General features: G+C 68.1%; 52 protein-coding genes, 1 tRNA gene, 4 pseudogenes and 1 riboswitch. Of the genes and pseudogenes, 36 read left to right on the top strand and 21 right to left on the bottom strand.

Annotated features, from left to right (window positions below; all coding sequences use genetic code 11):
* Nucleotides 1-235: 235 nt before the first annotated feature.
* Nucleotides 236-1,069: a hypothetical protein gene (locus ABZ904_RS37955; protein ID WP_359404382.1), complete on the top strand. Its 834-nt coding sequence runs from the start codon at nucleotides 236-238 to the stop codon at nucleotides 1,067-1,069.
* 211 nt (nucleotides 1,070-1,280) lie between these two features.
* Here ABZ904_RS37955 and ABZ904_RS37950 read toward each other — a convergent pair whose 3' ends face one another.
* The gene (locus tag ABZ904_RS37950; protein WP_359404385.1) at nucleotides 1,281-1,490 is read right to left on the bottom strand and encodes a hypothetical protein; all 210 of its coding nucleotides are present in this window, start codon (nucleotides 1,488-1,490) and stop codon (nucleotides 1,281-1,283) included.
* 347 nt (nucleotides 1,491-1,837) lie between these two features.
* Between ABZ904_RS37950 and ABZ904_RS37945 the strand changes: the two genes are divergently transcribed.
* From ABZ904_RS37945 to ABZ904_RS37935, 3 genes are all read left to right on the top strand, one after another.
* A complete protein-coding gene (locus tag ABZ904_RS37945) occupies nucleotides 1,838-2,572 on the top strand; it encodes a TRIC cation channel family protein (RefSeq protein WP_361000584.1) in 735 nt (244 codons plus the stop codon).
* Nucleotides 2,569-3,828, top strand: a complete 1,260-nt coding sequence (locus ABZ904_RS37940) for a M20 family metallopeptidase (RefSeq protein WP_359404391.1) — start codon at nucleotides 2,569-2,571, stop codon at nucleotides 3,826-3,828. Before ABZ904_RS37945 ends, ABZ904_RS37940 begins: the two co-directional genes overlap by 4 nt.
* Nucleotides 3,829-4,043: 215 nt before the next feature.
* Nucleotides 4,044-4,397 (top strand): antibiotic biosynthesis monooxygenase, encoded by a 354-nt coding sequence (locus tag ABZ904_RS37935; RefSeq protein WP_359404394.1) that lies wholly within the window; start codon nucleotides 4,044-4,046, stop codon nucleotides 4,395-4,397.
* Between the two features lie 171 nt (nucleotides 4,398-4,568).
* On the opposite strand, the gene ABZ904_RS37930 is transcribed toward ABZ904_RS37935, so the two are convergent.
* A complete protein-coding gene (locus ABZ904_RS37930) occupies nucleotides 4,569-4,736 on the bottom strand; it encodes a hypothetical protein (RefSeq protein WP_361000581.1) in 168 nt (55 codons plus the stop codon).
* 226 nt (nucleotides 4,737-4,962) lie between these two features.
* Nucleotides 4,963-5,137, top strand: a riboswitch (M-box (ykoK) riboswitch).
* A 612-nt stretch (nucleotides 5,138-5,749) separates the two neighbouring features.
* Here ABZ904_RS37930 and ABZ904_RS37925 point away from each other — a divergent pair.
* A complete protein-coding gene (locus tag ABZ904_RS37925) occupies nucleotides 5,750-6,565 on the top strand; it encodes a 2OG-Fe(II) oxygenase family protein (protein WP_361000578.1) in 816 nt (271 codons plus the stop codon).
* A gap of 410 nt (nucleotides 6,566-6,975) precedes the next feature.
* Here the strand turns inward: ABZ904_RS37925 and ABZ904_RS37920 are convergent, their stop codons facing one another.
* Complete coding sequence (locus ABZ904_RS37920) at nucleotides 6,976-7,119, bottom strand: hypothetical protein (RefSeq protein ID WP_359404403.1); 144 nt, start codon at nucleotides 7,117-7,119, stop codon at nucleotides 6,976-6,978.
* Between the two features lie 203 nt (nucleotides 7,120-7,322).
* On the opposite strand from ABZ904_RS37920, the gene ABZ904_RS37915 reads away from it, so the two are divergent.
* Together ABZ904_RS37915 and ABZ904_RS37910 are read left to right on the top strand one after the other, a co-directional pair.
* Complete coding sequence (locus tag ABZ904_RS37915) at nucleotides 7,323-8,066, top strand: hypothetical protein (protein WP_361828706.1); 744 nt, start codon at nucleotides 7,323-7,325, stop codon at nucleotides 8,064-8,066.
* Between the two features lie 116 nt (nucleotides 8,067-8,182).
* The gene (locus ABZ904_RS37910; RefSeq protein WP_361000572.1) at nucleotides 8,183-8,623 is read left to right on the top strand and encodes a VOC family protein; all 441 of its coding nucleotides are present in this window, start codon (nucleotides 8,183-8,185) and stop codon (nucleotides 8,621-8,623) included.
* Here ABZ904_RS37910 and ABZ904_RS37905 read toward each other — a convergent pair.
* Nucleotides 8,592-8,939 carry a DUF4265 domain-containing protein gene (locus ABZ904_RS37905; protein WP_361000598.1) on the bottom strand — a complete coding sequence of 116 codons (348 nt, stop codon included), beginning with the start codon at nucleotides 8,937-8,939 and terminating at the stop codon, nucleotides 8,592-8,594. The two genes, ABZ904_RS37910 and ABZ904_RS37905, sit on opposite strands and share 32 nt — an antisense overlap.
* A gap of 459 nt (nucleotides 8,940-9,398) precedes the next feature.
* Here ABZ904_RS37905 and ABZ904_RS37900 point away from each other — a divergent pair, with 459 nt between their 5' ends.
* A complete protein-coding gene (locus ABZ904_RS37900; protein WP_359404415.1) occupies nucleotides 9,399-10,091 on the top strand; it encodes a class I SAM-dependent methyltransferase in 693 nt (230 codons plus the stop codon).
* Between the two features lie 148 nt (nucleotides 10,092-10,239).
* Here ABZ904_RS37900 and ABZ904_RS37895 read toward each other — a convergent pair.
* Nucleotides 10,240-10,443, bottom strand: a pseudogene (locus ABZ904_RS37895) (arsenic resistance protein); the annotation flags it as partial.
* A 136-nt stretch (nucleotides 10,444-10,579) separates the two neighbouring features.
* Nucleotides 10,580-10,894: a hypothetical protein gene (locus ABZ904_RS37890; RefSeq protein WP_361000569.1), complete on the bottom strand. Its 315-nt coding sequence runs from the start codon at nucleotides 10,892-10,894 to the stop codon at nucleotides 10,580-10,582.
* A gap of 110 nt (nucleotides 10,895-11,004) precedes the next feature.
* On the opposite strand from ABZ904_RS37890, the gene ABZ904_RS37885 reads away from it, so the two are divergent.
* The 4 genes and pseudogenes from ABZ904_RS37885 to ABZ904_RS37870 all read left to right on the top strand — a co-directional run.
* Nucleotides 11,005-12,546 carry a polymorphic toxin-type HINT domain-containing protein gene (locus ABZ904_RS37885; RefSeq protein WP_361000567.1) on the top strand — a complete coding sequence of 514 codons (1,542 nt, stop codon included), beginning with the start codon at nucleotides 11,005-11,007 and terminating at the stop codon, nucleotides 12,544-12,546.
* A 30-nt stretch (nucleotides 12,547-12,576) separates the two neighbouring features.
* A complete protein-coding gene (locus ABZ904_RS37880; RefSeq protein ID WP_361000596.1) occupies nucleotides 12,577-12,912 on the top strand; it encodes an RNase A-like domain-containing protein in 336 nt (111 codons plus the stop codon).
* Between the two features lie 14 nt (nucleotides 12,913-12,926).
* Entirely contained in the window at nucleotides 12,927-13,529 is a 603-nt protein-coding gene (locus tag ABZ904_RS37875) for a hypothetical protein (RefSeq protein WP_361828703.1), read from the top strand.
* Between the two features lie 165 nt (nucleotides 13,530-13,694).
* A pseudogene (locus ABZ904_RS37870) lies at nucleotides 13,695-13,922 on the top strand (HNH endonuclease); the annotation flags it as partial.
* 546 nt (nucleotides 13,923-14,468) lie between these two features.
* Here ABZ904_RS37870 and ABZ904_RS37865 read toward each other — a convergent pair.
* A complete protein-coding gene (locus tag ABZ904_RS37865) occupies nucleotides 14,469-14,861 on the bottom strand; it encodes a hypothetical protein (RefSeq protein ID WP_361000562.1) in 393 nt (130 codons plus the stop codon).
* A 188-nt stretch (nucleotides 14,862-15,049) separates the two neighbouring features.
* On the opposite strand from ABZ904_RS37865, the gene ABZ904_RS37860 reads away from it, so the two are divergent.
* Nucleotides 15,050-15,568, top strand: coding sequence for a YfbM family protein (locus tag ABZ904_RS37860; protein ID WP_361000559.1), 519 nt, complete (start codon nucleotides 15,050-15,052; stop codon nucleotides 15,566-15,568).
* Nucleotides 15,569-15,787: 219 nt separating this feature from the next.
* Here ABZ904_RS37860 and ABZ904_RS37855 read toward each other — a convergent pair whose 3' ends face one another.
* From ABZ904_RS37855 to ABZ904_RS37845, 3 genes are read right to left on the bottom strand one after another with little or no spacing between them, the layout of a single operon-like run.
* On the bottom strand, nucleotides 15,788-16,252 hold the full coding sequence (locus ABZ904_RS37855) for a hypothetical protein (protein WP_359404436.1): 465 nt from the start codon (nucleotides 16,250-16,252) through the stop codon (nucleotides 15,788-15,790).
* 3 nt (nucleotides 16,253-16,255) lie between these two features.
* Nucleotides 16,256-17,146, bottom strand: coding sequence for an ABC transporter permease (locus tag ABZ904_RS37850; RefSeq protein ID WP_359404439.1), 891 nt, complete (start codon nucleotides 17,144-17,146; stop codon nucleotides 16,256-16,258).
* A complete protein-coding gene (locus tag ABZ904_RS37845) occupies nucleotides 17,143-18,105 on the bottom strand; it encodes an ABC transporter ATP-binding protein (RefSeq protein ID WP_361828699.1) in 963 nt (320 codons plus the stop codon). Before ABZ904_RS37845 ends, ABZ904_RS37850 begins: the two co-directional genes overlap by 4 nt.
* Before the next feature lie 187 nt (nucleotides 18,106-18,292).
* Here ABZ904_RS37845 and ABZ904_RS37840 point away from each other — a divergent pair, with 187 nt between their 5' ends.
* From ABZ904_RS37840 to ABZ904_RS37825, 4 genes are all read left to right on the top strand, one after another.
* Complete coding sequence (locus ABZ904_RS37840; protein WP_361000552.1) at nucleotides 18,293-18,964, top strand: response regulator transcription factor; 672 nt, start codon at nucleotides 18,293-18,295, stop codon at nucleotides 18,962-18,964.
* A complete protein-coding gene (locus tag ABZ904_RS37835) occupies nucleotides 18,961-20,334 on the top strand; it encodes a HAMP domain-containing sensor histidine kinase (RefSeq protein WP_359404448.1) in 1,374 nt (457 codons plus the stop codon). Before ABZ904_RS37840 ends, ABZ904_RS37835 begins: the two co-directional genes overlap by 4 nt.
* A gap of 250 nt (nucleotides 20,335-20,584) precedes the next feature.
* Complete coding sequence (locus ABZ904_RS37830; RefSeq protein WP_361000548.1) at nucleotides 20,585-21,529, top strand: undecaprenyl-diphosphate phosphatase; 945 nt, start codon at nucleotides 20,585-20,587, stop codon at nucleotides 21,527-21,529.
* A gap of 59 nt (nucleotides 21,530-21,588) precedes the next feature.
* The gene (locus tag ABZ904_RS37825) at nucleotides 21,589-21,762 is read left to right on the top strand and encodes a hypothetical protein (RefSeq protein ID WP_359404454.1); all 174 of its coding nucleotides are present in this window, start codon (nucleotides 21,589-21,591) and stop codon (nucleotides 21,760-21,762) included.
* Between the two features lie 196 nt (nucleotides 21,763-21,958).
* On the opposite strand, the gene ABZ904_RS37820 is transcribed toward ABZ904_RS37825, so the two are convergent.
* Nucleotides 21,959-22,045, bottom strand: a tRNA-Phe gene (locus tag ABZ904_RS37820).
* Between the two features lie 237 nt (nucleotides 22,046-22,282).
* A complete protein-coding gene (locus tag ABZ904_RS37815) occupies nucleotides 22,283-23,221 on the bottom strand; it encodes a L,D-transpeptidase (protein ID WP_361000593.1) in 939 nt (312 codons plus the stop codon).
* A 209-nt stretch (nucleotides 23,222-23,430) separates the two neighbouring features.
* On the opposite strand from ABZ904_RS37815, the gene ABZ904_RS37810 reads away from it, so the two are divergent.
* Nucleotides 23,431-23,928, top strand: a complete 498-nt coding sequence (locus ABZ904_RS37810; protein ID WP_359404457.1) for a hypothetical protein — start codon at nucleotides 23,431-23,433, stop codon at nucleotides 23,926-23,928.
* A 250-nt stretch (nucleotides 23,929-24,178) separates the two neighbouring features.
* Here ABZ904_RS37810 and ABZ904_RS37805 read toward each other — a convergent pair whose 3' ends face one another.
* From ABZ904_RS37805 to ABZ904_RS37795, 3 genes are all read right to left on the bottom strand, one after another.
* Nucleotides 24,179-25,822 carry a hypothetical protein gene (locus tag ABZ904_RS37805; RefSeq protein WP_361828696.1) on the bottom strand — a complete coding sequence of 548 codons (1,644 nt, stop codon included), beginning with the start codon at nucleotides 25,820-25,822 and terminating at the stop codon, nucleotides 24,179-24,181.
* Between the two features lie 129 nt (nucleotides 25,823-25,951).
* Complete coding sequence (locus ABZ904_RS37800) at nucleotides 25,952-26,785, bottom strand: calcium-binding protein (RefSeq protein ID WP_361828694.1); 834 nt, start codon at nucleotides 26,783-26,785, stop codon at nucleotides 25,952-25,954.
* A 983-nt stretch (nucleotides 26,786-27,768) separates the two neighbouring features.
* Complete coding sequence (locus ABZ904_RS37795; protein WP_361828692.1) at nucleotides 27,769-29,742, bottom strand: heavy metal translocating P-type ATPase; 1,974 nt, start codon at nucleotides 29,740-29,742, stop codon at nucleotides 27,769-27,771.
* Nucleotides 29,743-29,854: 112 nt separating this feature from the next.
* Between ABZ904_RS37795 and ABZ904_RS37790 the strand changes: the two genes are divergently transcribed.
* Nucleotides 29,855-30,253, top strand: coding sequence for a metalloregulator ArsR/SmtB family transcription factor (locus ABZ904_RS37790; protein ID WP_359404469.1), 399 nt, complete (start codon nucleotides 29,855-29,857; stop codon nucleotides 30,251-30,253).
* A 204-nt stretch (nucleotides 30,254-30,457) separates the two neighbouring features.
* Here the strand turns inward: ABZ904_RS37790 and ABZ904_RS37785 are convergent, their stop codons facing one another.
* Nucleotides 30,458-31,462: a DUF1259 domain-containing protein gene (locus ABZ904_RS37785; RefSeq protein ID WP_361828689.1), complete on the bottom strand. Its 1,005-nt coding sequence runs from the start codon at nucleotides 31,460-31,462 to the stop codon at nucleotides 30,458-30,460.
* A gap of 606 nt (nucleotides 31,463-32,068) precedes the next feature.
* On the bottom strand, nucleotides 32,069-32,404 hold the full coding sequence (locus ABZ904_RS37780) for a hypothetical protein (RefSeq protein ID WP_361828687.1): 336 nt from the start codon (nucleotides 32,402-32,404) through the stop codon (nucleotides 32,069-32,071).
* Between the two features lie 140 nt (nucleotides 32,405-32,544).
* On the opposite strand from ABZ904_RS37780, the gene ABZ904_RS37775 reads away from it, so the two are divergent.
* The 5 genes from ABZ904_RS37775 to ABZ904_RS37755 all read left to right on the top strand — a co-directional run bounded on the left by ABZ904_RS37775 (nucleotide 32,545) and on the right by ABZ904_RS37755 (nucleotide 37,149).
* Entirely contained in the window at nucleotides 32,545-32,742 is a 198-nt protein-coding gene (locus ABZ904_RS37775) for a helix-turn-helix domain-containing protein (RefSeq protein WP_361000591.1), read from the top strand.
* Nucleotides 32,742-33,893, top strand: coding sequence for a tyrosine-type recombinase/integrase (locus ABZ904_RS37770; protein WP_361000533.1), 1,152 nt, complete (start codon nucleotides 32,742-32,744; stop codon nucleotides 33,891-33,893). The genes ABZ904_RS37775 and ABZ904_RS37770 overlap by 1 nt, the downstream gene beginning before the upstream one ends.
* Before the next feature lie 868 nt (nucleotides 33,894-34,761).
* Nucleotides 34,762-34,926, top strand: a complete 165-nt coding sequence (locus ABZ904_RS37765) for a hypothetical protein (RefSeq protein WP_361000530.1) — start codon at nucleotides 34,762-34,764, stop codon at nucleotides 34,924-34,926.
* A gap of 120 nt (nucleotides 34,927-35,046) precedes the next feature.
* Nucleotides 35,047-36,816 (top strand): ABC transporter ATP-binding protein, encoded by a 1,770-nt coding sequence (locus ABZ904_RS37760; protein WP_361828684.1) that lies wholly within the window; start codon nucleotides 35,047-35,049, stop codon nucleotides 36,814-36,816.
* Between the two features lie 66 nt (nucleotides 36,817-36,882).
* Nucleotides 36,883-37,149, top strand: a complete 267-nt coding sequence (locus ABZ904_RS37755) for a hypothetical protein (RefSeq protein WP_359404486.1) — start codon at nucleotides 36,883-36,885, stop codon at nucleotides 37,147-37,149.
* Between the two features lie 493 nt (nucleotides 37,150-37,642).
* Here the strand turns inward: ABZ904_RS37755 and ABZ904_RS37750 are convergent, their stop codons facing one another.
* Entirely contained in the window at nucleotides 37,643-38,314 is a 672-nt protein-coding gene (locus ABZ904_RS37750) for a nucleotidyltransferase family protein (RefSeq protein WP_359404489.1), read from the bottom strand.
* Nucleotides 38,315-38,877: 563 nt separating this feature from the next.
* Between ABZ904_RS37750 and ABZ904_RS37745 the strand changes: the two genes are divergently transcribed.
* On the top strand, nucleotides 38,878-39,822 hold the full coding sequence (locus ABZ904_RS37745; protein WP_361000522.1) for a DUF1259 domain-containing protein: 945 nt from the start codon (nucleotides 38,878-38,880) through the stop codon (nucleotides 39,820-39,822).
* A 1,057-nt stretch (nucleotides 39,823-40,879) separates the two neighbouring features.
* On the opposite strand, the gene ABZ904_RS37740 is transcribed toward ABZ904_RS37745, so the two are convergent.
* Nucleotides 40,880-41,257, bottom strand: coding sequence for a hypothetical protein (locus tag ABZ904_RS37740; protein WP_359404492.1), 378 nt, complete (start codon nucleotides 41,255-41,257; stop codon nucleotides 40,880-40,882).
* Between the two features lie 8 nt (nucleotides 41,258-41,265).
* Nucleotides 41,266-41,730: an NUDIX domain-containing protein gene (locus tag ABZ904_RS37735; RefSeq protein WP_359404495.1), complete on the bottom strand. Its 465-nt coding sequence runs from the start codon at nucleotides 41,728-41,730 to the stop codon at nucleotides 41,266-41,268.
* A gap of 18 nt (nucleotides 41,731-41,748) precedes the next feature.
* Here ABZ904_RS37735 and ABZ904_RS37730 point away from each other — a divergent pair, with 18 nt between their 5' ends.
* The 11 genes and pseudogenes from ABZ904_RS37730 to ABZ904_RS37680 all read left to right on the top strand — a co-directional run bounded on the left by ABZ904_RS37730 (nucleotide 41,749) and on the right by ABZ904_RS37680 (nucleotide 48,820).
* A complete protein-coding gene (locus ABZ904_RS37730; RefSeq protein WP_359404498.1) occupies nucleotides 41,749-42,528 on the top strand; it encodes a GntR family transcriptional regulator in 780 nt (259 codons plus the stop codon).
* 139 nt (nucleotides 42,529-42,667) lie between these two features.
* A complete protein-coding gene (locus tag ABZ904_RS37725) occupies nucleotides 42,668-43,018 on the top strand; it encodes a hypothetical protein (protein WP_361000517.1) in 351 nt (116 codons plus the stop codon).
* A gap of 2 nt (nucleotides 43,019-43,020) precedes the next feature.
* Nucleotides 43,021-44,377, top strand: a pseudogene (locus ABZ904_RS37720) (FtsK/SpoIIIE domain-containing protein).
* An 80-nt stretch (nucleotides 44,378-44,457) separates the two neighbouring features.
* Entirely contained in the window at nucleotides 44,458-45,114 is a 657-nt protein-coding gene (locus ABZ904_RS37715; protein WP_361000588.1) for a DUF2637 domain-containing protein, read from the top strand.
* 23 nt (nucleotides 45,115-45,137) lie between these two features.
* Nucleotides 45,138-45,329, top strand: a complete 192-nt coding sequence (locus tag ABZ904_RS37710) for a mobile element transfer protein (protein ID WP_361000514.1) — start codon at nucleotides 45,138-45,140, stop codon at nucleotides 45,327-45,329.
* A 13-nt stretch (nucleotides 45,330-45,342) separates the two neighbouring features.
* On the top strand, nucleotides 45,343-45,498 hold the full coding sequence (locus tag ABZ904_RS37705) for a hypothetical protein (RefSeq protein WP_359411343.1): 156 nt from the start codon (nucleotides 45,343-45,345) through the stop codon (nucleotides 45,496-45,498).
* A 23-nt stretch (nucleotides 45,499-45,521) separates the two neighbouring features.
* A complete protein-coding gene (locus ABZ904_RS37700) occupies nucleotides 45,522-45,839 on the top strand; it encodes a SpdD-like protein (RefSeq protein ID WP_361000511.1) in 318 nt (105 codons plus the stop codon).
* 92 nt (nucleotides 45,840-45,931) lie between these two features.
* Entirely contained in the window at nucleotides 45,932-46,114 is a 183-nt protein-coding gene (locus tag ABZ904_RS37695) for a hypothetical protein (protein ID WP_361000508.1), read from the top strand.
* Nucleotides 46,089-47,485, top strand: a pseudogene (repSA, locus tag ABZ904_RS37690) (replication initiator protein RepSA). Before ABZ904_RS37695 ends, repSA begins: the two are co-directional and overlap by 26 nt.
* A 37-nt stretch (nucleotides 47,486-47,522) precedes the next feature.
* Nucleotides 47,523-47,669, top strand: coding sequence for a helix-turn-helix domain-containing protein (locus tag ABZ904_RS37685; protein WP_361000505.1), 147 nt, complete (start codon nucleotides 47,523-47,525; stop codon nucleotides 47,667-47,669).
* Nucleotides 47,669-48,820 carry a tyrosine-type recombinase/integrase gene (locus ABZ904_RS37680; RefSeq protein WP_361000502.1) on the top strand — a complete coding sequence of 384 codons (1,152 nt, stop codon included), beginning with the start codon at nucleotides 47,669-47,671 and terminating at the stop codon, nucleotides 48,818-48,820. The genes ABZ904_RS37685 and ABZ904_RS37680 overlap by 1 nt, the downstream gene beginning before the upstream one ends.
* A 497-nt stretch (nucleotides 48,821-49,317) precedes the next feature.
* On the opposite strand, the gene ABZ904_RS37675 is transcribed toward ABZ904_RS37680, so the two are convergent.
* Nucleotides 49,318-49,596, bottom strand: a complete 279-nt coding sequence (locus ABZ904_RS37675; RefSeq protein ID WP_361000500.1) for a hypothetical protein — start codon at nucleotides 49,594-49,596, stop codon at nucleotides 49,318-49,320.
* Between the last annotated feature and the right edge of the window lie 167 nt (nucleotides 49,597-49,763).

Below are 49,763 nucleotides of genomic sequence, written 5' to 3'. Positions count from 1 at the left end.
TCGCCGACCGTGGTGCACAAGATTTTGATGACCCAGAACCAGATCGTGACCTCGGGGACCTTGTTCAGCATCCCCCGAGAGGGCGTCCGAAGACTGTCGGGCGTCGTTGTGGTCGTCATGTAGCCCCTCACGTGCAACGGGTGGCAGCACAGAGGGGGTGACCCGCCCGTCTGCGCAACGGTAACTGTCTACAAGTGTGTAGACAAACGCCGTGACGGATCCGTAGGCTTGCCGGGTGACTTCGATTGCTCGTCATGCCCGTTCGGGCAGCACTGCCGCAGGCGCCTTCCGAGGCGCGGTTCGCGTCCCCGGAATCGTCGCCGCCTTCTGGATCGCAAAGGGGTTGTCGACGGCGCTGGGGGAGGGGGCCTCGGACTACCTCGTCCAGGTCATGCTGCCGCAGCTCGCCGTGGTGCTCGGATTCGTCGCCTTCCTCGTCGCGCTTGCGGTCCAGTTCCGACAGGGTCGCTACCGGGCGTGGTCGTACTGGTTCGCCGTCGCCATGGTCGGCATCTTCGGGACGATGGCCGCTGACGTGATGCACGTGGCCCTCGGCGTGCCCTACACCGTCTCCAGCGTGCTGTACGCGGTGCTGCTGCTGGCCGTGTTCTGGCTGTGGCGTCGCACCGAGGGCACTCTGTCGATCCACAGCATCGACTCCCCGCGCCGTGAGGCGTTCTACTGGGCGACCGTGGTCGCCACCTTCGCCATGGGCACAGCACTGGGCGACTTCACCGCCTTCACCCTGCACCTGGGCTACTTCACCTCCGCAGCCGTGTTCGCGGGGCTGATCCTCATCCCGGCGGTGGGGTACCGCTGGCTGCGCTGGAACCCTGTGTTCTGCTTCTGGGCCGCCTACGTGATCACCCGTCCGCTCGGCGCGTCGATCGCCGACGGCCTCGGAAAGCCCCGCTCCGTCGGAGGTCTCGGACTCGGCGACGGGCCGGTGGCTCTGGTCCTGCTTGCCCTGATCGTGGTGATGGTCGGCTACCTGGCGGTGACCAAGGCGGACGTCCAGGGCGAGCACGAGCCCGCCGCCGCACCGGAATCGGCCCCCGCGCGCGTGTAGCGGCAGGTGGAGGGAGCGATGGTCTGCGCCGGTGGCAGCGGTGGAGTCCCCGTGGCCGAGTCAGGCCATCGCTCGACGTGCGCGCCCCTCGATGCGAGCCAAGGGCGCGAGGGTCGCTGAGGTCTGCCCGGCCGGCCGGCTGGTCGTCCGAGGTCCGTGACGGTCGGCTGCCGGCGCGGTGGTTGCTGTGCTGCGCTGCTGTACGGAGCGCCTACCCGGGCCGGTGGCGGTTCCGCCACTGGCGCACCCTCATGACCACCGCCACGGCGACCATGAGCGCGGCCACCCTCACGGCGGAGTCGGCGAGGTCCTCCGGGCCTCCGAGGATGCGGGCCAGACCCCATCCGGCAAGTGACAGCGTCGGCCAGACGATGAGCACGGTGGCTGCGAGTCGACGCCGGAGCGGTGTGATGTCGGCCATGAGCTGAGGTTACTGGTTGATCCGTTGATAGGGCCGTACGGTTGTACGACTCGGAGGGTCAGATGGCGACCGGGCCTCTTCGTCCCGTACGAACTTCGCCGAGCGCCTGCTTCGGGGGTCTCCTCGGCAGCCTGGCCTGGCCTGGCCTGGCACCGGTGGCGGGGTCGGCGCTCTTGTCGAAGGCATCGGCGTCGGCCTTGACGGCACCCTGGAGGCACTGTCAGGGGCCGACCCACACCCTTGACCGGAGCGCCCGTGCATCAGACTGGGCCCTTCCTGGCTCCGTCGCCTGCCCGTAGAGGTGCGCGGGCAGGCTACGAAGGCGGGACCGTGAGTAGGCTCGCCCTATGTCCAATGTGTCCGTGATGTCGTCTTCGGTCTCTGCCGGGATTGACATTGCGACGCGCTACCTGGACCTTGCCGGCGTCTTCTCGTGCGCCCTGCTGGGTGGCGCTGTGGCCCGTGCGGCCGGCCTGGACCTGTTCGGGTTCTTGGTGGTCGGCATCGTCTCCGGCCTGGGCGGAGGCCTGATGCGGGACGTGCTGCTGCAGCACGGCACCCCGGTCGCCCTGACCGACTATGCCTACCTGCTGACCTCCTTCGCCGGTACCGTGATCGCTTTCCTCATCCAGGTCAGTGAACAGTCCTGGTCCCGACTGTTCAGCGCGCTGGATGCCGCGGTGATCGGGTTCTGGGCGGTCGCGGGCGCCAACAAGACGCTGGCGGTCGGCCTGGGCTGGCTTCCGGCGGTCCTGCTGGGCACCCTTACCGCCGTCGGCGGTGGCGCCCTGCGCGACGTCATCCTCGGTCGAAGGCCGGCCGTTCTCGGTGGCAACGGCCTGTACGCCACCGTGGCCCTGGTGGTCGCAGCGGTCACGGTGCTCTGCTGGTACCTCGGCATCCCTGAGGTCGGTATCGGCCTGGGCATCGCCTTGGCCTTCGTCTTCCGGCTCACCGCCGTGCACTACGGCTGGAACCTTCCCAGTGGTCTGGCCTGGCAGCCGCACGCCAAGCTGGCCTCGCTGATGCGACGCCGCTCCCGCCGCGGGAGAAGGTCGCGCTCAGGCAAGGAGTCTTCATGACCGACCATGCCCACACTGTGCTGGCCGGCCTGGACGGCATCCGCTCCTACCTCGAGGACTTTTACAAGGACCTGCACAGACACCCCGAACTCGGGCTACGGGAGCACCGCACCGCACAGAAGGCGTCCGACACCCTGCGGGACTTCGGCTACGAGGTCACCGACGGCATCGGCGGCACCGGCGTGATCGGAATTCTGGCCAACGGCGAGGGCCCGACCGTCATGGTCCGCGCCGACATGGACGCCCTCCCGGTGCGTGAGCAGACCGGCCTGCCCTACGCCTCCACGACGGTCACCGTGACCGCCGACGGCGGCGCGGAGCAGCCTGTGATGCACGCCTGCGGGCACGATGTGCACGTGACCTGTCTGATCGGCTGCGCACGGCTGATGGCTCAGGCCAAGGATGCCTGGCGGGGCACCTTCGTGGCTCTCTTCCAGCCCTCGGAGGAGAACGGCGACGGTGCCGACATCATGATCAATGATGGTCTGACGTCCAGGTCGCCCCGACCCGACGTGGTACTCGCCCAACACGTCCTGCCGTATCCGGCCGGCTATGTCGGCATCCGCTCCGGGCCGTTCCTGTCGGCAGCGGACAGCCTGCGCATCACGGTCCACGGCCGGGGCGCACACGGCTCGATGCCTCAGGCCGCAGTGGACCCCGTGGTGATGGCCGCGATGATCGTCGTGCGCCTGCAGACCATCGTCTCCCGGGAACTGGCCGCCACCACCCCCGCCGTCGTCACCGTGGGCAGCATCCACGCCGGAACCGACCCCAACATCATCCCCGACAGCGCGGTCATCCAGCTCAACGTCCGCACTTACGACCACGCCTCGCGCACCAAGGTCCTCCACGCGATCGAACGGATCGTCAAGGCCGAGTGCGAGGCGTCCCGGTCACCGAAGGCACCTGTGATCGAAAAGACCGTCGCCTTCCCACCGACGGTCAACGACGAGGCCCCGACCCGGCGCGTCGCCGAAGCATTCACGGCCCACTTCGGCGACGACGCACACACCATCGACCTGCAGACCGCCAGCGAGGACATGAGCGAGATCCCCAAAGCGTTCGACGCGCCATTCACCTACTGGGGCATCGGCGGCATCGACCCCGACCTGTACGCCCAGGCGGCCAAGAACGGCACGATCGCGCGGGACATCCCGGTCAACCACAGCCCCACCTTTGCCCCGGTCATCCAGCCGACCCTGGACACCGGCGTCAGCGCCCTGACCGTCGCGGCACTCGCCTGGCTCGGCACGTGACGGGGACGTCCCAGCGATCGGCCGCTGATGCCGCATCAGCCGACGTTCGCCCTGGTTCTCCGACCCTCGCGCCGTTCTGTGAGCCGGCAGGCTCGTGGCCGTTTCCGGGAGCTGGCGGAGACCTCGGACAGCTTTGGTCAAGAGCCCGATCCCTCATGTATCCCGTTCGGGAAAGATGCTGGATCGTCGGGCTCATCCCGCCTTACGGTGGCGCCATGAGCAATCACTCGGAAGCGCCTGTCGCGCCCGTCGAGGCCTTTGAACCCCCCTACTACGTGGCTGTCTTCACCACGGTGCGAACCCAGGACCAGAGCGGCTACAGCGAGACCAACGCACGCATGGAAGACCTGGTGAAGGACGTCCCTGGGTTCCTGGGGATGGACCACGCGCAGACTCCTGGCGGGCTGGGCATCACGGTCGGGTACTTCCGCGACGCCGACGCCCTCACGGAGTGGCGGACCAACGCCGAGCACCGCGCGGCGCAGAAGCGCGGGCAAACCGAGTGGTACGAGAGCTACACGCTGCATGTGGCGAAAGTGGAGCGGAGCCACGGGTTCACGCGAGCGTAGGCCCCTCGGCGCCCGATGGCAGACTGACCAACCGAAGTCACCTCAGCGACCGTCCCGCGAGTAGCCCACGGTCGCCAGGAAGTGCTTCCAGCCGACCAGCCGACACCGCTCCTACCAGCGGCGATGACTTTTCGAGAGGCGCCGGATCCCGGGCTCTGCGGTCCAGGAGGGCTACTCGGAGTAGTCCATGGCGATGTGGCAGTGCACAGCCGCCAGGCGGTTGTGCTCCTCGGTGCCGGACTCCGAGTCGTGGGAGTGGCGCTCGCCGTTTTCCGACTCGGGAGCGTGAGGGGCGTCCTCGCTCTGATGTGTGACCGTGGTGGACTCTGATGCTGTCATCGCCGATCGCTTCCTCTCCTGGGCACGGGGCGGGGGAAGCCGTCCCCGCACTGTTCGAGTACACCCCCGCATCCGCTGCTGACGCCGGCCTTGACACGAGAATGATGGAATCCCGCTTGTCTTTGACGACACCCATACGCGCAGGTCACTGGCCGTGGGGTGCCATCGGTGCACAGTGGATTCCGTAGTTGACAGGGCGCTTCGAGCCTGCGCCATACTGTCCGGCGCGACACCTCGTTCGGTGAGGCGTCTGCGCGGCTACAACCCACTGACCCGACGACGTCGAGGGTCGCCCGGGTTCAGGACAGGTCCCCCCGGATCAAGGGGTGGCCGTGGCTTCCCGCCCAGGACGGGTGGGGACACGCCGCGCAGTGCTGAAACTCCTACGTGGAGGGTGTCGGCCAAGTGTGGCCGTGGTCCGGGAAGGACTTCGTGCTGCCCTGGGGTGGGCGGCGATGCCGTCGTCCGCGTGGACGAGCGCACCGAGGTGCGCGGTCACGAGAGGAGGCAGTCGGGATGTGTCCCGGCAGTAGTCCGAGTACCCGACCCGCTCTCGCTCAGGCTGTCTCCCGCACCTGAGCCCGTAGCGGTGCTGTAAATCCAACTTCACTGTGGCAGAGCCCAGTTGTGTTCTGTTCGGAGTCCTTCCTGCGAGCGGCAACTCAACGAGCCTGGCCTGTCTGTCCGCGTGCCTTCGCCAGTGTCGTCTCCCTGCCGTCACGGGTTGTCCTTCCATGTGCGCGCGGGCGCCGTATCGCGAACGCCGACCCGCCCCGGTCGCCGAACCCGACGCGCACTGCACCGGGCGTGCCCTCACCCCTGCCCGTGACGCCGTGCGGGGTTGCCGGTGCCTTCGTCGCCATGGCCCGCCGTGCGAGTGCTCGCCGGCTTGCCGCCGTGACGGCACGGACGTGTCGCGATCCGCAGGCCTCGGCCGTCGGTGGCTGCCCCAGTGACGTTCCGTCGATTCCCCGATGCCCGCTCAGGCACCCAGAGACAGATAGAGAAGCACCATGCTCACCACTGCCACGCAAGCTGCCGGCGATCTGCTGCGCGACGGCTACGCCCGAATCACCCTCCGCGACGGCGGAGAACCCCTGTTGCACCGAGTACTCGGCGAGAGCCGGCAGTTCTTCGGCCGACCGGTCGTCGAGAAGGAGCGTTACGCCGCCGCGGACTTCAACTTCGGCTACCGCCCGCTGGGCCGCGAGTTCTCGGTCAGCGCGGAGCGCCCGGACCTCAACGACTGCTTCACCCTCTGGCACGACCGGCTCGACCTGATCCCGAACTCCGCCGGGATAGCGGAGCTGACCGAGGCACTGCTGGCCTGGCGTGCGTACCTGGCCGCGTTCGTCGCGGACACCGTCGGCGAGGTGGCCGCACAACTCGGCGGTCACAAGGCGCTGCCGTTCGAGGCGGCCTCCTACATGCAGCTCAACAACTACGCGACGGCGGACTCCGACCGCGACCTGCTGCAGGACAAGCACGAGGACGGCCACCTGGTCACGGTGATTCACACCACCGCACCCGGCCTGGAACTGTGGCTGAACGGCGAGGCCTGCCCGATGCAGACCGCGGCCGACGAGGTGCTCCTGATGCCGGGCTCGGTCTTCGCCGACCTGACCGGCGGCCGGATCCCGGCGCTCTACCACCAGGTGCGCAACCTGCACATGACCAACCGCACCGCGCTGATGTACTTCGTCAACCCGGAGCTCGCCGAGCCGATCTACGCCTGGACCACCGAGCCGGACACGACACCGGTGGACCTGCGCGAGAAGATCCGCAGCAACCCCTCGATGTTCGGACTCCCGGACGTCCCGGCCCTCTGACCGCTCCCCACGCACCGCTTCGGCCGCCGCGCAGACCCGGCGGCCGAAGGAAGCCGGCGGATGGTGAGCCTGCGCTGGTCGGACGTGGACATGAACAACCGGGTGCCGTTCCGATGCCCGCCCTGTGCATCGCACCGCTGCGCCGGCACCCCTGGCGCGCACGGGCGTCGCCCGGTCGGAGGACGGCTATGTCTTCGTGACGAGGAACAGCAGCCCGGTTGGCCGTCAAAGGCCCCGGACCGTGATCGGTCCAGGGCCTTTTGGCTGGTGCCCCCGGCAGGATTCAGGCCCGAGCCGACAGCGTCCGCATGGAACAGTGACGACGACGCCGACTACGTCAGGCGAGCGCCTACAGCCAGCCCCGGCGAGCGGCCTGCAGCCCCGCCTGGAAGCGGGTCTGCGCTCCGAGTTCAACCATGAGGTCGCGGACGCGGCGCGTAGTGGCCGACGTCGACGATGTCGAGCCTGCTGTTGGGCAGGTGCCGGTGCAGGTACTCGGCGTTCTCAACCGGCACCACGTGGTCGTCTCGGCCGCCGATGACCTGCACAGGCACGCAGGACCTGGCACGCGTCTGACACGACCTCTTCGTCCCGAACGAACTTCGCTGCGCGCTTGACCTTGCGCTGGTATGTCCCTCACCTGCTGCGGCGGCGGTCCGCAGGCGTCCGCGGTTGTTCGCCGCTGTTCGTCGGCGTTGTCGCGCAGTTGGACACTCATCCCAGGAGGCAGGTAGTGAGGTGTCAGGATGGTGCCGTGGTGATCCCTGGATATGAGGACGACCCTCTTGCGGTCAGTGAGGAATGGCTCGGCCTTCCCGGTTTCTGGCCCGCGCACCTGTTGTGGCTTGCCGAAGGGGAGGACGTGGATCCTGAGCCCGGATGGTTCGGTGTCGACGGCGCGGACACCGAGGAGGCCTACGGGACTCTCACTGACCCGGCTGCCTGGCCGGTCCTCCGGCTGCCCTTGCAGCGCGGACACACGATTCTGATCCTCTATCGCAACTTCCCCGAGGACTGCGGGGTCGACTACTACTTGACCCACCCCAGTTGGGACCGACCACGGTCGCTCGGCAGCATCGAGGGCCACTTCGCCGGCCCCGGTCTCGCCTGGCGCGAACTGGTCCACATCGCTCAGAATCCAGGTACGGGCCCCGGGGTCACCGCCTCGCGCGCTCGCCTGCTTCTCCTATTGCCCGTTCTCGGCGACGAGGCACTACCCCCGGATGCCGTCGAAGTCGTCGAGAGTGCCCTGGACGCCATTGGCGCTCCGCCGCAGACACGCACGGTTCTCGCGGAGGCGTTGCTGGACCACCCTTTCTGGGGAGCTCCTCCCTGGTACTTCCATGAGCCTGACGCTTCCCCTCTCAGCGGTGGGAATGCAACTCCCCGCCCCAGTCGAGTTCTGCGCTGCATGGGCAACTGGAGTCCGCGTATGGGGGGCTTCGGCCTCTCGCTTGATCAGGACATCTGCCTTGCAGAGGCCTTGGGCACTGTCAGCTGATCGCAACAGATTTTTCGGAGTTCGGCGGTCTGGGGATGTCGAGAACGTGCCACTGGCTCCGTCCCAGGGACATCAGCGGCCACCACCGACCGCACCAGGAAGAAGGAGAGACCAGCATGGCGATTCAGCGGATGGACAACGTCGGCATCGTCGTCGAGGACATGGAGGCCGCCATCGCGTTCTTCCTGGAACTCGGTATGGAGCTGGAGGGCAGGGCGGAGGTCGAGGGCCTCTTCGCCGACCAGTGCACCGGACTCGACGGCGTCCGCTGTGACATCGCGATGGTCCGGACCCCGGACGGGCACGGCCGGCTCGAGCTGGCGAAGTACCGCAGCCCCGCGGTGATCAGCGCCGGACCGCGCAACCGGCCGCACAACATTCTGGGCACGCACCGCGTCATGTTCGCCGTCGACGACATCGAGGGCACCGTTGCCCGCCTGCGCCCTCACGGCGCCGAACTCGTCGGCGAGATCGCCCGGTTCGAGGACAGCTGTCTGCTCTGCTACCTCCGCGGCCCGGAGGGCATCATCGTCGGACTGGCCGAGCAACTGCACTGAGAAGGAGGAACCGAACCATGCAGCCGAACGGAAGCCATGAGACGGACCTGGGAGAGAGGTGGCTCGCCACCTCCGAAGTCGTGCCGAACCGCTCTCTGCCCTCGCCGTCGACGCCGAGTACCTGAAACGCGTTGATCACGCTCTGCCGCGCAGCTCCTGAGCCGCCGTCACGGAACACGATGGGGCGGATGGTGCAGTTCTCCGAACGCCGAGCCACCCCGCCGGCCCATCGCACGCCTTCCTCGTCGGGCTCCGTGGCCACGATGTCCCCGCAGGCGATGCCTCGGACGAACCAGGGGATTTTGTCGAGCTGCACAGTGCCGTCACCCTGGTCGATGACCCACAGGCTTTCCACCGAGGCCGGGGCCAGTCGGCCTCTATCTCAAGCCGGAAGTGCACCTTCACGTACGCGCCGCCGGGATGCCTCATGCCGCCAGGATGCACGCATCAAGCGGGCCGCCTGGAGGGGCCCTCTTTCGATGGCGACCTCTTCGTCCCGAACGAACTTCGCTGGGCGCTGGACCTCGGGCCGGCATGTCTCTCACTTGCCCCGATGGTCCGCAGCCGTCCGTGCTTGTTCGCCGGTGTGTGTCGGCGTCGTCACGCAGTTGGACACTCAGGCCAGTCCGGCTCCAGCGCATTGAGTCCCGGCCGGTCGCTTGCAGGCGTCGTTCTCCCGGAGGACGGACCCCCCGGGGCTGCTTCCCGCGGTAGGTGCCACGAGGAAACCGGCGGGGTAGGGGAACGGGCGTCTGGCCCGGCCCGTTGGACAGGCATGGGGCTCAGTAGGCGAGCGGGACATCAGGGGACCGGGCCCGGGGTGATCACCCCGGACGGCTGCGCGGTCGAGCTGTACTCGCGGCTGCCGGTCGGGGCCGAGCCGGACATTGTCGCCGCGGCCGTGCCGGCGGGTGCGCACGTCCTGGAGCTGGGCTGTGGCGTGGGGCGCGTGACCCACCCGCTCCTGGAGCTGGGTTTTACGGTCACCGCCGTGGACGAGTCCCCAGAGATGCTCAGCCGAGTCCGCGGGGCGCGCACGATATGCAGCCCGATCGAGGACCTTGACCTGGGCCAGACATTCGACGTGGTGATGCTCGCGTCGTTCCTTGTGCACGCCGGAGACGCTGAAGTGCGGCGGGCGCTGCTGCGCACCTGCGTCCGGCATCTCGCGACGGGCGGCTGCGTGCTGATCCAGCGAGAGGGTGAGGACTGGCATACGAACCTGCCGCGTGAGCGTGTCGAGCCCAGCGGGTTCACGGTGCGGATCGTGTCGGCCGAGCCATCCGGCGATGGGGTGGACTCCATATATGCGGAGTACGAGTTCCCTGATGCCACATGGACACAAACGTTCCTGTCCCGGCCGCTGACGAAGAAGCAGTTCGAGGGGGCGCTCGCGGAGGTGGGCCTGAAGGTGGACAAGTACCTGACGGAGGACCGGACATGGGCGCGGGTGGGTTTCGCGGCCTAGAAGAGGCCGCGGCCGTTTTCGTCGATGGCGCGCGCGTGGCGCAGATGTGGGGAGTTGGCGTCGGGGGCGAACACTTCGCAGGTCAGGGCTTGGTGGTGGATCAGACGCAGTCCGATCGGGCCGGTGCTGTGGCGGACGGCGTTGGTGCCAGGGCAGCGGTGAGGAACCGGCCGTCGCGTAGGGACCGGAACAACTCGGCGGCGGGCACGTGGAGGAAGGTGACGAACAGCAGAGCGGACAGCACGGGGCTAATAGCGTGCTCAAGCCCGGGGCCGGCACTCGGGGCCAGCCAGCCCAGCAGACCCCCGGCGGCCATCGCCGCAAGGTAGATCGCGACCTGGTGGTGTTCCATCCGCTCGACCAGGCCCTGCGGTCCCTGCTCAGGCACCCCGTCCGCTCCCTACTACTACGTAGCGGCCCGCCCTCGTGACAGCCGCTCGTCCATCTCACAGGTCATCTTGTGCCCCAGGCATGGGGCGTGCGCTGAGTCAATCCGTCGGCGTGTTGTCTTCGTCCGGCTGGCCAAGACTGGGCATGCCGAGATCGACGCGCACCGGAGGCGTGCGGCAGGCTGCTGAACGGCGGCGCCTGCGTACGACCAGAATCCCGGCCACGGCGGCCACGGCCAGTACGGCGAGGGCGGGCACCCACGGGGCACCAATCGCGGAGGCGGCACCGACGCTGCCGAGCACGGCGAGGATCGGCCCCGCACAGCAGACCGCGCACGCAGCAACTGCGGCCACCCCGGCGCCGAGCACGCCCCAAAAGACGGCCAAGGCGGAGAAAGAGAAGGCAGCCGCCAAGCAGGCCGAGGCCGCCCAGCACCGCAAGAACGCCGAGTCCGAGGCGACCAAGGCCAAGGACGCCAAGGACAAGGCCGAGGCCGCGGAGAAGACCGCCGAGAGCAAGCGCGATGACGCGGTTACGGCGAAGGACCACGCCAAGTCCATGCGGGACGACGTGTGGGACGCCGAGCAGAAGGCCGACGCGGCCCGCCGCCAAGGCCGACGCCAAGACCGCCTACGCCGACTCCCTGGACTCCGGGGACACCATCGAATACGACAAGCAGGCGACCGAAGACGCGGCAGCCGCCGACAAGGCAGCCGTCACCGCCGAGGGCTACCTCAAGGACGCCCGCGACTCCGCCGACTCTGCCGAACTCGACGCCGAAGCAGTCCGCTCAGCCGCCGCCCAGGCCGAACAGGACGCCAAGGACGCCCGAGCGGCAGCCGACCGCGCTGACGCCGTGGCCACCGAAGCCGAACAAGCCGCCAAGGATGCCGCCACTTACGCCAAGGAAGCCCAGGAAGCGGCTGACAGAGCCGAGAAGGCGGCAAAGGCCGAGCAGATCGACACCGGCACCGTCCCCGACGGCAACGGCGGCTCGATCGGCAACGTGTTCTACGTCATCGACCACATCGAGAAGGTCGGCGACCCGGAAGCCGTCAACAAGACGGACGGCTGCGACGGCTGGATCGACAAGCTCTTCTACAAGGGCGACTGCACCATCACCGAGAAGATCCGGTACGTGGCGGTCCTCGACCTGTACCTGTGCACCGCGCAGGATCTGGACCCGCAGAAGTTCGCCTGCCCCTCCAAGGCCACGGACTACATTGGCCAGATCCGGACCAAGGAACTGTCCCAGACGGTCACGCACACCATCACGATCGAGGAGTACCAGAGCAACATCGACCCGGTCGACATCCTCTTCGGCAACTGGATCAAGTGCGCCCAGAAGCTCACCCCCGGCGGAGAGAGTGGAAGCTGGGGCGGATGCGCCTCGGCGGCCGTGGACGTGGCCTCCCTGTTCGCGGGAAAGGCCATCCGGCCCATCGCGGACGCGCTGCGCGCCGTGGACGCCGCGTTCGCCACCGGCATCGGTGTCCGGGGCGCCCTCAAGGCGCTCAAGGCGATCGAGGGCCTCGACGCGGCGGCGGTCGCCGCGATCGAGAGGGAGGTGGAGATCTACGAAGAGGTTGTGACCGCCTGTCGGGTCAACAGCTTCCCCGGCACCACCGAAGTGGTCCTGGCCGACGGCAGCCGCAAGGCGCTGCGAGACGTGCGGACCGGCGAACTGCTTCTGACCTCCGACCCGGAGACCGGACGCACGCAGGGCGAGCCCGTCACCCGTACCTTCCGGCACGGCGCCGACGACCTGGTCGAGGTGACGTTGACCGACGACGGGCGCCTCACCAGCACCCCCGGACACCGGATCTTCGTGTCCGGCCGCGGCTGGACCCTGGCCGTCGCCCTTCGCCCCGGGGACGCCCTGCGTACGCCGGGCGGCGTGCGCATCGTGGCAGCGGTGACCGACCGGCACGAGGCGACGCCGCAAACGGTGTACGACCTGACCGTCTCCGGCCTGCACACCTTCTACGCCGTGGCGGGTGACAGCCCGGTCCTGGTCCACAACTGCAACGACCTCGTGGCCGACGGCCAGAAGTTCTCCGGGTAGGCCCACACACTCGACGAGCACACGGCCGGGATCGTCAGCGCGGAGAGGGCCAAGGAACTGGCCATCGCGAAGACGGCGCAGTACGGGCGCACCACGCCCAACAGCCTGTTCGTCGACCAGCAGACCGCCCAGCAGGTCGTCGACTACGCACTGGCCAACAACGCGAACCGGATCAAGACCTGGCTCTCGAAGACCAGGGACCCGGACCTGGACTTCGAGGGCTTCTTCGGGGCGAAGAACTCGCTCGGCAAGGTCTACTACCCGGACGGGTCTATGAAGGTGGCGGGCAACGGGTACTACATCAAGCTCGTGCGCGCCAAGGGGCACAAGGCCGGCTTTTACGTGCAGACGTGTTACCCGAAGTGAGAAGGTGAGGCACGATGCCACGCTTTACGCTGTTCGACTTCGGTGTGTCGAGGGTCATGGCTTCCTTCCATCAGGACTGGATCCACGACGGGGCCACGGCTGCCGACGTCGTCGCCAAACACCTCGCGGAGTCGGTCGATGAGGGGGCACTGGCCGTGCGCCGTGACGCACGGGTTCTCGGCGGCCTTCCCTCCCCGACGCTGGAGGTGCTGTGGGACGCCGGGGCGCAGTACATGCCGGGCTTCGAACGTCTGGGAGGCGGAGCCGAGTGGACGCGCACGGTCGTCGGCCTGTGTGACGCCCGGCTGTCGGCGAACGCGGATGTATACGCGCTCACGGGGGCGGACGCCGAGGACGGCACCGCCTGCCTTGACGCGGTCGTCGCCGAGATCGAGGGCGCCTGGTTCCTCACGGGTGAAGTGCGGTCGACACTCACCGACTGCGCGCGCCACTGCACCCCGGACGTGGCGTTCCGGGTGCTGCTGAGGGCTATCAGATGCGCCCCCGAAGCCTCGCTGTCCTCCGAGCAGTACACAAGGCTGGAGGCCATCGGATCGGCCCTGCGGTACGGCGAGTTCGTCGTCGACAGTGTCAGGTACCTGGTCCAGGAGACCTGACGGCAGGAGGCATGCGCCGGCCTCGGACGCCGGTCGTTCCCGCGCGTCAGGAACGCGTAGCGCGGGTGCGCCGGACCGACGCCGGACCCGGGGCGGGCGGAGAACGAATCCGCCCGCCCCGGGGCATGCCCCGGCCCGGGCGCCGCTTCCCTCCCGCGCCAACCGGTGCGGGCGCCGGGGCAGACGGTGACCCTGCCCGTCCACGACGCCCTGGCCGCGCTCCCCGTACGGGAGGAGAACCGCACCGGCTACGAACGCACGAAGTTCAAGCACGGGACCGACGCCGACCACGGCGGCTGCAACACCCGCGCCGAAGTCCTCAAAGACGAAGCCGTCACCGCCCCTGAGCAGGGCCCGAACTGCACCCCGACCGGAGGCGAGGGGTACTCCCCTACGACGACCGCCTCCATGGGAATCCGTGGTTGTCCACCGCTGTGCGCGGGCGTTGTCACGCAGTTAGACACTCATCCCGCAGCTCCTGAGGGGCCGGTAACTGCCCCAGAGATCTGGCGCGCCAACTCCTCAACGACCTGGGGCACGACGCGTTCGGCGCCCTCGTCTCGCAGTGCTTCGGCCAATGCCTGATGGACCGCTGCGAACGGCTGTCCCGCATGTGAGGCGCGGGTCCGGCTGACCGCCCGCTCGATCTTTGCGAGGTGGGCTGCCACGATCGGCATTGCCTTGTCGTACTCGCTGGGGTCCACGGCCATGGGCCAAGCCGATCAGCGCCCACCGATCGAGTCAAGGCCGGCACCGAGCCATCAGCTTGGGAAGCTGCGAGCGTTTATCGGCAGTTCAGGCGCTTGTCTGGGCGAACGTCCTGTCCGTGGCCTCGTTGGGCTGGGCAGCTTTCACCGTGATTCCCCGGCGTCCCCCGCTCGACCTGGTGCGGTTGTGGTGCGGCTATATCCCAACGCAACGGGCAAAGCCGCCGCAGGTTTAGCGGATGAGTCCGTGGATCGCCGCCACGATGTTGAACACTGCCGGCAGGACGAAGATGCTCCCGAAGACTATCCACGCGCACCCGGCGGTTCGGTGTCCGCGGCTCAGAGGCGGCGGTGGGACCAGCCGATCGGCGATTCTGACCGTCTTGTCAGGGACGATCAAGCTCCGCCCCGTGCGGCGCTGCCTGCGCCCCATCCACATGAAGACGACTGCGGCCGCTGCCGTGAAGACCGCCAGTTGGAGATGCTCACCCGGCGAGTCGGCGCCGGCGAGCGTCACGGTTATGTACGACACATCATCCCCCCAAAGGATCACGATGTGTGGATCACTACACGACGACTGGACCATGTCAAGCCCGTTGAGTGCTTTGGGCTTTCCTACCCGCACGCTTTCCAACTGTGGTGGTGGGGTGGTGGGGTGTGCAGGGGCGTTCACCTGGGTTTGTGGGCGGCTCGCGACCAGGTGGGAACCGGCACGGCGGTTCAGATGAACACTGCTGAACGGGGCTGAATGAGACGGAAACTGAGACGGTCTGCCCGCCCACCGCTGTCAGAGGCCTCGTCTAGTCTCCGGCCATGAGCATGATCGGTGAGTACCTGCGCGTTACGGCTGCTGAGCTCGACCGGGCGATTCAGGACCCTGACTGGGCGCTGGATTTCGCCGAAGAGGTCCAGGACGCCGAGGAGGAGTCAGAACCTGCGCCGACAGAAGCGCGTCATTTCAGCACGTCCAAGACCTGGGACATGCTGGGTTTCCTCTTGACGCGTGCCGACTTCCCGGTGGACGTCATCCATGGTGAGGAGTTGTTTGCCGAGGATGAGGACTGGGGTTACGGGCCGCCGAGGTACCTGCGCTCGGAGCGGGTGCGTCTTGCAGCGCGGGCGCTGCGTGCCACCACGTATGACCAGCTCGTGAGCGGCGTGAATCCGGCCGACCTGACCAAGGCAGATGTGTATCCCCTGGCTGGGGCGTATCCCCTCGGATGGGCTGAGCCTGGAGCGCTTGAGTGGGGGCGTCACTGGTACGACGGCCTGACGCAGTTCTTCCAGGCTGCCGCGGCGGCGGATGACGCCATGCTCGTGTGGCTCGACTGATCGCCTCTGCCTGTCGGCGACCACGAGGACGGCGTGGGCTGAGTCAAACAGGTCCGCGATCTTGAAACCGTCGTGGCCAAAGCCACCGTGGGTTCAAATCCCACACCCACCGCGCACGTGAACGGCCCCTGAGCAAGCATCGGGCGCGTGGGGCAGCCCCACGCGCCTGACTGGGTTACAACTTTTTCTGCTGGTTCAAGGCGCCCGCTCCGCTGCGCGCTACGGGTGGTCCGGGTCGAGTGTGCCGTCGAACTCGAACACCGGGTTGGGGACGTCCTTCCCGGACTTCTTGTCGGTGATGGTCGCCATGCCGATGAGCTTGGAGGGCCCACCGGCGACGTAGGTGGAGTCGGCCCTGATATGCAGTTCGAACTTCCCGGTCTGCACGTGGTGGGCGTCGTCGTGGAAGGTGACCATGCAGATCCAGTCGGTTCCAGAGCCGACATCGGCGACCTTTGGGCCGCCGCGGTCACAGTCTGCTGAGGCGTCGATTCCAGCGACGGTGATGCCGGGGATCCCGAGGATGGCTGCCTGCTGGACGTACAGGTTCGCAAACGTCGGGGCCAGTGCTCGCTCCACGCGCGCCTTGGTGACGTCGGGCGTGCTGAAGGCGGTGGACACGGCCACGGCGGCGATCGCCGCAGCGACGATCAGACCACGGGTGACAAGGCGGGTGCGGATCACGGTTCAGCCTCCGGTGATGTCGCGGCGGCGCAGCGAGATGTAGGCGCCCGCCAGACAGATGGCGGTCCAGGCGGCGCTGACCGCCAGTCCGAATGTGAGCGGGCCGTAGAAGGGGTGCTCGGCGAGCAGTCCGTGCCACGAATCCATCGGTGTGGTCAGCAGGAACCGGCGAGTGAGGTCGATGCCGCCGAGGGTGCCGATCAGCTGCATGACCAGTCCGAGGGCGACCGGCACGGCGACTCCCGCAGCGGGGTTGCGCGTCTTGACCGACAACAGGATGGCCAGGGCGGTGAACCCGATCTGCGGCGCCAGGGCAGTTGCCCAGGAGGCGATGACCAGCGGAAGTGCCGTGCCGGAGGGAATGAGCTGGCCTCCGAGCCCGACCAGGGGCTGTGTGCCGATGATCAGCAGGCTGGAGCCGATGGTGCTCGCTTCCAGAACGGCCAGCGAGACGACGGTGAACAGGGTCGCGGTGAGCGTCTTCGCCCAAAAGATCTGGCTGCGGGTGACCGACCGGGTCAGGATGGTCTTCCAGGTGCCGTGCTGGTCCTCGTTGGCGAAGATGTCGCCGGCCACGAGGGCTGCCAGCATCGGGAAGATCCACTGAGAGCCGAAGGCGAGGATGAACAGCGGCGCTGCGTATCCGCTGGTGTGGATCTGCCGACCGTAGATCGTGTCGCTGGGCGACTGCTGCTGTCCGTTGAAAACGAGCACGATGGCGATCGGCGCGATGAGGCAGACGAGCAGCGCGTAGCGGCTGCGGGCCTGTGCGACGAGCTTGGCGACCTCCCAACGCAGGACGGTCCCGGTGCCGGGGCGCCGGGTGGTGCGCCCAGGCGCTGCGGAAGCGGTCGTGGTCGGAGTGCGGGGAACCCCGGTGGTGGTCGTGGTCATCGGTGCGCTCCGCTGGTCACTGGGGTGTCGATCTCGGGGGTGGGTGCATCTGGCGTGGGCTCGGTGAGCATGAAGAACAGCGATTCCAGGGGCGTCTTGTCGAGACCCAGTCCGCGCAGGGCGATGCCGGCTCCGACGATGTCGGTGATCAGAGCGTCGATGTCCCCGTGCGATCCGTGGACGGCGAGGCCGTCGCCGGTGTGACCGACCTCGAGTCCGCGCGCGCGGACGAGTTTCTCGGTGGCGGCGTCGTCAGTGGTGGTAATGCGATGGGCCTGCGCGGGGGCCTGCTCGCGTAGGGCGGCGATCGACCCGTGGTACGCGACCGTCCCGGTGCGCATGATCGTGACGTCGTCGCAGATCTGCTCGACTTCGCCCATGTCATGGCTGCTGAGCAGCACCGTCAGGCCACTCGAGGCGAGGCGTTTGACCAGGGCGCGCATGTCACGGATGCCGGCCGGGTCCAGCCCGTTGGCGGGTTCGTCGAAGATGAGGAGTCTCGGGTCGCGCACCAGGGACGCGGCGACGCCCAAGCGCTGGCGCATGCCGAAGGAGTAGCCGCCCACCTTGTCGCGCTGCCGGTCGGTGAGATCGACGATGTCGAGGACTTCGTCGATACGGTCGGGTGCGACCCCACCGTCGAATCCGGCGAGGAGTTGCAGGTTCCGCCGGCCGCTGAGGCCGGGATAGAACTTCGGGCTCTCGATGAAGCCGGCCACTCCCTCGAGCACTGCGACACCATGCTTGTCCCACGAGCGGCCGAAGACTTCCAAGGTGCCGCTGTCTGGGCGGATGAGTCCGAACAGCATCCGCAGGAACGTCGTCTTGCCTGCGCCGTTGGGGCCGAGAAGACCGTAGACCTCGCCTTCGGCAACCTTGATGGAGATCCGGTCCAGCGCAGTCAATGTGCCGTATGTCTTGGTGAGGTCGGCGGCATTGACCGCCAGCACTTCGCTCATGAGCGCGAACCATAAGGACGGCGCATGAAGCAACCATGAAGCCTGATGTCAGCGCTGATGGAAGGGGCTTACGGGGCCGTGATCACTCGCGCCGGAGCCGCTCCAGTCCAAAGTCGTTCCGCCGACCCAGACCATGGAGGTTTCCCAGTGACTGGGCCATAGCCGATGCCTGGCTAGTCTGCACGGTATGCACTGCCTGGTCGTCGACGACGAGACCCGCCTGACCGATCTGGTCGTCCGCTACCTGACCGAGTCCGGACACACCGCCGAGGGCCGCTATGACGGCCCCTCCGGGCTGGCCGCCGCTCGCGACCCCCGGCTGGACGCCGTACTGCTGGACGTGATGCTGCCCGGCATGGACGGCGTGGAGGTGTGCCGGGCACTGCGTGCCGAGGGCATCGACGTGCCCGTGATTCTGCTCACCGCGCGCGGTGCGATCAACGAGCGGGTGGCCGGGCTGGACGCCGGTGCTGACGACTACGTCGTGAAGCCGTTCGCCATGGAGGAACTGCTGGCCAGGTTGCGCGCGATATCCCGGCGCCGCCCCGATCCGGCCGGCCGGCTCCAGGTCGGCGACCTCGTTCTTGATCCCGAGCGGCAGCGCGCCTGGCGCGCGGACACCGAGTTGGAACTGTCGCGGCGGGAGTTCGCCGTGCTGCGTGTGCTGATGGAGAACGCCGGGTGCGTGGTGTCGCGGCTACGGCTGCTGGAGGAGGCGTGGGACGGCGAGGCGGACCTGCGCAGCAACGCCATTGACGTGCACGTCTCCAAGGTGCGCGCCAAGGTCGACCGGGCCTTCGACCGTACAACCATCACGACACTGCGGGGGCGCGGCTACCGGCTGGAGACGGCTCCATGACCCTGCCGGGCCGACTGCTCCCGCGCTTTGGGCGGCTGCCTGTGGTCACGCGTCTCGTGCTGGCCGTGGCCATCGCCATGTCGCTGGTCCTGACGGGCGCGGCGGCCTTCGTCTACTGGCGGGTCAAAACCGCCCTGGACCAGCAGCTGAACGACGATCTAACCACCTACCAGCGCAGCCTCGACCACGCCGTACGCGACCGAGCGCAGCTGCCGTCCGGCCCCAGGGGCAGTCTCCAGCAGGTCCTCGACGCGCACGGCCGGGTGCTGGACTCCAGCGCCGCCATCCGCCACCAGATCCTGCTCACTCCGGACGAAGTGGACTCCGTCGCGCGCGGAGCCACAGTCCGGCATGAGGTCGGCTCCCTGCTGCCGATCACCTCGGACACCCTGCGCCTGCAAGCCCATTACGTCATGGCCGGTGGCCAAAGGCGGATCGTGATCGCCGCCGTACGACGCGGCCACCGCGACGAAGCGCTGCGCGAACTCCTCGCCCAACTGGCCATCGCCTCCAGCCTGACCCTCATCGCTGCGTCCTACGTCGGCTACCGCACCGCCCGCGCCGCTCTGCGTCCTGTCGAGCGCTACCGCAGCGGTGCCGCCACCCTTGCCGACGGCACTCAGAACCTGCGCCTGGACGTGCCCGCCGACCGGGACGACGAGATCACCCGCCTCGGCCACACTCTCAACCACATGCTCGACCGCCTTCAGGCGTCTGCTGAGCGCGAGCGCCGGTTCGTCGCGGACGCCAGCCACGAACTGCGGACCCCGCTCACCCTGATGCGCGCCGAACTCGACTTCGCCCTGCACCGCCCCCGCTCCGCCGGAGAACTCACCGAGACCCTGCGCTCCGTGGACGCCGAAGTCCAGCGCCTGATCGACCTCTCCAACGCGCTGCTGGGCCTGGAGGAACTCGGTAGCACCGGCCACGTCACGCGCGCTCCCACGTCCCTCGCGAACCTCATCGACGCCGCCGTCACCCCGCATCGACGTACCGCCAAGCGGGCCGGGCGTGACCTGACGGTCGACTCCACCGACGTGGTCGTCGACGTCGACTCCCGGTGGCTGCGGCCGGCCGTCAGCAACCTCGTCGACAACGCACTGCGGCACGGGCACGGCAGCGTCCGCGTCGCAGCGACCGTCCACGAGGGCGTACTGAGTGTGTGCATCACGGACGAAGGCCCGGGCTTTCCGCCGGAGTTCCTGCCTAGGGCGTTCGACCGCTTCGCCCGCGCCGAGGCCAGCCGCACCAGTGACGGATCCGGCCTGGGACTGGCCTTCGTGCACGCGATGGCCACCGCTCACGGCGGCACCGCCCATGCCGACAACGTGGGGCATGGAGCGGCTGTCACCCTTCGCCTGCCCTGCTGACCAGCACGTGGCTCTTCCTTACTTCACTGCGCTCGGTGTCCGTGTTCGCGCAGGGGACCGACCTGCCGACCGTGAGCCCGGCACGTGTCGAGGATGCGGGTCCTCACCTGCAGGCTTGCGGCCCATCTCCTCATCTCCTACATTCGTGTAGAGCTTCTACACCAGTGTAAAAGTAGCCCCGCTCCGGGCGTGCGCCGCTCCCGGCGTCCTGTCGCCCGGCCCTCCCCCCGATGTTTGGCGAGGAGCCTTCGTGACCGAATTGTCCTATCTCCAGGCTGTCGTCATTGGAGCCCTGCAAGGCGGGACAGAGCTCTTCCCGGTCTCCAGCCTCGGCCATTCGGTGCTGGTGCCCGCCTGGATCGGCGGCTCCTGGCAGCACCTGGTCACCGAGAACGCCACCGGCAACTCGGAAGGCTCCCCGTATCTCGCCTTCATCGTCGCCCTGCACGTGGCGACGGCCGCGTCCCTGCTGTTCTTCTACCGCAAGGACTGGGCTCGCATCATTCGCGCCTTCATCACCACCGTGCGCACTCGCCAGGTCGCCACTTCCACGGAGCGCCTCGCCTGGCTGCTCGTCGTGGCCACCATTCCGGTGGGCATCACTGGACTGGCCCTCGAGCACACCTTCCGTACCCTGTTCGCCAAGCCGCTGGCAGCCGCGGTGTTCCTCACGGTCAACGGGCTGATCCTGCTGGTCGGTGAGCGGTTGCGGCGCCGCTCCGAGGCGCGGCAGGCGGGAGTCCCGGCTCGGGCGGTAAGCGCGGGCCCCGGGGCGGCGCTGGAAGCCGACGTCCGTGCAGGCGCGAGGAGCCGGAGTCTGGACGCCCTGAGCTATCGCGAGGCCGGCGTGATCGGCCTCTTCCAGACGCTGGCCCTGTTGGCCGGGATCAGCCGCTCGGGCATCACCATGGTCGGTGGTCTGCTGCGCGGCCTTGACCACGAGGACGCCGCCAAGTTCTCGTTCCTCCTGGCCACACCGGTGATTCTTGCAGCGGGCGTGCTCAAGCTGCCCAGCCTGGCGGGACCGGCGGGCGCACACATCCACGGCCAGGTGATCGTCGGCTTCTTCACCGCCGCGATCGCCGCGTACACCGCGGTGCGCTTCCTGTCCCGGTACTTCACCACCCGCACCCTCACCCCGTTCGCCGTCTACTGCCTGCTGGCCGGGGGCGCCAGCATCATCTGGTTCGCCTGACGAACCGGAGGCGCCACAACGGCGGCCATGTCCGTCACGGTTCGGACGGGCGCCGGGGCATGCTCCTGGACGCCGACGCGGTCCCGCGTAGCCTGCCGGCCGCCGGCATCGAGGTGGGTGAAGATGTCGACCCTCTGCCGGTCGTGGACCTCGCCAACGAGATCCTCACCCGCTGGGACCGCCCCTTGATCACTCGCACCACCCTGGAGGGCGGCCTCGACTCCGTGCCGTAGCCCAGGCTGACCCCGGGGCGGCGGGGGACGGCGTCAGCCGCGCACGGGCCACACCAGCCAGTGGCCTGTGCGCGGCAGTCCCTGCCCTTTCGCCGCTCACGCTGCGGGCCCGTAGTGGCACCCCTGTGGCACGACCCCTGAAACGCCGAAGGGCCGGCCCGGGGGGAAACCCCTCCTGAGCCGGCCCTTCTCTCTGTGCCCCGGCAGGATTCGAACCTGCGACACCCGCTTTAGGGGTTCATCCCCTCGCGCGTGCGAGCTGCCGCGTCCCTACTCCAGGGGCTCAAGGCAGTCCACCTGTTACCGCCAAGGTCCTTATGCGTACGGCTCTGTTGCTGTCATCTTCTGCCGTCAGGAGCCGCAAAGCACCGGCATCCCACCAATGACTGGAGCCAGTGCTCAGAAGATGCGGGCATAACCCGGTAGCCCGGCCCGGCCGACGCCGATCGCCGCCCCGGGCGGGCAGCGGGCCCTCCCGTAGAACGAGTGGCGACAGCGGGAACAGCGCCGCCGCAGCGCGTCACAGCGTCGCGGTCGTCTGCTCCCCGGACGCGCTGCCGGCGAGCCACTGGCCCCATCCCAGGTTGAAGTCGGCGTAGCCGTTGTCGGCCGGGGCCTTGGCACGGGGCGAGCCGGTGATGGTGACCGGGTCGCCCTGCTTGACCTGACCGTAGAACCACTTGGCGTCCGACATGGACAGATGGACGCAGCCGTGCGAGCCGCGGGCGCTGCCGCTACCCGGATTGGGGTCGCCGGTCGAGTAGTGCACATACGTGCCGGACTGGGTGAGGTGGACGTCCCAGGGGAGCGTCAGATCGTAGTAGTCGGGGCTGCCCTTGTCGCAGCTGATGCCAACGCTGCAGGAGGTCATGTGGACCTTCTCCTGCTTGTCGATGACGGCCATCGTGCCGTTCCACGTCGGATATTGGGCGCTGCCCGCATTGATGGACAGGGTTCGAACCGCCTTGCCGTTCCGGGTCACCTTCATGGTGTGGCCGGTCACCGAGACCTCCGCGCGCACGTCGTCGCCGATCTTGAAGGTGTGTGTGTAGCCGTGCACGCCGTGGCGTCCGTTGCCGTTGCTGACGCCCTTCAGGTCAGCGTCGATCTTCACTTGCGTGCCGGAGGGCCAGTATGTCTTCGGCCGCCAGTCGGCGCGCCTGTCGCCCATCCAGTGCCAGGCGCCGGCCACCGGCTGCGAGGCGCTCACCTTCATGTGCTTCTCGACCGTGGCCCGTGCCTTCGCTGCCACCGGGTTCGTGAAGACCACCGAGATCGGCATGGCCACTCCGACCGTGGTTCCCGTCTGCGGGGTGATCGTCTCCAGCAGCATCGGCGGGCCGGCGGGCTTCGTCGGTGACGGCGAGGCACTCGCGCTCGCCTTTCCCGACGCCTTTGCGTCGCCCCCGCTCGCCTTGTCACCGCCGCCCCCGCCGCAGCCACTGGCGCCCACCAGCATCGCGACCGTGACGAGTGCGATCCCTATGCCACCCCTGCGCCCTCCCACGACCTGCCCCGCTCTCTCGCTCCCCGGCCCGGACGGGCCCCACTCCCTGTCAGACAGCTACGACATAGGCCGCAGTTGCGTGCGTCACGTAGATCTTTAGTGATCCACGTCACCGGCGTCGTCGCGGCCGTGGTCGCGGGGGCGTCGTCGTCGGCTCCGGCGTGCTGCCGGGCGGGCGCGGCGAGAACGTGGCGGCGTCGCCGACGACCGGGGAGTTCGGCACGGGAGCCGCCGGCTTCCGCAAGCTGCTGCCCGCCGACGTGGGCAAGGTCCGCGAGGTGTCGCTGCTGCGGCTCATCAAGGGGATGCCGAACGCACCGACGCCGAAGAAGATCGGGCTCTACGACGGCGACTACGCCGTCGTACGGGACGGCGATGTCGGGTACCTGGTGGTCAACGTGATGCGGGCGAAGGCCGTCAACGCCAAGGGGGCGGAGCAGGATCCCTGTGCGGCGTGCGTCCACGAGGACGACTTCGGGGTGACGATGGACGTCGTTGGGTGGCTTCTTCGACACGCGACCACGCAAGGGTGGGTCGGGTTCGTCCGTGACTCCGGCCTGGGCCAGCTCCAACATCGCGCGCGCCACGAGGATGGCTTCGATCTTGTCGATGTCCGCCCGGCTGGCCAGCACAAGCGTGTTCCCTGGTCATCGCGGTAGCCCGGCTCCAGGATGGCGTCCCGCCGAGTGGTGTAGCCGATCCTGCTTGAGATCTTGGCCAGCGCTCAGCTGCCTGCGGATCGAAATGGCGGCTTGGGCCGAAGTCACGGGCTGTCGGGGTGTCAGTCCGAGAGCGGCCCCAGTAGCCCCGAATCCGGTTGTGAACTGCATTTTTGCCAGCTTGATCGGCTACACCACTTCATGGTCGGGGACTGCCGCGGTGGCCTGATGTTCGGCACCGCTTGGTTCGTCAGATTGCGGTGACCCGGACCATGGGGCCGTAGGCGTTGACGTGGACTTGGTCGGGGGTCTTGTACACGACGCGCCAGGTGCCGGAGCGGGTGATGGTGGGGTGAGCGGCGAAGTAGCCGGTGCTGCTGGTGTGGGCGCTGGTGATCAGGTGCCAGGTGCTGCTGCCGGAGGGGCGGAAGAAGATCTGGACGGTGGCCTTGGGCAGGGGGGTCCAGTAGCCGTAGCCGTTCTGCTTGAGGGTGCCGCTGATGGTCACGGTGTGGCCCTTGGCGACCCGGGTGCTGCTGGGCTTTCCGCCGCTGATGGCGGTCTGATAGCGGAAGGCGTGGACGACCGGGCTGTAGGCGGCGGTGAAGCCGGGGGCGCCGGGGTAGTAGTAGCGCCAGTAGCCGTGGGGGTTGGTGACGGTGAGCACGGAGGCGGCGAAGCCGTTGTCGGAGGTGTCGATCGTGGTGGAGCCGATGCTGGTCCAGCCGGTGTGGCCGTCGTTGGACTGCTGGATGTAGACCCGCCCGCCACTCGGCCACCAAACGCCGGGGACAGTCAGGTATCCGGAGATGTGCAGGCGGGAGTAGGCGTCGACGGCCGGCTTGTTGGCGTACAGGGACACCTTCGCGACGGGGTTGGCGACGGTGTAGCTGACGCTGGTAGGGGTGAGGAACGGCCGCGTGTCGCTGACGGTCCAGATCGTGGTGTCGTTGGTGACGGTCACGGTCTGGCTGAACCGCCCGGTGGCATCGGTGGTCGCCCAGGTGGCTCGTGTGCCCGTGTTGTCTTGGATCGGGAGCGGGATGTTGGCGAGCGGCACCCAGGTGCCGTCCTCCTGCTGGCGTTCTGCAGTTCCGCTGATGACCTGCGTGCTGCCGACCAGGGCGCCGGTGCTGCCGGTGTGGTCCAGGGTGATGCGTACGGGGGAGTCGACCGAGGTGATCGGCTCGGAGTCCGGGCCCTGAGCGTACGTCGTTGTGGCTGGGACGAAGACGTGGAGGGTGGTGTTCTGCACGTCGCCGGGGTGGACGGTGAAGGCGAAGGTGCCGTCTGCTGCCGTTGCGTTGCGGGGTGATGTGTGCCCGTCCCAGGTGACGAAGACGCCGGTGGCGGCGGTGGTCTGCCACGGGGTTCCGGTGTCGCCGCTGGCCGGGTCGTACTCGGTCAGCCGGCCGGTGACGTTGATGTCCTGGTGCTCGAAGCTGAGGGCCGTGGGCTCGTAGGCGGTGTCGTGGAAGACCGGTGTGGGGCGGTAGTCGAGCATGCCGCGGCCGGGAAGGGAGACCGTGCCCTGGCTGTCCTGCGCAGTGATGGCGACCCGGTACCCGGCGTAGATGTCGAGTCCCAGTGCGCCGCTGCTCTGCCAGGCACCGGAGGTGGCGGTGCCGGAGACGAGGTGGAAGTCGGTGACCGTGCTGACGAAGGTGTCAGGCACGTTGGCCGTGCCTGCGGTGATGGTGGCCGTCACGGAGGTGACGCCGGCCGGGGCGTCGATGTCGGCGGTGAGCTCGAGCCCGGTGTCGGTTCGGATCTTGCCGATCTCCGAGACCACGGGCCCGGTGGTGTCGGCGCTTGCCTGACCGGGGGCTGTGACCATGCCGGCGAGTATTGCGGTGCTGATGGCCGCGGCTCGCGCGGCGCTCTTCAAGATCACGGGACTGCTGCTTTCGAAATCGAGGGGATGACGACGGGCTCGAACCACGGCGGCCGGCCGCCAGGCCGAGAGGACGGCCGAGGTGCCGGGCCGCGCGCTGAGGGACCCGGCGCCCGCAGGTGCCTTCGGTCAGCTCACGTCGACGAAGTCACCGGCGGCCACGGCCGTACCGGTGGTCGAGGTGCCGGCGAAGCTGAAGCGCGAGTAGCCGTCGACCGAGGCCGTGATGGTGGTCTTCAGCGTGCCGGTGCTGCTGCTCTTGACGGTCCTGACCGTCGTGTAGGCGGTGGCGCCCTTCTTGCGGAACTGCAGCTGCACGGACTGCCCCGCGTAGCCGCGGTAGTCGTGGGTCTCCCAGTTGGCCCGGGAGAGCTTGCCCGTGACGGTGAGGGTCCCGCCCTTCCGCACCGGCTCCGGAGAGGCGTTGACCGTCACCTTGGCGGCGCGCTTCACCTTGGCGGTGGAGTACGCCTCCTTGACGACGAAGTCGCCGTCGTTGGCGGCGGCCGCGGCCCACACCTTCCAGGTGCCGGCCAGGGCGTTCTTGTACAGGTCGACCCGCGGGTCGACCACGATGCTGACTTTGCAGGTCGAGGTGGTGGCGGAGACGGCCGTGCAGGTCCCGTTCTCCGCGGACGGGGCGAGCAGGCCGTCGATGCCGGCCTGGGTCAAGCTGGTGCCGTGCCAGAGCATGGCGTACCCATCGGCGATGTCCGACGGGTCGGTGGCGGTCACCGTCACGGTGATGGTCTTGCTGGATGTCGTCCCGAGGACGATGTCCTTGCCCGCGTTGACGACGACCTTGGTGATCGCCGTGTCACCCTGGATCTCGTCCGCCGGGGCCTTGCCGGAGAACGGCGCCAGGGCGGCGCCCGGGATCTCGTCGGCCTGGGCGGCGGGCAGGGCAAGCGCGGAAAGTGCCAGGGCCCCGGAAACGGCAGCCACGGCGGCGCGAATACGCATGTAGTTGTCCCCACATCAGATGCGATCTCGCCGTGCGTCCCCCCGGCAGGACCTGAAAAGATGAACGGATCTTATGTATGGCACACGCGTTCGTAAACGCCTTTGCACGCGACAGCCGGATCCTGGGGTCTCACACGCCTACGGATCACTCTCCAAGAGCCTCCATGTGCGCGCCGAAGTCCTCGACCAGGCTTGCCAGGACGGCCTTGTGAGTCGGCGACTTCCCTGGCACCGCGGATGGCGTCCCTTCTCATGGTGTAGCGGTCAAACTTCGCTTCCCCCGCCGGAACTGAATCAGCTCGGCCAGTGACTACACCACTCGATGAGACACGATCCGATCGCCGGATCCGTGGAGCTCACAAGAGTCGAGAGGCCCCACGCGACAGTCTCAACCGCAGTCTCATCCGCCGTCGTTCGGGACCGTTCAGCGAGACGTCACAGCACAGCGACATCAGGGTTCTGAACGCCGACGTACCGCTCCGAACAGGCTCCTGCAGAGTTGGAAAGCGTGTTGGACGTCCCCCAGACGAATCGAATTTTGAGCGTCTGCGGGCCATGTGTGGGCCAGCCGAAGCACTCTCGGTACATCGCATGCCGTCTCTGCAGGTCACCGAGCCCAGGGGTAGGCAACCGCAACGCTCTTGAAAACCGTCGTGGCGCGAGTCACCGTGGGTTCAAATCCCACACCCACCGCGCAGGTGAACGGCCTCTGACCAGTCGAATCTGTCAGGGGCCGTTGCGTTGTGCCATGCCCGCTCGATACCGCAGTTCCCCGCGATTCCCCGTACGAACGGGCACGGATGGGGCACGGGCACCTTCTGATCCGTAGCTCTATGCAGAGCGGCTGTTGGCGGTCATACCGGTCCTGGCGCGGCTCTTCGAAGGCGCTACCGGGCGGGCTCGGTTGCTGGGGTTGCTGTACTGCGGTGCTGTACAGCAGCTGCCGCCGCTTGCCCAGGAGCTGTATGTCACGGCACGTAGGCTCATTGATTCATCCCGGCATGAGCACGGCGCCATGCCCCGGCTGCGAGCAGTCGCAGACCGTTGAGGCCCACGATGACGGTGGATCCCTCGTGTCCGGCGACGCCTAGCGGGAGCGGCAGGGTTCCGGCCAGGTCCCAGATGACCAGGCCGGTGATGAACAGCGCGGCGATGAGAAGGTTCTGCACCACCAGACGGCGGGCCCGGCGAGACAGGGCGATCACGGCGGGGATGGTGGCGAGCTCGTCACGGACGACCACAGCGTCGGCGGTCTCCAGCGCGAGGTCGGATCCCGCGCGACCCATCGCGATGCCAGTGTGGGCGGCGGCGAGTGCGGGGGCGTCATTGACCCCGTCACCGACCACGAGCACCTTCCGCCCGGACTGCTCCAACTCGTGCACTGCGGCGACTTTGTCCTGTGGCAGCAGACCTGCACGCACGTCCGTGATCCCGACTTCGCCGGCAAGCCGGGCTGCGGCGCGCGGGTTGTCGCCGGTGACCAGCACTGGGGCGGTGCCGGTCAGACGGCCCAGCATGGCGGTGGTGGCGACTGCCTCTCCGCGAAGTCGGTCGGCGATGCCCAGCACACCCACCGGCGTGCCGTCAGCTGTGACCAGCACAGCGGTGCGGCCCTCCTCCTCCAAAGCGGTCGCGACCGCAGCGGCCGGGTGAGTGTTGTCGTTCAGCAAACGGCCGGGGCTACCGACCGAGACCTGGCGGCCGGCCACCGTCGCGCTGACGCGGCTGCCCGGAGTGGAGGTGAAGTCCTCCACCAGGGGAATGTCCAGACCACGGGTGCGGGCCGCGTCCACGATGGCGCGGGCCAGCGGGTGCTCGCTGGGGTGCTCGGCCGCCGCCGCCAGCTGCAGAAGTCCGGGCTCGCCCAGACCGAAACCGGTCAGCGGGCGGATGTCGGTGACGCGGGGGGTGCCCTCGGTGAGGGTGCCGGTCTTGTCCAGTGCCACCGCGTTGACCTGGCCGAGCCGTTCCATGACCACGGCCGACTTCACCAGCACACCGTGACGTCCGGCGTTGGCGATCGCGGAGAGCAGCGGTGGCATGGTGGCCAGCACTACCGCACACGGGGAGGCGACGATCATGAACGTCATCGCGCGCAGCAGCGTGGACTGCAGAGCGGCGCCGAACAGCAGCGGTAGCACGAACAGGGCCACGGTGGCCGCGACCATGCCCAGCGAGTAGCGCTGTTCGACCTTCTCGATGAACAACTGGGTCGGCGCCTTGGTCTCGGAGGCCTCCTCGACCATGGTGACGATCCGGGCGATCACCGAATCGGACGGGTCGCGCTCCACCTTCACCCGCAGCGCGCCGGTGCCGTTGAGGGTGCCGGCGAACACCTCGTCCCCAGCCTCCTTGGCGACGGGCAGCGGCTCGCCGGTGATGGTGGCCTGGTCGACCTCGCTGGCCCCGTCCAGCACTCGCCCGTCGGCACCGATGCGTTCACCGGGCCGCGCCAGGACCGTGTCGCCGACGTGCAGTTCCTCGGTGGGCACGCTCTCCTCGCCGCCGTCGTCCAACACGCGCGTGGCGGTGGCGGGGGCCAGGTCGAGCAGGCCGCGCACCGAGTCCGCGGTGCGGGCGGTGGCGATCGCCTCCAGCGCGCCGGAGGTGGCGAAGATGACGATCAGCAGCGCCCCGTCCAGCACCTGTCCGATCGCCGCGGCCCCGAGCGCGGCGACGACCATGAGCAGGTCCACGTCCAGGGTCTTGTCCTTCAGTGCCTGCAGACCGGCCCAGCCGGGTTCCCAGCCGCCGGTGACGTAGACGGCCGCGAACAACAGACCCCACGACCACGCGGGTGCCCCGGTCAGATACAGCGGCAGCGCGACCAGGAACAACACCAGCGCAGCCGCCGCCCACCGAGCCTCGGGCAGCGCGAAGACCCGCGTGCGCCGCCGCGGTGCGACCGCCTCGCAGACAGCGCCGGACGCAGCCGGGCGGGTGAGAGTGGAAGACATGGGGGACGGGGTCCTTCACAGGTAGGGAGCACGATGATCCGACGCCCTCACCGTAACAGGAATAAATGAAGAGGCATTCATGTCTTCATGAGTGGTGCCGTAGCATGGGCGCATGGGTCATGGAGCCGCACAGCCAGCCGGAAGCGTCCCGCGCACACGCCTGGACGCCGCCGGCGCCGCCAAAGTCGCCACCACTCTCCAGGCACTGGCGACGCCCTCACGGCTGCTCATCCTCGCCCGACTGCGCGAAGGCTCCTTGCCCGCAACCGAACTGGCGGCGGAAGTCGGCATGGAACAGTCCGCCTGCTCCCACCAACTACGCCTGCTGCGCAACCTCGGCCTCGTCGTCGGCACCCGCAAAGGCCGGTCGGTGGTGTACTCCCTGTACGACAACCACGTCGCCGAACTCCTCGACCAGGCCCTCTACCACGTCGAACACCTCCGCCTCGGGATGAGCGACACCCCCGCCGTCGAGCCGGAGACCGAGGCAGTGACCGCCCCGAGCGTCTGACGTGTCGCCCCCGAGGCGCCTAGCGTGGTTTTGGGCTTCGTTGCCCGTGACTCCCCGTCGCTCCCCGCCTGTTGCTGTCCCATCGGCCATGCAAGGGACACGTGCCTCGCTCTGACGCACAGGCGGCCGGTCGGTGCCGCCCGGGCGGGTCGCTCTGTTCGGCGCTCAGGCGGCTGTTCAAGCCCTCCACCTGTGTGGCCTGGGTCAGGTGGTGGGCTTTGTAAGGTTGGTGACATCGAGGGCGGGGCGGATGGCCTGCGCTAGGCGCGCGCCGTCGCCGGTCGCCCAGAAGTGCATGTAGAACAGGCGGGGTTGCTCGTCCAGCATGTGGTTGTGGAGCTCGACGATGTCGATGCCGCCGCGCCGCAGGGCCCTGATGACCTTGTTCACCTCGTCGGCGGTCATGACGAAGTCGCCGTTGATCGCGGCCTTGCGGCCACCGAGGGGCTGGAAGTTGACCCCGGTGGTGATGCCCAGGGCCGGGGGCAGGATGTGCCGGCCTTCGGTGACGGTGTTCCGGCGGGCGATGGAGAACTTGTAGATGCCGCCGTCGGCGGTGCCCTTCCGGCCCAGGGCCTTGTCAATGGCGGTGGTGTCCAGGTCGATGGGCGGCTGGGTCGGCTTGGACGGCGACGCGGCGGGAATGCTCGTGGCCGCGAGGGCTTGCTTGACGCCGCGGGCGAGGGTGATCGGATCACCCATCCCGTGGATGTGGATCCACCAGACAGCGGGGGACTGCTGCAGGAGGTGCTTGTGGATTCCTGTCTGCTCGATGCCTGCCTTCTGCAGGGCGTCTATGACCTTGGGCGACTCGTCCTCGGTGACCACCAGGTCGCCCATCACCAGGGTGTCGTCGTGGTACTTGGCGAAATTCACGTACCCGGCGAGCGCGAACCCGGGCTTGATGGCCACGCCCTTGCTGGTCACCTTCAGGTCCTTGCGGGGAAGGGCAACGTGGTAGACCGTCCCGCCCATCACTGATCCGGTACGGCCGAGAGTGTCGGCGACCGGCTTCCAGTCGGATTCCGTGGTGGGCAGCGGAGGCACTGGCTGGGGGGCGGGGTCGCTTCCGTTGGATATCGCCGTCTGCGCAGTGGCTGGGGTGGGCAATGCCCACGTGGGGCTGGTGCCGGCCGTGATCAGGGTGGATGTCGTGAGCAGGGTCAGTGTCAGCGTGCCGAGGTTCGGTGCATACCGTGCGCGGGGCATGGGGTCTCCTCTGGTCGAGAATTTCCCCTTACTCAAGGTATTTGCGGCGCTACAGAGCGTCCTTGGTGGTGTGGTGTTCGGGTGAACGGGGCGATTTTCCGCAGACCTCAGCCACAGCGCGGCAGCAGCCCGCTCCCCGCCAGCCGATTCCTCGGGGTCAGGTCCGCTCACGCTGCCGCATCCGTGACGGCGGCGGTACGGCGCTGGGCTTCGCCGGCCTTTCTGTCCCATGGCGCCGGCCGACCCGGACGCCCCCCTCCGCGGCCAGCCTGTCCGACAGCACTCCGGCTATGGCCGCAGACGGCCGTGCTCGTGTCACGTAAACCGCTCAGCGATGCCGTCGCGTTGTCCAGCGGGTATGGGTCTTCTCGCCCTTGCCCGCATGCACGCAGCGCGTTGCCGGGCGCGGCCAGCCGGGGCGCAGACAGGAGGCAGGCCGCGCCGCAAAGGCGGCGCACGCCCGCGCCGTGCGCGGGCCTTGATGAAGTAGGGAAAGTCTTACCGCGCCGAGATCAACTGCGTGTGTCTTGTCTCGGTTGATGCTTGACGTTGTGGCTTCACCTGATGCTTGACACCGCTTGCCTCGACTGGTCGGGATGACCGTGATCAGTCAGGTGATCCCGGGAGGGCGTCGTAGGCATCGCCCAGGTCCGGCAGGTGGTCCATCGGGTTGTCCCCGCGTAGGCACAGCAGCCACCCGAGCAGCTCAGCCATCGGCAGGGCGACGACGGGCATCTCACCCACCAGGCCGAAGCTGTCCCATGCCGTGAGATAGCAGCGCCCTACTCGTTCCGGGTGCAGATCGACCACCACCAGCTGCCCGCCCGTGGCACCTGGCGCATCCTGCGCGATCACGTAGCAGGAATTCGTGAGATCTGCTGGATCCTCTGCGGCCACCTGCTCGGCGACCTCTGGCGTCAGCAACAGAGGCCCTGTGGGCACCAGTCCAGACTGACCGGTAAGCCACCACGGATAGTCTGCGTCCACGTGCAGGGAGACGCCGGCACGCAACTGGTGCAGCTCACGGAGATCGGTGGGAACGCGATGACGAGCGTCAACCGTCACTGACCTGCTATCAGGTGATTCGACCACGCACCCCGGGTGCAGAGCTGCTGACCGTCCCGGAAGTCATGGCCCGGCTCAAACTCGGCCGCTCCACCGTCTACGACCTGATCCGCTCGCGCCGCCTGGTCTCCATCACCATCGGCTGCGCCCGTCGCATCCCCGCCGACGCCGTACGGGACTTCATCGCCCGCGAGACCGAGGAGGCTGCTGCCTGATGCCCGGACAGCGCAAGCGCAACCCCAACGGCGCTGGCAGCATCTGGCAGCGCAAAGACGGCCGGTACGAGGCCCGCTTATACGTTCCTCAGCCTGATGGCTCCCGCAAGCGCAAGGCCGTCTACGGCGGCACTTGGGAGGAATGTGACACCAAGCGCCAGGAGTTGGTGCGTCGTGACCGTCAGGGCATCCCGACGCCCACACGCTCCGCGAAGCTCTCCGAGTGGCTGCCTTACTGGCTTGAGCATTACATCCGGCCGCGCCGCAAGCTCAGCACGTATGACAAGTACGAGACGCACGTGCGCCTGTACCTCGTGTCTCTGCTGGGCACCAAGCGATTGGAGTCGCTGAGCGTCGCCGATGTGCGCCGCTTCATCACCCGTGTGCAGAACGAGCACACGGCAGCGACAGCCAAGGAGGTGCACCGGGTGCTGCGCACCGCGCTGACGGCGGCGGTACGGGAGGAATTGATCACGCGGAACGTGGCGGCGCTGGTGGAGCCGCCCCGTGTGAAGCAACAGGAGATCCGTCCGTGGTCGCTGGAGGAGACGCCGTCGTTCCTGGAGGCCGCTCGCGCAGACCCGCTGTACGCCGCATTCGTGCTCGCCATCGCGATGGGGCTGCGGCGGGGGGAGCTGGTGGGCCTGCGCTGGTCGGACCTGGACCTGGACAACCGGGTGCTGCACGTGCGCCAGCAGACCCAGCGACGTCGCGGCACCCTGTACGACGACGATCCCAAGAGTCGCCGCAGCCGTGCAGTTCCGATACCCGCCTTGTGCATCGCACCGCTGCGCTGGCACCGGCTGCGACAGCGGGGGACTTTTGCGCGCACGGGCGTCGTCTGGACGGAGGACGGCTATGTCTTCGCGACGAGGAACGGCCGGCCGGTCGAGCCGCGGAACGTCTACCGGTCCTTCACGCGTGTCGCCGCCGATGCCGGGCTGCGGGTGGTCCGGTTGCACGACGCGCGGCACGGTTGCGCCACGCTGTTGACGGCTGCCGGTGTCGCGCCGCGGGTCATCATGGAGATCCTTGGCCACAGCCAGATCAGCATCACGATGGACGTGTACACGCACGTCGTGCACGACACCCAGCAGGAAGCGATCAGCCACATGGACCGGCTGCTCAAGCGTCGTCTGCCGGCTGCCTGAGAGGCGACTGCCGTCAAATGCTGCCGTCAAAGGCCCCGGACCATGATCGGTCCGGGGCCTTTCGGCTGGTGCCCCCGGCAGGATTCGAACCTGCGACACCCGCTTTAGGAGTTCGATCCGACTCCGCTCTGGCTGCTGCCGTCGGCTGGTGGGACGGCCGGACAGAGACACTGATGTACGCCCTCGTTCGGCGTCGTTGATGTCAGCCGTGGATGTCAGAAGCCTTCTGATCCGTAGCTCTACAGAGATCGGTCAGCGGGGGTCATAGAGGTCGCCGCATGGTCCCTTGCAGTGGCTGACGGTCATGGTCGGTCTCGGCGCCCTCCGGCGACGGAGTTCTTCAGGGTGGTCACCTCCCCCGAATGGCTGCCGCGATTCCCGACCATTTCGATCACGTGCCCGAGGGTTGTGGCACCTCGCTCCGATGCTGCCCCAGCGCGGTCCCATAGTGGGCGGCGGTCAACGGCGCATCCTGTCCGGCGATACGTGATGCAACGTCAGCCTGTTCTTGGGGAAGGACAACTGAGTTTGAGTCAGGCGTTGACCTCAAAGCCTCAAAGGTGAATTCGGCAGCCGTGTGGCGGCGCAGCGAACTGGGTCGCTTCTCTACTGCCGTGGGGGCATCTGCCGAGGTGTCACACACCCACGCGAGGGCCGTCTCATTTGTGCTTGAACGCGCGCTCTTAGACCGATCTAGGTAGATTCGCACGGGACGCGGGGTTCTGATCGATCAACCCAATCCACGCCGGATTGCCTAAGAGGTCCCACCCCAGCTGCATGAATGTCTTCGGTGCCATTGGGTCCGATCTCAGGCAATCGATGGGCTGCAAGGTCCTTCCGGCACATCAAGTCACACAGGGAGTACGTCATGAGCGCTTTCTCGATCTTCAACGGCCGCCGCGGCAGCTTCGGCGGACGCGGCAGCTTCGGCCGCCGCGGCAGCTTCGGCGGACGCGGCAGCTTCGGCCGCCGCGGCCGCTGCGGTGGCCGTGGTGGCCGTGGTGGCCGTGGCGGCTTCGGCGGCCGCTACTAAGCACCGCCGCTTCGCCTGAGGATCCTCATCGTGGGGGTCGATGGCTCGTCCGTCGGCCCCCCCCATCAGCAGCATGATCCCGCCCCCGCCCTGCTCCCTCCCCCGAGAAGGTGACCCCGCTTGGCGTACGCGACACACGCCGACCCGGCAGACACCAAGCCCGTGTCCCCGGCAGCCGAGGACAGTCCAGTGCCCCTCGCGGCAGCCGTGTCTTCGGCCGACGCGTTCCGCCGCTTCTGGCCATGGGCACGCCCCGACCGGTACCGGCTCGCCGCGAGTGCCATCCTCCTCATCGCGGGGTCCGCGGGTGAAGTCGCTTCGGTGTGGCTCTTCAAGTACCTGGTCGACCAAGTCCTCATCCCCCACCGGTTCACAGCGTTCCCGCCGCTGGCCGGGCTCATGGCCGCCGTGGCTGTGGTCGCGGCGCTGCTGACCTTTGCGGGCGAGTACCTGGCCACCTGGGTCGCCGAGCGCTTCCTCCTGCGTCTGCGCACCTCGGTCGTGGAACATCTGCACAGCCTGCCCCCCGACATCCTCCGAACCCGCAGGCACGGCGACGTGGTGGCACGGCTGACCTCGGATATCTCCCAGATCGAAGAGTTGGTGGCGTCCGGTCTGATCTCATCGGGCTCGGCACTGATCAGCCTGCTGTTCTTCGTGGCGGCTGCCTTCTATCTGAGCTGGCCGCTCGCCCTGGCGGCCCTCGCCGCGGCGCCGCTCTTCTGGCTCGCGGCCCGGATGTTCAGCGCCCGCATCCACACCCTGTCACGCGAAGCCCGGCGGTGTGAGGGCAGCCTCACTGCCGTGGTCGAGGAGAGCCTCACCTGCTCCTCCCTGGCCCATGCCTACAACCGCCAGGCCTATGAGGTCGAACGGGTCCGCCGGGAGGGGGAGGCCCTGCTGCGCGCGGATCTCTCCACGGCACGAGTAGCACTTCTGTACCCGTCGCTGCTGAGCGTGTTCGAAGTGGTGGGCGCCCTTGCCGTGGTGGGCTTTGGCGCCTTCGAACTGACACGGAACGCACTGAGCTTGGGCGGACTGCTCGCCTTCGCCGCATTCCTGGCCCAGCTTTTCGGGCCCGTGCAGGAACTCTCCGGCCTGGCATCGGTGTTCGGCTCCGCCAGCGCGGGCGCCGAACGTGTCATCGAACTTCTCGACATGCGCTCCCCGGTCCGCGAGCGCCCCGACGCCCCAGCCCTCACTCATGTGCAGGGACGTGTTCAGTGCCTGAGCATTACGGCGGTCTACCCGTCAAACCGGCGCGGACCGGTGCTGCGCAACGTCAGTTTCAGTGTCGCGCCTGGTGAGGTGCTCGCCATTATGGGCCCGAGCGGCGCGGGCAAATCCACCCTCGCCAAGTTGCTGGTGCGTTTCATGGACCCGGATTCCGGATCGGTGCGCTTGGACGGAGTCGATCTCCGGGACGTGACGACGGCCTCGGTTCGCGCAGCGGTCACCCTGCTCCCCCAACACGCCCAGCTCTTCCATACGACCATCCGCGACAACATCGCCTACGGCCGGCCTCGAGCCACGATGGCGGAGATCATCCAAGCGGCAAAGGACGCCGACGCCCATGAGTTCATCACCGCCCTTCCCGACGGCTACCTGACCACCATCGGGGAAAACGGATTCCAGCTGTCCGGAGGCCAGAGCCGGCGCGTCGCCATCGCCCGGGCCTTCCTCCGAGCGACCCCGGTCCTCATCCTCGACGAGCCAACCGCCGGCCTCGACCACCAGGCGGCCGCGCATGTCCTGGCCCCGCTACGGCGGCTCATGGTCGGTCGCACCACGATCCTGATCACCCACGACCAGGCCCTGGCTCAGCATGCGGACGCCATCCACACCCTGCACGGGCCAAGAGCGGAGGTCACTCGGATCCTGGAGCACTAGTTTGGAAGACGCCGTATGCGTCAGTGGGTCAGTCGTTGGTTCGTTGGTATGGGCAGGAGGTCGGGCGTGGGCTACTGGGTGTACGCGTTCTCGGGTTGTCCCGACGCCGGGAACTACCAGGAGATTGCGAATGAGGGAGAACCGGGCGAGGTCGTGGTGCGGGCGCGCCCGGGCGGCCTCGCTGTCATGGACGGGTACGTGCTGGAGAGCCTCGACGATCTGATGATGGTTGCCCGCTTCAAGTGGGTGGCTAGTGGGGACCCGTCCACAGTGATGCTGGCCCTGTGTGAAGCGTCTGGATTGCCGCTGGACCCCGACGCCAGACGCGGTTAGTGAGCTTGGACAGCATGGAGTGGTACACGAGGAACGAAGGTCGGTGGAACAACTTTGGCCGGGAGTTTCAATGACCCAGTCAAGCGCCGCCGCGCTCGGATCCTGGGGCCCTAGAAGACGCCGTATGCGGATCGCGACTGACCTGGCAAGGCACTGGCCTGGGTCGGAACGCGATCGGCCCCGCTGTTCCCCGTGAGTCCCCGCTGCCTCCCGCCGGATCGGGCACTCAACGGGCACGCAGGGCACAGTCGACCCTCTGCTTTTCAGGCGAGTTGATTGTGCGGCCAGAATCACGATCCGGCCCGAGAACGACAGACGTCGACACCCCGTGACATACCGCTGCGTACGCCGACGTCCGTTGTCGTTGCCGTCAGACTGCCGTCAGGGGCCGATGGCCAGGGATGGTGTGGGGCACGGGCATCTTCTGATCCGTAGCTCTATGTAGATCGGTCGCTGACGGTCATACAGGTCGCGCCAAGGCCCTTCGAGGTCGCTACTGGACGGGATCGGGTCTTGTGGTTGCGGTATTTCGCTGCGGTACGCCTTCGGCAGCGACAGTGGCACTGTTTGTGGCCGGCCAGTCCATCACTCTCAGCTCAGGCCACTGCTCGCGCCATCGCGCTGCCTTCGTCTCATAGACCGACCGAGGGGCAAGTGCTGGGTTTGGGCGGAGGACAAGGTTGAACATGTCCGACAGCCCGTGCGGGGCATAGACGCGCCAACGGCCGTTCTTTTCCACACGAACTCCCAGACAACACGTCGTTGCGGCGAAACTGTCGATCGCTGCCTCGGTGCAGTCGTACGGCGGACACGGCACTCCGAACTTGTCTTCATACCAGAGGTGGACCCGCGCCTCGTTCTTGATCTCAACGTCTGCGGGCAGATCGGCAAAAACCTCGCGTCCAGCCTTGATTACTGCGTCCTCTGCTTCCCAAGAAAGATCGCTGTCGTCGAAGTAGATGACGTCGTAGTCCTTGATGCCGCTGGTCGGAGGCCTCTCTGTGACTACGTTCCATACGGTCTGGAACAGACACCCGGCCGCCACGTACCACCCAGGAAGGCCCAACGTCGCAGTCCGCGCCAGCACCTCCGTCAACACGTCGTTACGCGAAAGCACCGCATGCAGAGAATCAAGTTGCTGGTCGAGAGGGAGTCGACTGATCACCAGCCCTGCTTACCACAAGTCGCCCATGGCCAGACCGTGTCTGCTACAACAGGGCACCGCGACGTCGGCACGGAGACTTCAGCTCAGACGCGAGGGACGACGCCGACGAACCTCCGCCCGCCTCGATCATCGACCGGTGGATCGGGGCTGAATCGTTACCATCAGAGACACTCTCCCGTATGGCCCCGTCCACGATGCCCAGGCTTCCTGAGCATTTACAGAAAGGGCGTTATCTTATTCTCTTTCAGTCACGATCTGCCGGATACCTCCTGTGCCGGGTGATCCGAGACTTCGTGCATCCAGTGGCGAATCATGACCTCTGCCTTTCTTCTGAGAAACAACAACACGCCAAGAATACGGAAAATGCTTTTTTTGCGACTGTCTGATTCCATCCGGCGCTCGTAGATGGGAGAGCTTCGTCCGCTGCTCGTTAGACCATGTGGGCCCGAAGCAGTGGCCAATGGGCGCGCCTGCACGGGGCCGCCATGCTTCCATCTGCTCAGGAGGCAAAAATGACCGTTGAGAACCGATGGCAGGCTCCTGTCCGCCGACGTGTGCTGTCCATGACCGGTCTGTCCGTGCTCGCCGGGACACTGGTATCCGCGTGCGGCGCGCCCACCGAAGAGGGGCGAGCTGGGCAAGCCAAAGACGAAATGATCAGACCGGTGCGGACTGGTCTGAGTGACTGGACGGGCGTGGCCGGGGCGCTGGGCCGTGGGGGGCAGCTGAAACATAATGTGGCCTACTACACACCTCTCCCGCGGAGTGACCTGGCCGTGGTCTCGCGTGGTGTCACCGTGAGGCCTGCGCTCGCTCTCAGCTCGCATATCGGCTTCGTCCGCTACTCGGATGGCGGTTCGCTCCTCATGGGTGATGTGGTCGTCACCGAGCAGGAGCTTCAGCAGTTCATCGACGTGCTGCAGGAACACGGGATCGAGCTGACCGCGATTCACAAGCATTTGCCTTCACAGACCCCCGCCGTCTGGGGGATCCACGTCCATGCGCACGGCGACGACCCGGTCGCCATCGCCCGTGGGCTGCGTACGGCGTTCGACCGCACCGGTACTCCTCCCGCACGCCCCCCGGCTCGCCAGCGGCCATTGGATCTGGACACCTCCGGGATCGACACCGCGCTGGGTGTCAAAGGCAGCGTCTATGACGGTGTCTACCGCAACTTCTTCGCCCGCCGTGAGACGGTCACCGAAGGCGGCATGGTCCTGCCGCCAGCACTGGGATCGACCACCAACATCAACTTCCAGCCCCTGGGCCACGGCCGGGCCGCGATCAGCGGCGACTGCGTAATGGTCGCGTCAGAGGTCCAGAATGTTCTCAAAGCCCTGCGCCACGCCGGAGTCGAACTCGTTGAACTCCACAATCATGGACTCCGCGACGAGCCCCGCCTCTTCTTCACCCACTTCTGGGCCACCGGCGACGCGGTTACTCTCGCCCGCAGACTCCGCCCCGCTGTGGACGCCACAAACGTCGTCCCCATCCAAGGGGCAGGCTGAAGGACGCTCCGTGGGGGAGCAACGACCCCACGCGGCACCCAACAGGCGCGCGCTCCGCAACCGGCCTATCCGCGTCCGCCTGGCCGTCTCCCGACTTGAGCCATCGTGTCCGAAGCTCCGGGCCGCCAACCGCAAGTGAAGCTGGTCGGTGAGGATCTGGAGACCGTCATCGTGTCTTCGCGTTCGATCGGTCAGCGTCCGCCGAAGTACGGGGGCGTGGCACAACGATCGGCAGCGCCAGGTCGAGGCTTCACGTGTCCGCGGGTGAAGGCGCGCAGGACGCTGCCCAGGGTGAAGGGGGCCCGCACAGCGGTGAACAGGCGGTCCATCGCGCCGTGCCGCAACCGGTCCATGTCGGCCAACCGGCTCTGTGTCTCGGCCGATCGTCCACGGAGGTCCGGCGTCGACCGGTGCCGTTCGCGCTTGTTGGTGTCAGCCGCTGGTGTCAGCCACCGCACGCAGCCTTGGCAAGAGGCTTTTCTCTCCGACCTGGAGCACCAGTTTGGAAGACGCCGTATGCGGATCGCGGCTGATCTGGCAAGGCACTGCCCTCCTTCGACCTCGACGGCCACGGCTGGCAGGTCATGTGGATGGACCCGGCAGCGGCGGAGCAGGGCCCCGAGGCGTTCGCGGCCTCCATGCAGGACGCCGACGGCCCGGCCTGACCCACCACCGCGTTCCGCACGTGCGCCATCATGCATGCCGTGCCTGCGCTCGCGGTCGGTGTAGCGGCTTTGGGCTGGAGCTGCCATGGGGCGAGTGATCATGGCCCCGTAAGCTTCCGGCGCGTCGGGCAGTCTGTGGACCTGCCCGGTAAAGCACGACGTTGGGGCCATGATCTTCGAGGCTCGCCCCATGGTGGCTGCCTAAAGCCGTGGAGCCGACCGCCCCAGCCACGACGGTTCTGACCTCATGCACTGTGTGCCTGCCTCGTGGGCGGGAGTGGGCGGCCGGCGGTGCCGAGCGGGGCGGAGACATGAGCGCGGGCGCCGTCGGCCGCCTGCGCCCGCCCGGAGGAGCGAAGCGACGACGGGTGCTTGATGAAGCAGGGAAAGTTCTATCCCGCGGTCTGGTTGCGCTCGGCTCGGTACTCGTCGAACAGCCTGAAGAACAAGTCAATCGCGGGTACGTCGCCCGCTTGAGCCTCACGCTCGATCTCCGCTGCCCAGCCCAAAGCGCTGTGCCGACCAAGGCGCTTCCACAGCCACTCAGCGAAGGGACCCTGGCTTCCCGGGCTCCAGAAGTCGAAGTCCTCGTGCATGCCATGGACGGCCAGTGCAGCTCGGTACCCGATCAGCATCGAGTTCAGGTGTTGGAGTGAGCTGCGTCGTAGCCACATCGATGGCCGTAGCCGAATCTGGTCGAGGAACTCATGGACGTTGCTCAGCTCGGTGAGCTGCCTCGGCTCTCCCCGAGCTTCCTCTTCTGCTGCCATGTGTCGTCCTAGCCGCGGAGCAGCTGCTTGCCGTCGTGGCTTCGGACGTGCGGGCCGTCGCCGTCCAAGGCGTCCAGCAGGCGGACCGCGAAGACCTCGGCCATGCGCTCGCTGACCTCGTCGGGCGTGAGCCATTCGACCGCGGTGGACTCGGTGGAGGTGCGCTCTGTGCCGCCTGAGGGCTTGCAGCGAAAGACCAGGGCAACGATGCCCCGCGTCGTGTTCTTGTAGACCCCGGTGAGCTCGTCCACCTCGACGTGGATGCCAGTCTCTTCCAGGACCTCGCGGGCGACGCCGGCCTCGGGGGTCTCGTTGAGTTCGAGTACGCCGCCGGGGAGCTCCCAAGTGCCGTTGTCCGCTCGGCGGATCGCGAGAAGGCGTCCGTCCTCGCGCACCACTACTCCGGCCACGGACACGGAGTGCAGCGGCGTTGACTGGCCTTCCTGGGCACTGTTACTCATGTACAGGAGCATAGGAGGAAGAGAAGGACTATGGGAACAGCGGTAGGAGGTGAGAGGGCCGTACCTCGGTACGTGCAGATCGCCGAGGAGATCGTGCAGCAGATCCGAGCCGGTGTCCTCAAGCCCGGTGAGATGGTGCCGAGTGAGTCGGAGCTGGTGGACCGCTACGGCGTCTCGGGCGGCACGATTCGCAAGGCCATGGTGGAGGTGCGCGCGAGCGGGCTGGTCGAGACGCGGCACGGCAAGGGCTCGATCGTGAAGGATCGCCCGCCGGTACGGCACCGCTCTTCCGACCGCTTCCGACGCTCGCATCGCCAGGGCGGCAAGGCCGCGTACCTCGCGGAGTCCGCGCAGTCCGGCGCCACGGCCAAGGTCAGCGTCCTCTACATCGGCCCCATGGAGGCCCCCGAGGACGCCGCCGAGCGACTGGGCGTCCCCGCCGGCACCCAGGTGCTCGCCCGGCGTCGCCTCTACTTCCGCAATGGCACCCCCGTCGAGACCGCGACGTCGTACCTCCCGTGGGATGTCGTCAAGGACATCCCCGAGCTGTTCGCCGAGAACCCCGGCGGCGGTGGCATCTACGCCCGACTCGAAGACCACGGGCACGAGTTCGCCGAGTTCGTGGAGACGCTGCAGGCGCGTACGGCCTCCAAGGCGGAGGCGTCGGAGCTGGCGCTCAGCCCCGGTGCGCCGCTGGTTCACCTGATCCGCGAGGCCCGTACGACGGAGGGTCGTGTGGTGGAGGTCTGTGACACGCTCATGGCCGCTGACCAGTTCATCTTCGAGTACCGGATCCCTGCTGCCGACTGACGCAGGATCAACTCTCTTCAGCCCGTCGCGAGTTCTTCTTCGCGGCGGGTTGACTCATGTATAGGAGTCGGGCACTCTTCTTCATGTCACTCATGTATATGAGTGACGGAGTCCAACCCCTATAGAGGAGTGAACTGCTGTGCGTCAGATTCCCGTCGACACGTCCGCTGCGATCGTGATGGTCGCGAAGACTCCGCAGCTGAAGGTGAAGGACCGTCGGACCGGTGAGATCGCCACCGATACCGAGACCGGGGCAAAGCTGATGACCGTGGACGTGATGTTCGCGGCCAACGATGAGGTCGAGATCCTGTCCGTCACCGTCCCGGAGCCGGGTATCTCCGGCGAGCTGGCCATGGGCACGCCGGGCGCGCTGACGGGTCTGATCGCCCGGCCGTGGGAGAACGACTTCAACGGCCAGAAGCGGCACGGCATCGCCTTCCGCGCGGTCGCCGTCACCTCCCTCGCCGCTGGCTCGGCGAAGGCGGCCTGATCATGACCGGGTTCACGGTCGCCCTGGTGCTGGTCGTCGCCACTGCGGGTCTCCTGCGGTGGCGGCGCCCCGCCTGGTACTGGCTGACCTTCGGCGTCACCCTCGCGAGCCTGCGGGTGCTGCTCCGCTACGCCACGGTCATGGACGCCTGCGGCCTGACCGTCCCACCCTCCCGCTGGCGCCTGGCGTTAGCCCGGGCCACCAACCGTCCCACACCCGAGTCCCGCCCGCCCCGCATCCTGCTGTTCCGTCCGACCCGCACCGGCCTGCTCCTCAGGTTGAAGCTGCGGCCCGGGCAGGACGCCTTCGACGTCGCCGCCGCCTCCGACCGGCTGCGCCACTCCTTCTCCATGTACGGGGTCACCTCCCGTGAGCTGCGCTCGGGTGTGGTCGAGGTGCGGATGACCGGCTACGACGTCCTCAAGCGGGTCCAGATGCCCGCCACCACTGAAACTCGTCCGATGCGGGTTGCGGTGGCGCTGCGGGAGGACGGCTCGGTGCACTACCGCGACTACCGGGCGATACCCCACGCCCTCACCCTGGGCGCTACCGAGTCGGGCAAGTCCGTCTACCAGCGCAACCTCGTCGCCGGGCTCGCCGCCCAGCATGTCGCCCTGGTCGGCATCGACTGCAAGCAGGGAGTTGAACTTTTCCCGCTAGCCCGCCGGTTCTCGGCGCTCGCCGACAACCCTGACACCGCCGCCGACCTCCTTGATGCCCTGGTGGCCCGCATGGGGGAGGTGTACCAGCTCATCCGTGCCGAGCAGCGGATCACTGCTGACGTGCCGGATGCGGAGATCGCCGCCGACATCTGGGACCTGCCCGCCCACCTGCGCCCCACACCCGTGGTGGTCCTGGTGGACGAGGTCGCCGAACTCGCCCTGTTCGCCACCAAGGACGAGGAGAAGCGCCGGGGGCCGCATCATCACCGCCCTGGTCCGCCTCGCCCAGCTCGGGCGCGCGGCCGGCATCTACCTGGAGATCTGCGGGCAGCGCTTCGGCTCCGAACTCGGCAAGGGCATCACCATGCCCCGCGCCCAACTGACGGGCCGCACCGCCCACCGCGTCAACGACGAAACTAGCGCCAACATGGCCCTCGGAGACATCTCCCCGGACGCCGTCCTGGCCGCCATCCAGATTCCTGCCGATATGCGCGGGGTCGCCGTCGCCGGGGACTCGACCGGGGGTTGGCATCGCATCCGAGCCCCCCACACGACGCTGCGACAGGCCGTCAACGTCTGCAACCGGCACGCCGACCGGACCCCGGACCTGCCCGAACTGGCGCCGTTCCGGCCCTCGTTGTCCGGCACTACTGCGGCTCCGGTGCCGCTGTCCAAGGCCGCCCCGGCCACGGCCTGACTCTCCTGCTCTCCGGCCGGCGCGGCCGTCTTCGCGTCAGGTCCCTACCCCCTTCATGCCTGAAACAGGAAGGAGCCATGATGACCCGGCCCGCTCTCCGCGTCGACGCCGTGCTGGTCCAGGCCGTCATCGCCGGGGCGCTGTCCTTCGCCCACCTGCACGACCTGGCCGCCGCTGCCGGACAGGCCGGGTGGAAGGCGTGGGCCTACCCGGTCAGTGTCGACCTGCTCCTGGTCGCCGCCTGGCGACGCCTCCGCTCCGATGGGCCGTCCCGGCTGGCCTGGTCCTGGTTCGTGATCGTCCTGTTCGCCTCGCTCGGCGCCAACATCGCCACCGCCGGATTCCTTGACCTGGCCAACCCGCCCGCCCTGCTCCGCCTCGGCATCGCCGGATGGCCCGCCCTCGCCTTCCTCGGCGGAACCCTCCTCGCCCACTCCGGACACCGGGAGCCGGTTCCGCCGGCACCCGCAACCCCGGACCCCGCACCCCACACCGAGCCCGACCCCATGCCAGAGCCGAAGCCGGACGCCGCCCCCGTCACCTCGTCCGAGGAAGCCCGGGCCCTTCCGGCCGCCGACCCGGCGCCCGCGGTTCCGGCCGTGCTCATCGAGCACGCCCGCAAGGTCGCCGACGACCACCAGGCCCGCACCGGCACCCCGATCGACACCGAAACCCTGCGCGCCCGCCTCGGCGTCCCGCCTCAGCTGGCCGACGCCATCGCCGCCCACCTCGCCTAACCCCGAAGGGAGAACCGCCCGTCATGCCTGCCCGTGACCACTTCCACTCCGTCATGCGGATCGGCCCGGTGCAGATCGGCACCCACCGCGACCGCCACGGCCAGACCAAGCACGCCGCGGTGTGCACCAACGACCGGTGCGGCTGGTCCGCCGACTACTCCAGCTCCGCCGCCGCCCAGCTCGCCGCCCGCACCCACCGCTGCCACCCCCGCTGAAGGAGACAAGCCCGTGCAGGTTCCGCTCTGGCTCGCCCTGCTCATCGTCGGCTACCTCGGCGTCAAGCTCATCCGCCCACCCGCCTGGCTCGTCGCCGTGCTCCTCCTGGGCGGCTTCCTCCTCGCCGACAGCATCCTCGCCCCCGCCATCGACAGCTTCCTCAAGTAACGCCTGTAGAAGGGAGATCCACCGTGCTCCGCCCCAAGGTCCCCACCAACCCGACGCCGACCGGCATCGTCACCCCGCCCGCTGTCATCGAGCCGACCACCGCAGTGCAGCACCCGGCGGCACCCACGCCGGCCCCGGTCGCTCCGGCTCCTGCGCGTGCCACCGTCCAGCTCACTCCCGGCGCTGTGCTCGCGCTCGTCGGCGGTGGCACGGCCGTGGTCCTGGTCGTCGGCGCGGTCCTGGTCTCCATGCTCCTGGCCGTCGCTATCACCGCGGCCTCGCTCGCCATCTGCGCCCTGGTGATCCGCTCCCTGATCACCGCCGACACCAAGCGGCGCTGACCGGCCCCCGGGCGGCCCTGATACCGCCAAGCATCCACCGCCCGGGAGCCATGCCCCCAACCGATCCCGTGGAACCGGAAGGAACACCCAGCATGACCCACCGCACCACACCCCCGCCCCGCATCTGCCCCAACTGCGACGGCTTCGCCTCCGCCGCCATCACCCTCGGCGGCCGCAACGCCCGCGGCCAGCTGCGCACCATCACCGCCCACTGCCCGGCCTGCCACGGCACCGGCACCGTTCCCGCTCGTGTCCGGGAGGGTGCCCGTGCCTGAGACGCTGCTCGACCCGACCACCCTCGGCGACCTGCTGAGGGTGGCCTCGGCCGACGACTACCACCGCTGGGAAGACCAGATCCGCCGCACCGGCGGCTGCGCCGACCCCATCCACCTGACCGGCTGGACCCTCCACAAGGACAAGACCACCGGCCAGACCCTGCACCACTACAGCACCGAGAACGAGCCCGGCGGACGCCTCCGCATCGCGTGCGGCAACCGCCGCGCCTCCCGCTGCCCGGCCTGCGCCTTCACCTACGCGGGCGACACCTACCACCTCATCCGCGCAGGCCTGGCCGGAGACGACCGCCGCGACATCCCGCCACCGTCCGCGACCATCCCCGCGTCTTCGCCACCCTCACCGCACCGTCCTTCGGCCCGGTCCACAATCGCCCCGACCGTGGCGCCTGCCGCTGCGGCACCCGCCACCCGGCCGACGACCCGGCGCTCGGCACGGCCCTGGACCCGGAGACCTATGACTACGCGGGCGCCGTCCTCTTCAACAACCACGCCGGACAGCTTTGGCGGCGTTTCACCAACCGGCTCCGCCGCGAAATCGCCACCCGGGCCGGCCTAGCTCAGTCAGAGCTGAAGGAGCGGGCACGTCTGTCATACGGCAAGGTCGCCGAGTTCCAAAAGCGGGGCGCCGTGCACTTCCACGCCGTCATCCGCATCGACGGACCCGACGGACCCGACACCCCACCCCCGGCCTGGGCAACAGTCGAACTCCTCGCCGACGCCATCCGCGCCGCCGCCGCGCGCTCCTACACCTCGGTGTCGGTGCCGGCCGCTGGCGACCAGCCCGCCCGCACCTTCCGCTGGGGCACTCAACTCGACGTCCGGCCCATCAAGGCCTTCGGCGACGGCTCCGACATCACCGAACAGGCCGTCGCCGCCTACGTCGCCAAATACGCCACCAAAGCCGCCGAGACCACCGGCACCCTCGACCGCCGCATCGGCGAACTCGCCGAACTCGACCGCCACCAGGTCCCCGACCACGCACGACGCCTCATCGAAGCCTGCAAGCCCCTCGACCCCCTGTACCCCGACCGTCGCCTGTGGGCCTGGGCCCACATGCTCGGCTTCCGCGGCCACTTCTCCACCAAGTCCCGCCAGTACTCGACCACCCTCGGCGAGCTCCGCCAGGCCCGCGCCGACTACCGCGCAGCCCAGGAACGTGAAGCCCTCGGCCTGGAAGAGGTTGAGCCGGACACGGTCCTGATCCTGGCGGACTGGCAGTACGCCGGCCATGGCCACACACCTGGCGAATCCGCCCTCGCCGCCACCATCGCCCGCAACCTCCAGCTCAACCGCGACACCGCCCGCGGAGCCCTACGCGACCAGCTGGCCCTGGAAGGAGCCGCAGCATGACGACCGCCACCCCCAGCTGCTGACAGTGCCGGAAGTCATGGCTCGGCTCAAGGTCGGACGCTCCAAGGTCTACGACCTGATCCGCTCCCACCGTTTGGTCTCGATCAAGATCGATGGCTGCCGCCGAATCCCCGCCGACGCTGTCCAGGACTTCGTCCATGGCCGGATGGAGGAGGTCGCCTGATGGCCCAGCAACGCAAGCGGAACCCCAACGGGGCTGGCACCATCACCAAGCGCAAGGACGGTCGCTTCCAGTGCGCGGTCTACGTACTCCAGCCCGACGGCACCCGCGCCCGCGAGTTCGCCTACGGCAAGACGTGGGCCGAGTGCGACGCCAAGCGGCGGGAACTGCTCGCCAAGGTCGACCAGGGCGTCCCCGTGCCCACCAAGTCGGCCAAGCTCTCCGAGTGGCTGCCGTACTGGGTGGACAACATCGTCAAGCCCGGCCGGAAGCTGAGCACGTACGACAAGTACGAGGCGCACGTGCGCCTCTACCTGGTGCCTCTCCTCGGCTCAAAGCGGCTCGAATCCCTCGGAGTCGCCGACGTCCGCCGCTTCATCGTCCGCCTGGAACAGCAGACGACCGCAGCAACCGCGAAGGAAGCGCATCGAGTTCTGCGGTCGGCCTTGTCCTCCGCCTGCCGCGAAGAGCTGATCACACGCAACGTCGCCAAGCTCGTTGAGCCTCCGCGGACCGACAATCGCGAGCTGAAGCCCTGGACCCTCGACGAGACACTCGACTTCCTCGCCGCCTCCCGTAAGGACCCGCTGTACGCGGCCTTCGTGCTTGCTATCGCCATGGGCCTGCGCCGTGGAGAGATCGTCGGTCTCCGCTGGTCTGACCTCGACCTCGACCATCGCGTCCTCTACGTCCGCCAGCAGACCCAACGCCGCCGTGGCGTCCTCTACGACGACGACCCCAAGAGCCGCCGCCGTCGCGCCGTCCCGCTTCCCGCTCTCTGTATCGCGCCTCTGCGCTGGCACCGCATACGGCAGGCAGCTGCCCGAGCCAAGGCGGGGGAGACATGGCGGGAGTCGGAGTACGTCTTCACCACCCGCACGGGCCGCCCGGTCGAGCCGCGGAACGTCTACCGCTCCTTCACGCGCATGGCCCAGTCCGCCGGCCTCCGCGTCATCCGGCTGCACGACGCCCGGCACAGCACCGCTACCCTCCTCACGGCGGCAGGAGTGGCTCCCCGCGTCGTGATGGAGATCCTGGGGCACTCCCAGATCAGCATCACCATGGACGTGTACACGCACGTCGTACAGGACACCCAGCGCGAGGCCATGAGCCACATGGACCGGTTGCTGCGGAGGCGTCCTGGTCGCCCGTGACCGACCCCGTTGATGTCAAAACTGGATGTCAAAGGCCCCGGACCATGATCGGTCCGGGGCCTTTCGGCTGGTGCCCCCGGCAGGATTCGAACCTGCGACACCCGCTTTAGGAGAGGCACTATGACCGCCCCTGTCTGTGATGATCTTCCTTCGGGTTCACCGTTCCTGCTGGTCAGCGTGGTTCGGCCTTCCGTCCCTGCCTGATCGTTCCCCGCCTTTACACGGCCTTCCGTTCCCATGACGTTCCCATGAGGGCCCCCACGAACCCGTGGGAACGAGGGCGGGGGAGTCGGCTGAGGCCAGCTCCGGTCGTCGAAGCGGCGAGCACCGCAGACCCCTTGGGGGCGACAAAGGCTCCGCCCCCATCAGGGGGTCGGGTCCCTCAGCCGTCTACGCGGGCCTGTACAGGCCGCTGAGCACAGGCTGGCGGCTCGGGCTCAGCTGCGGGACCAGTCCGTACAGGGTGCTCGGGCGCCTGCCCGGAGCGTGGTGATCGTTCACGGGGCTTCACTGTCCTTCCGGCCCCATCCTGGCTCCAGGAAGGCCCCGCCAGTGGGCTGGCCGGGCGCCAGCCGGGCGGCCCCCAGTTCAGCGCCTGGCGGTGAAAGCGCCTCACGCACCGGCCTTGCGATGCCGAGTTGCATCAGCGATAGGGCGAGGTCGGCCGCACCTGGAGCAACATCTCCACCGGCCTGCAGGATCTCGACACCACCAGCCTGGTGGCGAGTCCTGATGGCACGGCGCTCTATGTGGGCACGATCGACGGTGGTGTCCACCGCATGATGCTGCGGCACTGACGTTCCCGTCCGAGCCGTCACGCTTGTGCGGGGCACTGGTGTTCTGTCTGTCAGGACCGTCTTCCCGGACCGGGTTCGTGTCACCGGTACCGGCGCGCTGAGCCTGGTCCTCGAAGGGCTCGTCGTGTGCGACAGCGGCTCAGCGC

This window comes from Streptomyces sp. NPDC046900 (assembly GCF_040644975.1).
Lineage (GTDB): Bacteria > Actinomycetota > Actinomycetes > Streptomycetales > Streptomycetaceae > Streptomyces.
Note: the sequence above shows the minus strand (reverse complement) of the source record. Positions and strands in the feature narration are given on the sequence as shown.

What these genes read in the sequence shown, in the direction of transcription:
- ABZ904_RS37825 (WP_359404454.1), top strand. Translation starts at nt 21,589, where the DNA reads ATGCTCCTGGACGCCGACGCGGTCCCGCGTAGCCTGCCGGCCGCCGGC.
- ABZ904_RS37680 (WP_361000502.1), top strand. Translation starts at nt 47,669, where the DNA reads ATGGCCCAGCAACGCAAGCGGAACCCCAACGGGGCTGGCACCATCACC.
- ABZ904_RS37840 (WP_361000552.1), top strand. Translation starts at nt 18,293, where the DNA reads ATGCACTGCCTGGTCGTCGACGACGAGACCCGCCTGACCGATCTGGTC.
- ABZ904_RS37935 (WP_359404394.1), top strand. Translation starts at nt 4,044, where the DNA reads ATGAGCAATCACTCGGAAGCGCCTGTCGCGCCCGTCGAGGCCTTTGAA.
- ABZ904_RS37765 (WP_361000530.1), top strand. Translation starts at nt 34,762, where the DNA reads ATGAGCGCTTTCTCGATCTTCAACGGCCGCCGCGGCAGCTTCGGCGGA.
- ABZ904_RS37740 (WP_359404492.1), bottom strand. Translation starts at nt 41,257, where the DNA reads ATGGCAGCAGAAGAGGAAGCTCGGGGAGAGCCGAGGCAGCTCACCGAG.
- ABZ904_RS37770 (WP_361000533.1), top strand. Translation starts at nt 32,742, where the DNA reads ATGCCCGGACAGCGCAAGCGCAACCCCAACGGCGCTGGCAGCATCTGG.
- ABZ904_RS37685 (WP_361000505.1), top strand. Translation starts at nt 47,523, where the DNA reads ATGGCTCGGCTCAAGGTCGGACGCTCCAAGGTCTACGACCTGATCCGC.
- ABZ904_RS37710 (WP_361000514.1), top strand. Translation starts at nt 45,138, where the DNA reads ATGCCTGCCCGTGACCACTTCCACTCCGTCATGCGGATCGGCCCGGTG.
- ABZ904_RS37800 (WP_361828694.1), bottom strand. Translation starts at nt 26,785, where the DNA reads ATGCGTATTCGCGCCGCCGTGGCTGCCGTTTCCGGGGCCCTGGCACTT.
- ABZ904_RS37940 (WP_359404391.1), top strand. Translation starts at nt 2,569, where the DNA reads ATGACCGACCATGCCCACACTGTGCTGGCCGGCCTGGACGGCATCCGC.
- ABZ904_RS37785 (WP_361828689.1), bottom strand. Translation starts at nt 31,462, where the DNA reads ATGCCCCGCGCACGGTATGCACCGAACCTCGGCACGCTGACACTGACC.
- ABZ904_RS37900 (WP_359404415.1), top strand. Translation starts at nt 9,399, where the DNA reads ATGGGGCTCAGTAGGCGAGCGGGACATCAGGGGACCGGGCCCGGGGTG.
- ABZ904_RS37835 (WP_359404448.1), top strand. Translation starts at nt 18,961, where the DNA reads ATGACCCTGCCGGGCCGACTGCTCCCGCGCTTTGGGCGGCTGCCTGTG.
- ABZ904_RS37875 (WP_361828703.1), top strand. Translation starts at nt 12,927, where the DNA reads ATGCCACGCTTTACGCTGTTCGACTTCGGTGTGTCGAGGGTCATGGCT.
- ABZ904_RS37735 (WP_359404495.1), bottom strand. Translation starts at nt 41,730, where the DNA reads ATGCTCCTGTACATGAGTAACAGTGCCCAGGAAGGCCAGTCAACGCCG.
- ABZ904_RS37790 (WP_359404469.1), top strand. Translation starts at nt 29,855, where the DNA reads ATGGGTCATGGAGCCGCACAGCCAGCCGGAAGCGTCCCGCGCACACGC.
- ABZ904_RS37695 (WP_361000508.1), top strand. Translation starts at nt 45,932, where the DNA reads ATGACCCACCGCACCACACCCCCGCCCCGCATCTGCCCCAACTGCGAC.
- ABZ904_RS37910 (WP_361000572.1), top strand. Translation starts at nt 8,183, where the DNA reads ATGGCGATTCAGCGGATGGACAACGTCGGCATCGTCGTCGAGGACATG.
- ABZ904_RS37925 (WP_361000578.1), top strand. Translation starts at nt 5,750, where the DNA reads ATGCTCACCACTGCCACGCAAGCTGCCGGCGATCTGCTGCGCGACGGC.
- ABZ904_RS37815 (WP_361000593.1), bottom strand. Translation starts at nt 23,221, where the DNA reads ATGCTGGTGGGCGCCAGTGGCTGCGGCGGGGGCGGCGGTGACAAGGCG.
- ABZ904_RS37945 (WP_361000584.1), top strand. Translation starts at nt 1,838, where the DNA reads ATGTCCAATGTGTCCGTGATGTCGTCTTCGGTCTCTGCCGGGATTGAC.
- ABZ904_RS37715 (WP_361000588.1), top strand. Translation starts at nt 44,458, where the DNA reads ATGACCCGGCCCGCTCTCCGCGTCGACGCCGTGCTGGTCCAGGCCGTC.
- ABZ904_RS37745 (WP_361000522.1), top strand. Translation starts at nt 38,878, where the DNA reads ATGACCGGTCTGTCCGTGCTCGCCGGGACACTGGTATCCGCGTGCGGC.
- ABZ904_RS37885 (WP_361000567.1), top strand. Translation starts at nt 11,005, where the DNA reads ATGACGCGGTTACGGCGAAGGACCACGCCAAGTCCATGCGGGACGACG.
- ABZ904_RS37795 (WP_361828692.1), bottom strand. Translation starts at nt 29,742, where the DNA reads ATGTCTTCCACTCTCACCCGCCCGGCTGCGTCCGGCGCTGTCTGCGAG.
- ABZ904_RS37860 (WP_361000559.1), top strand. Translation starts at nt 15,050, where the DNA reads ATGAGCATGATCGGTGAGTACCTGCGCGTTACGGCTGCTGAGCTCGAC.
- ABZ904_RS37950 (WP_359404385.1), bottom strand. Translation starts at nt 1,490, where the DNA reads ATGGCCGACATCACACCGCTCCGGCGTCGACTCGCAGCCACCGTGCTC.
- ABZ904_RS37930 (WP_361000581.1), bottom strand. Translation starts at nt 4,736, where the DNA reads ATGACAGCATCAGAGTCCACCACGGTCACACATCAGAGCGAGGACGCC.
- ABZ904_RS37845 (WP_361828699.1), bottom strand. Translation starts at nt 18,105, where the DNA reads ATGAGCGAAGTGCTGGCGGTCAATGCCGCCGACCTCACCAAGACATAC.
- ABZ904_RS37730 (WP_359404498.1), top strand. Translation starts at nt 41,749, where the DNA reads ATGGGAACAGCGGTAGGAGGTGAGAGGGCCGTACCTCGGTACGTGCAG.
- ABZ904_RS37850 (WP_359404439.1), bottom strand. Translation starts at nt 17,146, where the DNA reads ATGACCACGACCACCACCGGGGTTCCCCGCACTCCGACCACGACCGCT.